Genomic DNA, 54196 nt, shown 5'->3' on the forward strand with positions numbered 1-54196 from the left:
GCTTGTTGTCCCGGTTCTGCGTGATGGCGCGGTTGTGGCCGTTATCGACCTTGATAGCCCAAACCCTGAGCGCTTCACTTCAGAGGATGCTGCGGGCCTAGAAAAGCTTGCCCTGCTTCTGTCAGATCGCGTCTAAGAACTTAAAAACTCAGGGCATCAATCGCCCCGAAACGAGACAATCCCCAAGGCGCGCTTGGGAAATCAGGTCTGAAAGTGGTAAACATTTGGCTAACACTGTTTACCCGCGCGTGCTCGAATCGCGTGAGTCTCACTTCAGGAGATTTGACATATGTCTCGTACGACACGCACATTTACTGGTATCGCGCTCGCTGCTTCGGCAGCTACTTTTGCAAGCCCAGCCCTCGCGCAATTGAGCGACGAAGAGCTTTCTCAGCTGCCGAGCGAATATCGCTCTGGCCCTGTTCAACAAGATTACACCGATACATCGGTCGGTCCTGACGGGGTTGAGACAGTGGTGCGAACCCGCCGGATTGAAAGCACCGCTCCAGCAGCTGGATATTACGAGAATGACCGCCAATATGCGACACAGCCCGGCTACGCATATGCCCATTCACCCACCGCAAGCGTTTTTGAGCGCGACCAGTGGATTGACGAATGTGAGCGCCGGACCAATGGCCGCGGCGAGAAAGAAAAGGGCGGGATCATTGGTAGCCTGCTCGGCGCTGTAGCTGGCGGAATCATCGGTAACCAGGTCGCCGGCGTCGGAGACCGCCTTGGCGGAACACTGATCGGTGCAGGCACAGGTGGTCTTGGCGGATTGCTTTTGGGCAGCCTGATCGGTGGTGGAAAGAAAGGCGAGCGGTACGATTGCGCGGCAGCCCTCGACAGCTACCTTTCACAATATAGCCACGGAGGTCCTCGTATTGCCACCGGGACAATCCCGGCTCCGGTAATGCAGCAGCCACCGGCATACGCCTATCCGACATATGCTGCTCCTGTGCACTACAGCTATGCGCCTGCATATTCTTACAGCTACGCACCACCGCAGCAGGTTGTCTACGTACCAATCCGCTACGAACAGCAACAGCGCGTGATCGTGCGCGAGACAGTGCGCGAGGAAACATACGAAGTGCCTGGCGCGGCCCGTCAAATCGAAGTGCCTGCTCCTGCTCCGCAGCCAATCAGGATGATCAAGCAACAGCCAGTTCGGGTTGTTCCTGCACCGGCACCGCGCCCGATCAAGATGATCAAACAATAATCAAGGCAAGGCAGAGAGAAGTTGCGCCATGCAACTTCTCTGGCGCCTCTGAAGTTTTGAGAAGGGCGTTAAGTCTCTGAATATCAGAGACTTAACGCCCTTTTTCTATCCCTAGAATTCGCCGCCGGTAAGACGCTGACACACAAGATCAAGCTGATCCAATGAGGCGTAGCGGATTGAAATTGAACCTGTTCTGGGATTGTCATCGGACTTGATCCGGACCGGGAGTCCCAAAAATTCCTCAAGGTGGTTCTGCACGGCTGCAATATCTGCGTTTGCGGCAGAATCTGACCCAGGTTTTGGTGCAGCGTTACCGCGGTTGACCTTCTTCGCCATCTGGCGGACCAATTTCTCGATTTCGCGAACCGAAAGGTTGTCGTTCACAGCCTTTGAAGCCAGCTTTGACGCATCGTCTTGCCCGATCAGCGCACGAGCGTGGCCCATGGAGAGCTTTCCGCCCTCAACGAGATCGAGGACCTTCTCCGGCAAATTGAGCAATCGCTGTGTATTGGCCACATGGCTTCTCGATTTCTCGACCATCCGTGCGATCTCGGCCTGAGTCATTCCCTCCTGATCGGCAAGGCGTTGATAGGCTCGGGCCTCTTCGACGGGGTTCAAGTCTTCGCGCTGCAAGTTTTCAATAAGCGCAAGGGCCATCACTTCCCGATCATCAAGATCGCGGACCAGCGCTGGAATCTCATGCAAACGGGCTTTTTGGGCGGCACGCCACCTGCGTTCGCCAGCAACCAGCTCATATTTGCCCGAACTGCGCGGCCTAACGATGATGGGTTGAATTACGCCGCGTTTGGCAATTGAAGCTGCAAGTTCTTCTAGCGCATCCTGATCGAAATGCTTGCGCGGGTTGCCAGGAAGCGGCTTGATCGAGGCGATGGATAGCGACTGAAGTGCAGAGTCGTTCGTCACAACACTGGAAACAGGCTCCCCAGATACCTCATCCCTTACGAGGGGTTCTTCGCGCTTGGTTTCACCCAAGAGCGCTCCCAAGCCTTTGCCAAGCTTCTTCTTCTTGTCCGCAGGGCTGCGTTGCGGCACCGAAAACCGGATTGGATCGCTATTCTTGCTCATGCTGCCTTCCTTTCAGGCGGAAAGCGGCCGATTAGTTCTCTCGCCAAAGCAATGTAGGCTCGGCTTCCTGTGCAAGAGTGATCGTAGACGAGAGCAGGAAGCCCATGGCTGGGCGCCTCAGACAACCGCACATTGCGAGGAATAACCGTTTCAAACACCAGACTGCCAAGGCATTCGCGCACATCATCGGAAACCTGATCGGTCAGCCGGTTGCGGCGATCATACATGGTGAGCGCTACACCGATGATATCGAGCGAAGGATTGAAGCGCTGTTGGACCTGCTCGACGGTCTGAAGCAGCTGGCTAAGCCCTTCCAAGGCGAAGAATTCGCATTGAAGCGGCACAAGCAGCGTATCAGCTGCACATAAAGCGTTGAGCGTCAAAAGCCCGAGAGACGGAGGGCAATCGATGAAACAGACATCATGGACTGTGTGATTGGCCAATGCTTTTCGCAAACGCGCGGTCCGTTCTTCAACTGTGACCAATTCAACCTCAGCACCGCTAAGATCTTGCGTCGCAGGAACGATATCCAGCCCGGGGATGCTTGTTTCGATCATCGCATCTGCGAGTGGAATTTCGTCAACGAGCAAATCGTAGCTCGATTGATCTCTCGATTCCGAGCCAACACCCATACCTGTTGATGCATTCCCTTGAGGATCGAGGTCAATCAGGAGGGTGCGCCAACCCGTTGCAGCCATCGCGGTAGCCATATTGATTGCAGTGGTTGTTTTACCAACCCCGCCTTTTTGATTGGCAATTGCGATTGTCAGCATGGTCTTCTCACCTTTCAGAGCCGATTTTGGCCATTTTGGCCTAAATGGCAGTCTCAGACACTCACGATGATGCCTGCTTCGCAATCGGTCAACGATTGTTCCACGTGGAACATTTTTCGAATCGCTGATTTCTGCTGTTTCAATTCGTGCGCCGCCGACCGCCCTTTGGGCAAGAGATAGCGTGTTCGCTTTGTGGAGAAGGGTGAGGATAAACGGAGGAGTTTTTCCAACGGAGCAAAGGCACGTGCCGAAATGACACTTGCCGGGAACGGCTCAACCCGCTCCAACCTCTCGCCAATCACATCACAATTGGAAAGACTCAGTTGGTCAACACACCTGCAAAGGAAATCCACTCTGCGCCCACGCGATTCGACCAGACGGACCGGCAAGTCCGGTCGCAGTATCGCGATGACCAAACCCGGAGGCCCCGCTCCAGTCCCCAAATCCAGCCACGGATCACATCCTTCGCTCAGTGTTTCACGTGGAACATGTGCTAGCAATTGCGCGCTATCAGCGAAATGTCTTTGCCAGACCTGCTCTTCAGATGCCTTGCTTATGAGGTTTTGTAGCTGGTTTTCCTCGAGCAAAAGCTCTGCAAAGCGATCGAGCCGCTCAAATGCAGACTGCTCACAGAGCCCCTGCACATAATTGCGAGCCTGCTCTTCCGTTTCAATCAAAGCATGTTCGCTCACGCAGCAAATTTTCCGGTTTTTTGATAGCGGCGCGCGTGGACCAAAAGGGCCGATAGCGCCGCAGGGGTAACACCGGGGACCCGCCCCGCTGCAGCCAGAGTGCCAGGAGCTGCTTTGCTAAGACGCTCAACCATTTCATTCGAGAGACCAGGCACCTGCGAATACGGGAAGTCAGAAGGCAGCGACAACTCCTCGCTGGCGCGAAGATCACGCAACTCTGCATCCTGTCGTTCGAGGTAGGGGGCATAATTTGCGTCTTCTGCCATTTCCTCGGCAAGAAGCGGATTAAGCTGCGTAACCCTACCCAACCAGGGTTCGAGCGATTCAAGGCTTATTCCGTCATGGCGGAGCCACTCTGACAACGGCTTATCACCGCCGTCACGCCTCACAGCAAAGCCAGCGTCGGACAACTCCTTGGCCGGCACAGAGCTTGCGAAGGTCGTCGCAATGCTCGTGCGATGTTCCTCACGCTGCTCGAACCATGTTCGGCGCTCATCACCAATGCAGCCTGCCTCGATACCCAACTGCGTGAGCCGGGTGGAGGCGTTGTTCGCCCTAAGGCGCAGGCGGTACTCAGCACGTGCTGTAAGCATACGATAGGGCTCACTCACCCCCTGCAGCGTCAGGTCATCTACCATTACCGCGATGTATGAATTCGCGCGGTCTAACTTGGGAGGCGCTTTACCCAATTCAGCACCGGCTGCTTCAAGTCCAGCAATCATGCCCTGCGCGGCAGCTTCTTCGTATCCCGTTGTGCCGTTGATCTGACCCGCGCAGTAAAGACCCGGGATCGCACGGACCTGCAAGTCCGGCGTCAATGCACGGGGATCTATATGATCATATTCAACAGCATAGCCGGGAACGACCATCTCGACGCTTTCCAACCCCGACATTGCTCTCAGCATGTCTTGCTGCACATCAACTGGGAGAGAAGTGCTGATCCCGTTGGGATAGACAAAGTGTGTGTTGAGCCCCTCCGGTTCTAGAAACACCTGATGCCCGTCACGATCTCCAAATCGGTGGATCTTGTCCTCGATCGAAGGGCAGTATCGCGGACCAGCGGCGTCAATTGCTCCGGAGAATAGCGGTGAGCGATGCAAGTTGGCTCGGATCGCGTCATGCGAGGCCTGTGTGGTCCGGGTAATTGCACAAAAGACCTGCGGATTCTTGCGCGCGGGCGTAAGCGGAGACATTGTCCAATCGTCGGCGTCTGAACGCTGCTCGGGCAACTTTGCCCAATCGATTGTACGACCGTCAAGCCGCGGCGGTGTGCCGGTCTTGAGCCGCGCCATTGGCAGTTCTGCACCGCGCAATTGCCCTGCAAGGCGCGTAGCTGCATTCTCACCAATCCGGCCCCCTTCAAAGCGTTCTTCACCGCGGTAGAGCACCCCGCCGAGAAAAGTCCCTGTGCAAAGGATCACTCTAGGGGCACCAAGGATCGTGCCATCAGCGAGCTCGAGCCCCTCAACAACACCGCCCTTAAGGGCGAGCGCTGCCGCCTCACCCTCGATCAAAGTAAGGTTTGGCTGCTTCCGCACGACATCTTGGACGGCAGCCTTGAAAAGCACACGGTCGGCCTGAACTCGTGGACCCCAGACCGCGCTGCCCTTTGATTTGTTGAGCATCCGGTAGTGAATAGCACCCGCATCAGCGGCGCGGCCTAAAACACCATCAAGAGCATCAACCTCTCGCATAAGGTGGCCTTTACCCAGACCGCCTATGGCAGGGTTGCAACTCATTGCTCCAATTGCATCGAGATCGAAGCTTACAAGGCCGGTGTGCGCACCCATACGTGCAGCGGCACAAGCCGCCTCCACACCGGCATGACCGCCGCCGATCACAAGGACATCAAAACTATGCATTCTCGGGCAAATAGGGGTTGAGCCAGCTTGCGTCAAAGCTGTTTTCTACTGGACCCCAAATGTTTCACGTGGAACATTCTCGTGCGCATGCGTTACTTCCCGATGCAGAACCTGCCGAACAGCGCATCTAGCATATCTTCGGTTGTCGTTCGCCCGATTAGTCGATCGACCGAAACGCGGGCCCGCCTTAGTTCTTCCCCAACAAGCAAAAGGTCAAGTTCAGATCGGGCACCTTCGAGTGCGTCTCGGGCTTCGGTTAAGAGGTGGTGCTGACGAGCATTGAGTGCGGCCTCACCTGGTTTGGGAAAGGACGCCTGCGCGACTTTGATAAGTGAGCGTTTTAACTGCATCACCCCAACCCCTGTATGAGCGGAAACCGACGCAAAAGAAGTGGTTTTCGATTTGTGCGTGGATTCATCAATGCGCGCATCAATCTCCAAGCTCTGCTTTGGGCCCTCACCCTCGGCACCAAGCCAGAGAACCGTATCAGCTCGCTGAAGCTCGGTCTTCGCACGGTCGATACCGATCCCTTCAATTTCGTCCGAGCTTTCATCACGCAAACCAGCCGTATCAACAAACAGAAACGGGATGCCCTCGATAGAAACGGAACGTTCAATTACGTCACGGGTGGTGCCGGCAATCGGCGATGTTATCGCTGCTTCACTCTCGATCAATGCGTTGAACAAAGTCGACTTGCCTGAGTTCGGCGGTCCGGCGAGTACCACCCGATACCCCTCACCCAATTTCTCGGACTTGGGTCGAGCGAGCCACTCGCCAAGCTCATTCGCCAACGCCTCAATGTTCCACGTGAAACCGTCTGGCAACTCGCTAACATCATCCTCATCGGAAAAATCCAGAGCAGCTTCAATTTGAGCGGATAAGCGGAGTAGCTCGGCGCGCCACCTTTCCACCTGTCCGGAAAGCTGTCCGCTGGCATTGGCCATGGCAGCTGCCCGCTGAAGTTCGGTCTCCGCAGACAAGAGATCCGCCAAACCTTCTGATTCTGCCAGATCAATGCGCCCGTTTGCAAAGGCTCGCCTTGTAAATTCACCTGGTTCAGCCGGCGCCAGCCCATCAATCGAATTTAGAGCTTCCTGGACAGCAGAGAGGACAGCGCGGCCACCATGACAGTGAAGTTCCGCCAAATCCTCACCTGTGGCCGTCCTGGGGCCCGGGAACCACAAGACAAGCGCCTCATCGAGCACTTTACCGCTGTCATCGGCCAATTTCGCGACACTAGCACGTCGTGGTTGGAAATCGCGTCCAGCGAGCGTTTGAAGCGCCAACCCCGCCTGAGGGCCGCTGATCCGGATAACACCGATAGCTGCAGGTGCAGCGCCGCTCGACACCGCAAAGATCGTCTCAGCCATTCAGAGAAGCCTTCATTCGATCAATCTTCGCTTTTGCCTGAGGCCTTCTTGCTTCCAGCTCGCATCCCGCCTTCAACGAAGTTCTGAAACATTTTGAGGCCCACCTGACCCATCGGCGCAAGAGCCTGAGCATATTCCTGCATTTGCGCAGGGCTGCTTACACCCTTCATAGCTTTCGTGATGTTGTCGACGTAAAGGCTGTTGGCTTTGCTAACATCAGGAAGGCCCATGAAGCTGCGCGCTTCTTCCGGCGTGCAATCGATCTCGATATTGACCTTCACTGCTATTCTCCCTCCGGCTTGTCTCGTGACAATGCTCGTACACCGGTCTGTTTGTCACTTGGGTTTCATAAAGCCAATAGGCAATGACTTGTTCAAAGCCCACCAAGTTGGCAGACAGGATCAAATATGGATATTCAATCAGCCCTCGCCCGCTGGCACCAAGTTGCCGCAAATGGAAGCCAACCAAACGAACTGACAGCGATTATGCGTGAAGACGCCATTTTTCACTCGCCAGTTGTTCATACTCCGCAGGAAGGGCGCTCGATTGTCGTGGCCTATCTTTCCGCTGCGTCACAAACTCTGGGCAACGATAGTTTTCGCTATGTCCGTGAGGTTGTTGGGGATGACACAGTTGTCCTTGAATTCATGACCGAGATGGAAGGTATCAAGGTCAACGGAATCGATATGATCGCGTTCGATGAAGAAGGTCGCATCAAAGATTTCAAAGTGATGGTCCGACCACTTAAAGCCGTGAACAAAGTGTGGGATATGATGGCCGCTGAATTGGAGCGGCAGAAAGCCTAATTCAAAACCGCAAAATTCGTGATCATCTTCCGGATCTGTAGGTCAAGACCTGCTGGTAGATCAGCCTCCAACGTTTCCCGGCGCATATCTACACTGTCGGCAATCATCACCCGCTTCATCGCCCAGCTGGGACATGCTCGGCTTTCAATTTCCTTATGCTCAAGCATGGAAATTCCTGTGTGACGCGGATCATGGGTGATCCTAACCATCAGAGGTGTAAGTTCGACCTCCTCACCCTCAAGCAATTGCAGGAAATTGCGCCCGTTATAGAGCAGCAATCCGGTGATGCCGTTGGCTGGGTTATTACGTGTGCTGCTTTCGAGGATCGATTCCACCTCTCTGCGGGAGAGGCTCGGTGCGGTGCTGATGTAAAGATATTGGCTAAGCATTTGTCCGGTTGCTTAGACCTGCGAGACCCGATTGCCAATCACATCGATCAAAAATAGGCCCGCCCCTGACAATGTCACGAGGCGGGCCTGCTTTTGACGAGAAGCGGTCTAATCGGGTTACTGGTTCATCGTGTCGAAGAAATCTTCGTTGGTCTTGGAATCCTTCATCTTGTCGAGCAAGAATTCCATGGCGTCGATCGTACCCATCTGCATTAGGATACGGCGCAACACCCACATCTTTGAAAGCTTGTCCTTCTCGACAAGCAGCTCTTCCTTGCGCGTGCCGGATTTGCCGACGTCCAAAGCCGGGAAGATACGTTTGTCAGCAACCTTGCGATCCAGAACGATTTCCGAGTTACCGGTGCCCTTGAATTCTTCAAAGATCACTTCGTCCATACGGCTGCCAGTATCGATCAGTGCGGTCGCGATAATGGAGAGTGAGCCACCCTCTTCAATGTTACGCGCAGCGCCAAAGAAACGTTTTGGGCGTTGCAACGCGTTGGCATCCACACCGCCGGTCAGGACTTTACCCGAGCTTGGAACGACAGTGTTGTAAGCTCGGCCAAGACGCGTAATCGAATCTAGCAAGATGACTACATCATTCTTGTGTTCGACCAGACGCTTCGCCTTTTCAATAACCATTTCAGCAACTTGGACGTGCCGGTTTGCAGGCTCGTCAAAGGTAGAGGAGATTACCTCGCCCTTCACGCTGCGCTGCATGTCCGTGACTTCCTCGGGCCGCTCATCAACGAGCAGAACCAGCAGGAACACCTCCGGATGGTTGTCTGTGATTGCCTTAGCAATATTCTGAAGCAGAACGGTTTTACCGGTACGCGGCGGCGCAACAATCAAAGCACGCTGGCCTTTGCCCTGCGGTGAAATGATATCAATTACGCGCGCGGATTTATCGACCACGGTCGGATCGAGCGTATCGAGCGACAGCTTTTGATCTGGATAGAGCGGTGTAAGGTTATCAAAGTTGGTGCGCATGCGGACTTGCGCTGGATCTTCGAAATTGACCGTAGTGAGGCCTGTGAGAGCAAAATAGCGCTCGCCTTCTTTGGGAGCGCGAATTTCACCCTCAACCGTATCGCCGGTGCGCAGACCCCATTTGCGGATCTGATTGGGCGAGACGTAGATATCGCCGGGTCCAGCGAGATAGTTCGCATCGGGCGAACGAAGGAAACCAAAGCCATCTTGCAGCACTTCGATTGTGCCGATGCCCATGATTTTTTCTTCGTATTCTTCGTCTTCGGCGAGTTCACGCAGGATGCTGAACAGCAAATCCTGGCGGCGCATTGTTGACGCGCCTTCTACACCGAGTTCTTCGGCCATCTGAACAAGTTCGGCCGGGGTTTTTTGTTTTAGGTCTTTAAGATGCATTGAAAGTTATTTCCAAAAATCAGTGGATTGGCCGGATTGTCAGTGCCTCTTGATAAAGAGGCGCCTTTTGAGAAGGCATGGGCTTGGAGAAAGCAGACAGGACAGTGCAGAGTTGCGCTGTCCGAACCGGTTGAGGATTACGAACTAGAACGGGCGCGGCGCACGGTCAACTCGGCATTTCTAAAATGGCTTCAGATAAACCAGCGCGACAATCAGAACGAGCAAAAACCCAGGCACTTCGCCAATCATTCTCAAGCGCTTTTCGCTCAATGGACGCTGACCGCGTGCCATTTTCTTTGTCTGAGCGACAAGCCAGCCATGATATCCGGTCAAGGCCAGCACGAGCGCCAGTTTTGCATGCAGCCAACCTTGCGAGAACGCTCCAATTGAATAGGCAATCGTCAGGCCAAGGACCCAAACAATGATCAAGCTGGGCGACAGGATAATCTTGCGCAATTTACCCATCCGCACGGCCCATTTGGCCTCACCGGCAGACCCAGGTTCGTGGTCGAGCATGTAGATGCACTGGCGAGGCAGCATGAACAGCCCGGCGAGCCAAAAAACCATAAAGATCACATGGCCAATCTTGAGCCACGGATAAATCGATAAAAGAAAATCCTGCATTCGCTGGCCTTAACGGCCCCTTAGAGCTGCAAGCAACTCTTCGACATGCTCGATCGGCGTAAATTGCCCGATCCCGTGACCGAGATTGAAAATGTGGGGTCGGTCTTCGAACGCGTCGATAATTGTACCCACACGCTTGTTCAACTCAGGACCGCCTGCTTCGAGCAAGAGCGGGTCAAAATTGCCCTGAACTGGCATACCGTCCGGCAAACTTGCATGCGCCCACGCCGGATCGAGCGTCTCATCAAGGCCAACTGCATCAACACCTGTTTCGCGCGCATAGGCGGGCAGTTTTGCCCCTGCGCCCTTCGGAAAGCCAATTACGGGCGTATCAGGGTGCGTTTCCTTGATCGCGGCCGTGATTGTCGCATTCGGAGCCACAACCCATCGCTCAAACTCGTCAGGCGCGAGGCTACCAGCCCAGCTATCGAACAATTGCACGGCTTCTGCGCCAGCATCGATCTGTCCGCGCAGATATTCTACGGAAACCTCGATAATCGCATCGCAGATTGCCTGCATACGTGCAGGATCACGGTAAGCCATCAAGCGCGCTGGTTCCTGGTTCTTGGAACCTTGTCCTGCAATCATATAGGTCGCGACTGTCCAGGGAGATCCTGCAAAGCCCAGCATTGTTACCTGATCCGAAATTTGCTTTCGGGTTAGGCGAACGGTCTCATACACCGGATCAAAGCGCTCTTTCGCTTCGGTGAATTCAGACAATTCCACATCGCGCAAAGTCGGGCTGAGATGTGGTCCCTCGCCAGCGAGAAACTCAAGTCCCTGTCCCATCGCATGCGGGACAATCAGAATATCGGAAAACAGAATTGCACCATCAAAGCCAAACCGTCGGATAGGCTGCACGGTGACTTCGGCAGCAGCCTCGCTGTCATAAACAAGCTCTAGAAAGCCGCCCTTTTCAGCGCGAAGTTCGCGATACTCGGGAAGGTAGCGACCGGCCTGACGCATGAGCCAGACCGGAGCGATATCTTGTTTGTTGCCTTTGAGTGTTTCGAGCAATGGGCCCGGCATAGGTGTTCCTCTAATCAAATATAATATTATTTATAAAAGGATGGTGAGTCTGTTGGCCCTGTGGATACTGGGAATTACCGGTAACTGCCCGATTTCTCCCAACGTGAACACCCCCATTTGCGAATGCGAATCTGGATGTTTGCGTGGTCAAGCCAATTCTATCCACGCTCTCCCCAGCCTGTTCACAAACTCTATCCCGTGTCGACAAACCGTCCGACAAATTCAAGGGTTGCGAGGATGAAATTTCCTCCCATGCTTGTCGACCGTTCTTTGCCGTGGTTTATGCCCTTGTCTATCCACAAGCCCGAAAGCATCCTGCACTCCGATCATGAACAGACTGAACCTGCATCTCGTTTCGGATTCCACCGGCGAAACGCTGGAAATGATCGCGAAAGCGGCGCTTGCTCAGTTTGATGATCCCGAAGTGAGTCGCCATTTCTGGCCAATGGTCCGTTCACGTCAACATCTGGACAGGATTGTCCCCGATCTTGCCGACAATCCGGGCTTGGTGCTCTTCACACTTGTGAACCCTGACACGCGCGAGCGGCTCGAGGAGCATTGCCGACATCTCGGGCTTCCTGCTGTCCCCGTGCTTGATCAGGTTACAGCAGCGCTGGAGGCGCAGTTGGGTCAAGAGGCGCATGGCAGGCCGGGCCGCCAACACTTGATGGATGAAGACTATTTCAAGCGTGTCGATGCAATCCAGTTCACGATCGCGCATGATGATGGTGTCGGGCACGAAAATTGGGAAGAAGCTGACATTGTTCTGGCCGGGGTTTCGCGCAGTTCAAAGACGCCGACGAGTATCTATCTGGCCAATCGCGGGTATAAAACGGCCAACATTCCAATTGTCGTCGAAAGCCCCCCGCCAAAGTCACTCTTCCAACTGCGCCATCCGCTTGTTGTCGGCCTTACAACTGCGTCTGAGCGGCTCGTGCAGATTCGGCGCAACCGGTTGCTTTCGCTCAATGAGGGTACAGAGACATCTTATGTGGATGATGAGCGCGTCAAAGCCGAACTCCAATATGCGCGCCGTATGTTTGCAGACAATGGCTGGCCGGTTATCGATGTAACGCGGCGGTCAATCGAAGAAAGCGCCGCTGCAATTATTCGGCTTGTCCAAGAACGCGAGCGCAAAGACCAGCAAGTCGACGGAGTTTCAAAGCCGATATGAAAGCCGCCCCACCGCGCCTGATCCTTGCGTCAAAATCCGCATCGCGCCGCGCGATGCTTGATGCCGCAGGTGTTCCATATGAGGCGATCCCCGCTGATGTTGATGAACGCGCCATCGAAGCGGAGCTTTCTGGTGCCGCTTCAGCAGAGATTGCCGAAGCTCTAAGCGTGGCGAAGGCTGCTGCCCTGGCTCCGGCGCATCTGGATGCTTTCGTGCTCGGAAGTGATTCGCTGGTCGTTGTTGACGGACAACGTTTCGACAAACCGACATCGCGTGAAAACGCTGCGGAGCACCTCAGATTTTTCTCTGGTAAGACGATTGAATTGCACAGCGCGGCGGCATTGGTTCGGGATGATACGTGCGAGTGGACCTATACAGACCTTGCGCGGCTTACCGTCAGAGATCTCTCGGATGAGTTTATTGAGCACTATTTGGAGCAGGAATGGCCCGCGGTCGGCTATACGGTCGGTGTTTTCCGGATCGAAGCGATGGGTGTGCAATTGTTTGGAGAGATTACAGGTGACCAGTTCACTGTTCTTGGAATGCCATTGCTTCCGGTCTTGGGCGCGCTCCGCGAGCATGGCGTGTTGCAGGCATGAATATGCCGTACGCCCATGTAATTGGTGATCCGATTGCCCAATCAAAATCGCCGCTTATCCACGGATTTTGGCTGGAAAAACTCGGCATCGCGGGCCGTTACAAAGCGCGCCATGTCGAGGATGGGGGCCTGCGCGATTATCTATCGAAATATCGTGAAGATGGCAGCTGGATTGGCTGCAATGTTACCATGCCGCACAAACAGAGCATAATTTCAGAGATCGACGCTCTTGATCCGGTCGCCGAAACGCTTGGTGCTGTGAACACCGTTGTTAGACATGAAAACGGTGTACTCAAAGGCTTCAACACCGACGCGGAAGGATTTCTCGAACCGCTTAAGCCGCTGCTTGAGGCAGAGCATCTGTTCCGCATGGCGCGGATAATCGGCACTGGCGGTGCAGCTCGGGCGATTATCGCCGCTTTGGCGGACAATGGCTTTACCCTTGTAGTCGCAGGACGCAATCCCAGCAAAGCGCGTGCCTTGCTTGATGAGTTAGCGCCGCGAGGCGAGCATCACGCGATTGACCTATCCTATTTTGCTGAGCCGACTGACTTTCCATTCGATGATCGCGACAGATGTCTCGACTTGGTTATCAACGCATCGCCGCTGGGTATGGAAGGTAATCCACCGCTCGCCTTCGATTGGAGCCACGCACCGCCGGGCAGCATCGCCTATGACATTGTGACCAATCCATTGGAAACACCGTTCCTGAGATCTGCCCGTGAAGCGGGCTGTCCGACGATTGGTGGTCTTGCCATGTTGATTGGTCAGGCGGCCGCCGCGTTTGAGAAGTTTTTCGGTGCCCAGCCCCCTCGCGAGTATGACGCAGAGTTGCAAGGGTTGCTCACCAAATGACCCGACCTGTTATTATTGGTCTCACAGGTTCGATCGGCATGGGCAAATCGACTGTAGCTTCGATGTTTCAGGCAGCGGGCATTCCCGTGTTTGACGCCGACGCCGAAGTGCGGGCGATGCAGGGGCCGGATGGAGAGCTGAACTCCGTTATCGAAAAGGCTTTCCCCGGCAGCACCGGTCCAAATGGTGTGGACCGCGACGCGCTAGGAAAACTGGTCTTCGGCGATAAAGAAGCGCTGGAGCGGCTGGAGGATATTGTGCATCCAGCGGTAGGCAAAAAGCGCATGCAATTTCTGAGCGACAACGCGGATGCGCCGATTATTGTGTTCGACATACCTCTTTTGTTTGAAGGTGGCGGCAACGAATCAGTCGATGTCGTAGTTGTGGTATCTGCTCCTGCAGAGGCCCAGCGTAAACGCGTTTTGGCTCGAGCCAACATGACCAGCGAAAAGTTCGAGCATATTCTTACGCTTCAGGTGCCAGACGCCGAAAAGCGCGAACGTGCCGATTATGTCATTGATACTGGCACGACGCTTAATGAGACACGGGCGCAGGTGGAGGCTCTTCTCGAAACAATCACGGTGAAGCGGGATTAAGCTCCGATCTGGAGACATCAGACCCCTTGCGCTTCGCTGAACTTGGGTGAATAACATTCCCAATGCGTGAGATTGTTTTCGACACCGAGACCACCGGCCTAGACCCCAAGACAGGGGACCGAATGGTTGAAATTGGTTGTGTTGAAATGGTTGGTCGGGTCGAGACGGGCAACACCTATCACGCTTATTATAACCCGCAACGTGACATGCCATCCGCTGCCGAAGCGGTGCACGGCCTTTCGATCTCGTTTTTGGAAACGAAGCCGAAATTCTCCGAAACAGCGGATGAATTGCTGGAATTCCTCGGCGATGCGCCGCTCGTTGCGCACAATGCGGGGTTTGACTTCGGATTTCTCAATTCCGAGCTGGAGAAGATCGGCCGGGAGCCGATTTCGCTCGACCGGATGGTCGATACCGTGGCCATTGCCCGGAAACGCCATCCCGGCGCGAAACTCTCTCTCGATGCACTTTGCTCGCGCTATGGGATTGATCGCAGTCACCGAGTGAAGCACGGCGCGCTTCTCGATGCGGAATTGTTGGCGCAAGTCTATGTTGAGCTTAATGGCGGGCGCCAGATCGGGCTTGAACTGGCAGCCGACGCTGAGGTTGCGGCAAGCACTTCTGATACATCGAATTTTGCCACGCCGGCTTTGCCGAAAAGGCCAGACAAGCCGCGCAGGGAACCGCGACCGCATATCGCTTCGGCCGAGGAGTTGGCGCGTCATCAGGAATTTGTGTCCGGGATCAAAGATGCGATCTGGGCTCGCTGACCACCAAAGTGGTCAGCTAGAACGAGTGTAACAACGAAAGAGGAGAGCGGGCGACGATGGATATCCGGATATCGGGCCACCAGGTGGAAACAGGCGCTGCTTTGCAGGAGCATGCATCGGATCGATTAAGCGGAATTGTCGAAAAATACTTCGACGGTGCGCTGTCCTCTCATGTTACGTTTGGCAAAGCGCCCGCAGGAGCATTCCGCTGCGATATCATTACCCACGTCAACCACGGCACAATCCTCAAGGCGCAAGGCAGCGCGCATGATGCGCATCAGGCGCTCGACAACACAGCCGCCAAGATTGAAAAGCAGTTGCGCCGGTATAAGCGTCGCCTGACCGACCGTCACGAACGTGCAAGCCAGGTGCGTGCCGAGGAAGAAGCGGCCTACACCATCTTTGCGGCGGATGAGCCAGAACAAGAAGTGGTCGCTGAAGCGCCGCCAATCATTGCGGAAACCAGCGTTGATATTCCCACAGCCAGCGTTGCAGATGCCGTTATGATGCTGGATCTGCGCGATACCACAGCGCTGTTCTTCAAAAACGCTGGAACTGAGCGACACAATATGGTTTATCGCCGCGCCGATGGCTCGATCGGCTGGGTTGAGCCACGATAGAGCCACAATTCTGTCGTTTGAGAAAGCGACAGGCCGCATAGATGGTCTAAACCACGCTAAGCAGAAGAGGCGCCGCACCCCCGTTCGCGGCTTCTTCTCGCAGCGTGTGGTACCTGCCCTCCGAATGGGCAAGCTAACTTGGGATTTTAAACTCGCAATGGACGTAAACATAACCATGCTGCCAGAGGCGGTCATAATCGATCGTTCGGAAACAAAGCAGCAAGTTCTGACCCAGATTTCTCAGCACTTTGCCAAAGTATATGGTCTCGACAGCACCGAAATGCTCGATGGCCTTGAGCAGCGCGAAGCGCTTGGTAGCACCGGTTTTGGCCGCGGTGCAGCGATTCCGCATTGCCGAAGCTCACAGGTGCGGCGTCCGACGCTGGTTCTGCTTAAACTGGAGCAACCTATCGACTTTGCTGCCGCTGATGCTGTGCCAGTATCGCTGTTTTTTGGCCTGGTTTCGCCCGAAAATGCCGGAGCAACGCATCTGCATGCGTTGGCGGCGATTTCGCGGTTCATGCGGGATGAAACGATGATCCAGGCACTGAATGATGCCTCTGACGGTGAGGCGATGTTCGCATTGCTGACGAATCAATTCCTGCGCGATGCCGCCTGAATCCAAGAACGATATGAATTCCGGTGCGCAGCTGCATTTTCGCGCGCTGGAACGGCTCTACACTTCGGCGCCGATCAACGACAAATTTGCATCGCGGTTGGAATTGCCTGCCGAAGGCCGTTCGCGGCTGACCTTCACGATAGATGAAGCCGTGTTTCACGCTGCTGGCGCGGCCCACGGCACGATCTATTTCAAAATGTTGGATGATGCAGCGTTTTACGCCGCGAACACGCTCGCAACAGATCGCTTTCTTCTAACGACCAGCTTCAACCTTCACTTTACCAAGCCGGTGCGTGCGGGTGAGGTTGTGGCCGAAGGCCGCTGGGTCAGCGGCAAGCGGAGGGTATTTGTCGCCGAATCGAGGCTTGTCGATGCTGAGGGCGAAGAAATCGGCCGAGGCACGGGCACATTTATGCGCTCGCACATCGCGCTTTCCAGCCTCCCGGGATACTCAGCAAGCGAATGAGCGAACCCGTTCGCCTTCCGGCACATCTCGAGATTTCCAGCTTGATCCGCCTTGCGGAATCGAATGGCGGGTCTGCCATGGTGCTTGCCAAGGGTGAGCGCGATGGCGGCACGATCCTGATCGTAACCATGTTTCGCGGCGCCAATGCGACGCTTTTCGAAAGAATGTCCCAGCTTGATGGTACGCGATCATTCGTACCGTCAAAATCACAAGATATTGAAAAACCGTATGAATTTTCGGAGTATCTTGATCGCCGCCGTCAACAAGATCCCGATATCTGGATTATTGAGGTGGATATCGCCGACGCAGAACGGTTCATCGCACTTCTGCCGCATTAACTTGACTTAGTTTCAATTGTGACTACTTGCGCCCCTGCTTCCACATGCGGGGGCTGACAACACGGCAATACGGTCGTGGGATCAGCACGCAGACGGGGGGCAGCCGGCAGGTTAGGCCGAACCATCAAAAAACTTGCGTAACAATCGCAACAGGTTCCCACCTGCGTCGGAGCTCGCTCACCGCACAAAAAGTAGTTTTGATGAGTCGTAAGACTTACTCTTTAAGCGCAGTCGCTATTGCAGCAACTGCCGGTTTGAGCTTCTCTAGCGCCGATGGTGCAGGAGCTTTCGCACAGGACGCAGCGGCCCTTCCCGCAGCGGATCAAATCGAATCCCCAGTTGAAGAGCTGGTTGAAATTGTACCTGAAGCGACCGTTTTCGTGTCCGAAGAAGTGGTGCAAGAGATCTCTGAAGATCAGGCCGATATCGAAAACGCCGAATCAACCTATAGCGCCCAATCGCTTCGCGAACTGGTCGGCATGGTTGATCAGGGCGACGATATGACAGAGCAAATGCGCTGCCTTGCCGGTGCGGTCTACTTCGAATCGCGCGGCGAACCGCTTGCTGGCCAGTTGGCAGTCGCTCAGGTTGTCATCAATCGCGCCGACGATCGCCGCTTTCCTGCAAGCTATTGCAGCGTCGTCTACCAACGTGCGCAATTCTCATTCGTGAAGAATGGCCGGATGCCGCGGATCAAAACCGGCTCTGCTGCTTGGAATCGTGCAAAATCGATCGCCCGCATCGCGCATGACGGAATGTGGGAATCAGAAGCAGGCGAAGCTGTGTATTTCCATGCGAATTATGTCCGTCCAAAGTGGAGCCACCGCAAGACACGCACCGCCAAGATCGACACGCATATTTTCTATCGTTGAACTCATCATCCGATAGAGCATTCAAAGCCCCCGCCCTCACCGGCGGGGGTTTTTGTTTCACCCAAATGCGGCGCTAACCCCTCAGCGAAGCCCATGTAGGTGCATGATCGCTTGCCTTTTCGCGGCCTCGATGGTCGCGGTCGACACCAACTGATTGCAATCGGTCTGCAAGCTCTGGCGTGAGCAGGATATGATCGATGCGGAAACCGTGATCGCGCTGCCATGCACCGGCCTGATAATCCCAATAGGTCCAGACACCGCCGCGCGGGTTGAGTGTACGCACAGCATCGGTCCACCCGTCAGCGAGTAGACTTGAATATGCGGCACGGCTTTCTGGCTGCATCAGGGCGTCCGAGGCCATTGCTTTAACCGAATATGTGTCATCGTCTTGGGGGATCACGTTGTAATCGCCCAAAACTGCGGCAGGAACCTCCTCCGCCCAAATCTCGCCCATCCGGGCGCGCAGCTTTTCCATCCATGCCAATTTGTAATCGAACTTTGGCCCGGGCAGCGGATTGCCATTGGGAAGGTATATGCAAACGATACGTGTCGTCGCGCCGTCCTGGCCGGTGATATCCGCTTCAAGATACCGGGATTGCTCGCCCTCCCCCTCTTTCGGACCATTAATGCCCAAACCGCGCTGAATTTCCTTTGGTGGCTCAAATCCGGCCTTGCCATCTGTTAAGATGGCAACCCCGTTAAAGCTCTTCTGACCATGCCAGATTGCGTGGTAACCAAGCTCTTCAAACTCGGATGCGGGAAAGCCCTCATCCTGGCTCTTGATCTCTTGCAGGCAGGCGACCGAGGGCCGCGTTTCCTCCAGCCATTCTTTCAATCGCGGCAAACGCGCTTTGATACCGTTGATGTTATAAGTGGCGATCTTCATGGCAGTGCTCATCCTTAGGCTTCTGCCTGAATTGGCGCTGCCGGTAAAACCTAAATCCCGAAGCTTGATCCACAGCCGCAACCGGCCGCAGCCTGCGGGTTTTCGACCTTGAAGGCTGCGCCGCCGAGAGATTCGACGAAATCGACCACGCTGCCACCAACCAGATCAAGGCTGATTGGATCGACGACAAGCTTCACGCCGTCCGTCTCGCTTACCACATCATCTCCAGCCGGAGCGTCGGCCAAGTCGAATTTGTACTGAAAGCCTGAACAACCACCACCCTCGACCGAAAGCCGCAAGATTGCAGGTTTCGTCTGCTTTCCCGCAATCCAAGCGATCCGCTTTGCTGCTGATGGTGTGAGAGTGAGTGTTTCGGCCATGGTGCTGAATTTAGGCGCGCAATGCCCATTCCACAAGCTTAAGCGGTCTGGATATAATTCCGGATCGCCGCAGCTTCTTGCTCAACCGCATCAATTTTGTCCTTAACGAGATCGCCAATCGAAATGAAAGCGACCAGCGCGCCATTCTCAACGACCGGAAAATGGCGGAAACGACGCTTTGTCATCAGGGCCATGGCTTCGTCGATTGTGGTTGAAGGCTCGACCGTGACAGCAGGGGAGGTCATGATCGCCTCGACCGGCATATTCAGGCAACTCGCGCCCTGTTCTGCAAGCCTGTAGATCACATCACGTTCAGAGATAATGCCCGCAACGGCGCCCGCGCGCATCACCGGCAACGCACCGATACGTTTGCCCGCAAGCATTGAAACGATTTCAGAAACCGGCGTGGTCACATCGCACGCGACGATATCCGACCCTGATCGACCTGCAATAATCTTTGCGATTGTCATGTGTGACCTCCTTCATTTGCACCAAAATGCCACTTTTGCGGCTGAAAAGCGAATCCGGCTTCGTCGCTGGCAAATTCACGCGAACTTGCAACCCCAGTTGCAACGGACACCATTGCAATGCGGCACTCGTCCATTCATGGGGAGGCTATGGCCAAGAAATCACCGCTCGATGATCCGGAAACTGCCGCGCATGCCTGGGCACGGTATAGGAAAATCATGCGACTGCTTATGGCGGTTACTGTCGCGGTCGTGCTGATCGCGATCACAGTGCTCTATGCATTCAACGGTGCAATATCGGTTCATTTCTATATCGCGGTTGCGCTTGGCATTGCGTTTACAATGCTGCTTACCGGTGGCCTGATGGGGCTCGTGTTCCTTTCCAACGGCACGGGTCACGATGAGTCGGTTGATAACCGGCTACCCAGCGCAGATGAGCTGTTTGGCGACAAGAAGGATGATGAATAAGCGGCCTTTTAGAGGCTCAGCCTTCAACTCGCGGGTTTGAGCCGATAGTCCTCAACAGGTCGGCCGCCGATCAAATGCTCTTCGATGATCTGCTCAAGCGCGTCAGGATGACAGGAATGGTACCAGACACCTTCCGGCCAGACGACCGCGATGGGCCCCGCGCCACAGACCTGAAAGCAATCGGCTTTTGTGCGCTGAACGCCGCCGCCTGCACCTTTAGGGTGCTGTTCTGTCCGTTTAGGCCCCACTAAACCCCGCTCTTTCAAGCGATCTTTGAGGAATTGCCACGCAATTTCACCTTCGGCGCGGGAGCAGCACTTCTGTTTCTCGGACAGCGCGCACAGAAATATGTGCCGCTCGATTCCATCGCCCTTGCCTGCGTTTCCGTACTTTTTCGCCAGCGCGGTCTGCGCAGCAAGCTTGCTCGTCTCGGTCATTCGACTTCGGCTTTCGGCTCGCTTTCGTCTAGCCAACGATCCAGCCAATCGAAGACCGTTTTGTGCCATTGCAGCGAGTTTTCCGCACCGAGGACCCAGTGATTCTCATCGGGAAAAACCAGTAGCTGGGACGGAATATTTCGCTCTTGTAGCGCCGTGAAGCTCTGCAGCCCTTGGGTATACGGCACGCGGTAGTCTTTCTCACCGGTGATCACGAGCATCGGCGTTTGCCATCGATCGACATGATTCACCGGGTTCCAGCGCTCATATTCATCGCTTGCCTCAGCATAAGATCCGCCAAAGTCCCAGCGCGGAAACCACAGCTCTTCCGTCGAGTAATAGAAACTGCGCATGTCGAACAAGCCATCATGCTGGACCAGACAATTGAACCTGTCCGGCCATTTCCCAGCGATCCAGTTGACCATATAGCCGCCATAGCTTGCGCCCATGGCACATGCCTTGCTGCCATCGATCTGTTCATCCAGTTTGAGTGCGGCGGCGAGGCCTTTCTGTAGGTCCTCCAGCGGCTTACCACCCCAGTCGCGGTTGATCGAATCCATGAATTCCTGCCCATATCCCGCGCTACCATGGAAGTCGACGGATATGACTGCATACCCTTGGCTGGCGACCACACGCGGGTTCCAGCGGCTGGACCATCCGTCACGGAAACTGCCTTGTGGTCCGCCGTGAATATAGAGAATCGCTGGAATCGGGCCTGTCTGATTCTCCAGCCGTGTGATCTGACCCCAGACTGTGTCACCCTTGGCGCCGGGAAAGCTGAAACGGGTAGTCACCGTTGAAGCGAGCTCGCCCATCCGGCTGGTCACTATATCGGTAAGAGGGCGCGCTTGGCCCATGCCGTCTGACAAGAACAACTCGCTAGGTACGCCGATGGAGTCGCGGGTGAACAGCAGCCGGTCACCCGAAAGAGGGACGATATTGCCAATATGCGCTTCGTTGCCGGCCATCAGGTCGAGCTTGGTTGTCTCACCCGAAACAGGATTGATACGGAAGACTGGTGTATCAAGTACATCAGCAGCGGTGGCGAGCAGGTATGATCCGTCCGCGCTCCATTCCAATCTGCCAAACGACAAGTCTACATTCTGCGTCAACGCGCGCGTCTCGCCGGTTGTCCGGTCACGCAGTTGCACCACCATGCGATCGGATTCGTATCCTGGTCTAGCCATGGCAAGGTAGGCCAGAAATCGTCCATCAGGCGAAGGGGCTGGCGCGGTATCTACCGCTTTGTTCGCATCGGTTATGACCAGCGGAGGCCAGTCTGAAATTGAAGCGAAATAGATGTCGTGGTCTGTCGAAACCGGTTCATTGGCATTGGCTTCGCGGGCGACGAAATACACGCCTGATCCGTCTGGTGCCCATGCAATGTCTCCGCCGCCACCGAATGGCATCGTTGGCGTGTTACCCTTTATGCCCGAAGGGTCGACACCGCCGTCTACAGGCGCTCCGTCACCAACGACTTTGCCATCCACCAAACCAAACAGGAATGTCCGATTGTAGACACCGGGGGTTGCCCAGCGGTCCCAGTGGCGGAAGAAGCCCTCATCGCCTTGGTATAGTCTGCCACTTCCCGGACCGGGCAAATGCGCGGCGGTACTATCGGCACAGCCAAAGCTGGGGCAGTCACGCGGAATCTCTGCCCAAAGGGCCACCGCATTGCTTGTAGGGGCAAGCTTAAAACCGGCGATATCGGTATCCGGCATGTCGGCGACCAGCATCGGCCCTGTCACATTGCCGTTTCCTTCGAGCGCTGCGCGCCACAGGCGTGAGCGGGGTTCCTGCTGTTCATCAAGATGCTCTGTGCTGAGGAAATACAGGAAGTTGTCCTGACCGAAGGCAAGGGCATAGGCTTCTATCGGCAATTCAAACGGCACCGGCGATGCATCTGATTGCTGAAGATCGAGGACATAATGTTGCCGTGACCGGTCAAGCGTATCGGGGTCGGTCTCAGTTACTGAAAAAACCGCATAGCGATCCATCGCCACCGTCGCGCCGCTGAGGCGAGGCATGGTCACAAGGTCTGTTGCCGTCATCGGCGGCGCCTTCAAACCATCAACTGTGTGATCTTCGGCGGCAAGCGGCGCCGAGGCGAGAGCAGTTGCCGTCATTGCGGCACTGATTAAGGGCATCAATCGCATGAATTGAGCGACTAACGCGGTTCTTGGTTGTGCGCCAGTGAAACTGAAATGTTGGACCTTAAGTTTGGCTGGGTGGCCTTAGGCTTTCTTGCCAGCGATCCGTGCGATTTCAGCCTGAACCATCTTCTCAACCATGGAAGGCAGATTTTTATCCAGCCATTCGGCGAGCATTGGCCGCATGAGTTCGCGGGTCAGATCTTCGAGAGAGGTTTCGCCGGAGCGAACGATCTGCGGACGGGCGCTAGGTTCGGAAAGCATGGCAAGCGCGGCAAGGTTTTCCTGCATCGCGCCGCGAACTTCCTCTGTCACCAGCGGCGATTCGTCGTCAGCAGCGGTATCACCTGCCTCTGCTGGGGATTCCAAATTTTCGAGTTCCATCTCAGCAAGGTCCAGAACATCTTCCGAGCTCGCCTCTAGCTGCGCGTCTTCTTCGGCGCGATCAGCATCTTCCTCGCGGCGCTTGCGCGTTTGGATCGCGCTCTCACGATTGTCGCGAGCGATCACTTTCTTGATCGATTCAAGTATCTCTTCGACCGATGCTTCGTTGTGCGCCACTGCATGCCCCAGATTTTTCGCTGTTAACCATTCCGAATCAGAACGCTGCCTTTACTCGCCGGGTTCCAAACGGGGGCCAATCATCGCGTCAGCGGGCGGAATGTCAACGGTTCTGGTCGACTTCGGTTCGGCTTTCGGATCGCGGTCCCAGTCCCACTGCTTTCCGCGAACCCGTTCATAATTAACCATAGGATCATAAAGCGGACCTCCGGTATCCAGGTTAAGGTCGCGCGCCTCAGCCTTGCCCATAAGGGCAAGCAAGTTGAAGCCAGCGACATAGGCATTGCGACGCGCAGTCACCAGCTGAGCGCGGGCGGATAGCAATTCCTGCTCCGCATTTAGCACATCTAGGATCGAGCGATTACCGATCGAGTTTTCCGCGCGGACGCCTTCAAGGCTTAACTCCGCGGCTTCCACCGCCAATTGCGAGCTTTCGATCACTCTGTTGGCCGCGCGCCAATTTGCATAGGTCGCACTTGTTTCGCGAATAATCTGACGTTCGGAAGCGATCACACTTTCAAGCGCCGAACTCTCGCGTGCGCCCGCCTGGCGTTGTCTGGCAGCTGGCAAGCCACCCTGAAATAGTGGTACGGTTAAGCGTAGACCGACATTGGCGGTTGTCTCGCTTTGTAGGAAGTCAGCGGAGATCGGTCCGCCCAGCGTGCCGTAGAAATCACTGTAGTCGACATTGGTGAATACCCCGACCGTGGGTAACCGGCCGGCGCCCGCAGCCTTCGTATCAAACCCTGCGGCTTCGGCGCTTTCTTTTGCTGCGATCAAGTTCGGATTGTTGTCGAGTGCTGTACGGATCGCCTCGTCCACAGTGCCTGGAAGGCCGGGGAGTGGTGGTGGAGCTTGGAGTTCTCCTGCTGCCTTGCCGACCAGCTGCACATATGTTTCGCGCGCCCCAATCAGGTTCGCTTGAGCTTGCTGAAAATCGCCTTCGGCCTGAGCAAAGCGAGATTGAGATTGCGCAACGTCCGTACGGGTTAGATCACCGATTTCAAAACGGTCGCTAGTCGCTTCAAGGTTGATTTTAAGCACATCGACCTGGTTGGCGGCGAGCGCTGTGAGTGCCTCCGTCCGCAAAACATCCATATAGGCCGCGACTACTTGGCTGAATATCGCGCTTTCTGTGTTGCGCAGGGATGCCTGCCCCGCTGCGACACGCTCTTTTGCGGCGCGCAGATTGTTCTTCACGGCGCCGCCCGAATAGATCGGCACAAGAATTTGCCCGTTAATGCCGAGATTGCGTTCTGGTGCGGTAAAACTGTTGGCGGAGCGGCGCACGAATTCAATATGCGTTGCGGTTACATTAGAGCTAGGCAGGCCGGGTGCACGTGCGATCGGCACACCTTCATCTGTTGCACGTTGATCGGCGCGGGCGGCTTCCAATGTGGGATTGGTGTTGTACGCCTCCACCAATGCTTCGCGCAGCGTGTCGGCCTGTGCTGGTGCTCCAATCGCAATCGCGCCGGTTCCGGCAGCGGCGAGCAGAGCGCGTTTTAGACCGACATGTGATGTCATCAGAAAGTCCAACTTTTCGGTTTATCAAAATCATGAAGAACGGGGATGCCAAGATCTTCGACCGGCTGAAGTGAAATTTGGTCCGCGACTTTCCGCCCCGATGCAAGGCGGGTGACCTGGCGCAAAAGCAATCCCGAAACGATCCGGCCGCCCTCGGTGACGCATCCTGCAAGTCCATCAGGCAATTGCTCGATTGCGCCATCAATCACCATGAGTGAATAAGAGGCATTCTTTGCAACTTTGCCCGCTGATGCATCGGCGGAGCTGATGGTGTCGAGCTGTCCGACAAGCGGGCGGATCAGTGCAGCGAGATATCCGGTGCCGCCTTCAACGATTAGAACGTTGTCGGATTTGTCCGGGTCTGCTTCGAGAAGAAGTTTACCGTAAAACAGCGGCGAACCAAGATGCGCGTCATCGCTAATGGCAATGGAACGGTCGATATAGGCCAAAGACGCTTTGTCGTCGGGCAGAAATTCCTCGCGCGGAACCGCAAGCATGCGGGCAAGGGCAAACTCTTCGTTCACTCCGCTGGTCCGCAGTTGGCTATCAATCATTGCGCGGCGTGCGGTAGCGGATACTGGTTGGCCAGTGGAGGGGGCAGTCATGGTCGTCATATCAACTCCAGATTACTGTATTAGTCTAACAATACAGCGCGTCAACCCTTCCTAGCTTTAACCGACTGAATGGCCAAGTGGTTTGGCTCCCGAATACAGTCACATGATATCCCTTTGACCTGTAGCGCCCGCGATGCTTAGGGGGGCACGCAATCGACCGAAACAGGGAACACTTCGATGAGTGACATTCATAACAACGGCAAAATCTTTGGTGCGATAGGCAAAGTCCGGATCGAAACCGACTCGCTTGGTGAAGTGGCGGTCCCGGTTGACGCCCATTGGGGCGCACAGACACAGCGCAGCCTCGCCAATTTTGCGATCGGGACCGAGACGATGCCCGCCCCGCTGGTCAAGGCGCTCGGCATTCAGAAGCAGTCGGCAGCGCGCGCCAATATGAGACTGGGCGAACTGAATGCCAAAGTGGGCGAGGCGATCATCAAAGCCGCTACCGAGGTTATCGACGGCACACTGGCGAGCCAGTTCCCGCTTTCTGTTTGGCAGACCGGTTCGGGCACACAATCAAACATGAATGCCAACGAAGTAATCGCAAGCCGCGCGAACGAAATTCTGACAGGGAACCTCGGCGGGAAAGAGCCGGTTCACCCCAATGACCACTGCAATATGGGTCAGAGCTCGAACGACACATTTCCCACAGCGATGCACATTGCCGCGGCGAGTGAGACTGTTGAGCAGCTTATCCCGGCGCTTGGCCATCTGCACGGTGCTTTAGATGCGAAAGCAAAGGCGTTTGCCGATATCGTCAAGATTGGCAGAACCCATTTACAGGACGCGACGCCGCTTACTTTGGGTCAGGAATTCTCCGGATATGCCAAGCAAGTCGAATACGGAGTTGCCCGGCTTGAAAACGCGTTGCCGCGCGTGCTCGAACTGGCGCAGGGTGGCACTGCCGTTGGCACCGGGATCAATTCGACTGTCGGTTTTGCCGAAGAATTTGCCGCACAAGTTGCTGATACGACTGGTCACGCCTTCACAACAGCGCCCAACAAGTTTGAAGCTCTCGCCGCGCATGACGCGTTGGTAGAGCTTTCGGGCGCGCTCAATTCGGTTGCGGTCAGCTGCCTCAAAATCGCCAACGATATCCGTTTGCTTGGCTCCGGACCGCGCAGCGGTTTGGGCGAAATAGCGCTTCCCGCAAACGAGCCTGGATCGTCAATCATGCCGGGCAAGGTCAACCCTACTCAATGCGAAGCGCTGACCATGGTCTGCGCGCAAGTGATGGGCAACAATACAACCGTCAGTGTCGCAGGATCGCACGGCCATTTAGAACTGAACGTTTTCAAGCCGGTGATGATAAACGCTGTTCTGCAATCAATCCGCCTGCTGACCGATGCGACCCGTAGCTTCACCGATAATTGTGTTGAAGGCATCACGGCCAACACCGACCGCATCGATAAGCTGATGAACGAAAGCCTGATGCTCGTAACTGCGCTCAACCCGCATATCGGGTACGACAATGCTGCGAAGATCGCCAAGAAGGCCCACGCTGATGGCACGACCTTGAAAGAGGCTGCTTTGGAGCTTGACCTGCTGACCGAAGAGCAATTCGCCGCGTGGGTTATTCCTTCGGAAATGATCAAACCACGCGGCTAAGTCGTTCATCGGTTTCGACCAAAGTCTAACGCTGTCCGACTATCCGCCTCTGCGTTAGTGGCGCTTTAGGCGCACTGTCGCTATCTCGCTTAGAGATATGGATAGAGCCAATTCCTTAAGCGCATCCGCGCGCAAATCGAATGTCAGCGTGCCGTTCCGCACGGTAATGTTTTCTATCGTCGGATTGTGGCTGGTCTACTTTCTGCTGATTTCGGCGCGTGGGTCCATGCTTGGCCTCGAGATCCAGCCGGATCTGCTTTGGCGGCGCGCTATTGTCTGCGCATTCGCGGTCTTTATTACGATCGTGTTGTGGTGCATCCTGCGGCTGTTTGAGCAGCGCAAGCGCTGGATCCTGTTTGCAGTGGCATTGGTGGCCGCGTTGCCCGGTGCGTTTGCAATCGCACAGGTTAATCAGGTCCTTTTCACTTCGCTCAATGAGCGACTGGAACAGAAATACGCTGAAGAGCGCGGATTTACTCTGCGCCGCGATGAATCGGGTAACCTGCTCGCTGAAATCGACGCGCCGCAGGAATGGCAGCTGAGAAACTCCGACGACTTTGGCCCAGATAACCCGCCGGTCATCACATTCGTTCTGCAGGACGCCAAAGATTCAGGGCAGAAATGGTATCCACTGATCGATGCGGCGCTCAGCCGGTATTACATCCTGCTGACATGGTCAGCGCTCTTCATTGCGTTCTTGTCGATTGCGCAAGCGCGGGAGGCAGAGCGGCGCGAACAGAAATTTAGATCGGCAGCGAAAGCAGCCGAAATCCGCTCACTGCGTTATCAGGTGAACCCGCATTTCCTATTCAACACTCTGAATTCTCTATCAGCATTGGTAATGACCGGAAAAGCGGATCGCGCGGAACGCATGATCCAGACGATTAGCCGGTTTTATCGTCATAGTCTTGCGGATGAACCAACCAGCGATGTGGCGCTGATTGATGAATTCGACCTGCAAAAGCTGTATCTCGATATCGAAGCGGTGCGTTTCCCGGATCGGCTGACTTGCGAATTTGATCTGCCGGACGACCTGAAAGACGCACGCGTGCCAGGCATGATACTGCAACCCCTGGTTGAAAACTCGGTCAAATATGCTGTGTCTTCGGTAACCCGAAATATCACCATCCGTGTCAGCGCCCGTGAAGAATTCGACCGCCTCGTTATTTCAGTGAGCGATGATGGGCCTGGATTGCCCGAAGGAGCACCGCATGGCTTCGGTATCGGACTGGCGAATGTGCGCGACCGCCTTGAAGCGCGATTCGGTTCTGACATAGGATTTACCTCGGCCCCGATCCCCGGTGGCTATAGCACGGAGATACGGGTTCCGTTGACACGCCATGGCTGAACATTCTGACAAAGACACCGCTTTGCGGACCCTGATCGTTGACGATGAACCGCTGGCTGTTGAGCGAATTCAAGTCATTTGTGCCGAATTGCCAGCGATAAATGTGGTTGGCACTGCGAGCGACGGTGCGGCGGCATTGCGCCTGACGGAAAAGCTGGAGCCGGACCTGATCTTGCTCGATATGACTATGCCTGAGCTTGATGGACTGGGCGTGGCCCGAAAGCTTGGCGAATCCGATGATCCGCCCGCGGTTATCTTTGTTACCGCGCACGATCATTTCGCAGTTGAGGCGTTCGATCTTGAGGCTATCGATTATGTATTGAAGCCGGTTTCGGCTGACCGATTAGAGCGTGCTATTGAGCGCGCTGTGGCCCGGAAAGGCGAACGCAAGGAATCAGGCAGCCGTTGGCTTGACGAGCTTTGGGTGCCGCATCGCTCTGAATTGCTGCGCATCGCGGTAAGCGAAGTTCACCAAATCGATGCCGAGCGCGATTATGTGCGCTTACACGTCGGAACGGCGGAAACGCCGCGATCTTATCTCTTGCTGCAGACTATCGCAGGCCTTGAAGCGCGCCTCGATCCGGACGAATTCATCCGAATTCACCGTTCGACAATCCTGCGCCGCGACAATATCCGCGGCTTGCGCCATGATGGCCTTGGCGTCTGGTCTGCAGAATTGCAAAGTGGAGAGGCTTTGAGGATCGGGCGGACTTATCTGTCCAAAGTCAAAGCAATGGCAGGCCGCTAGACACTTCCTTGTGCGGGCTTCCCGGCAGCAAAAAAGCAGCGGCCCGAACCCCGGGACTGATTAGGGTTCGAGCCGCTATGTCCTGCACCGTTCACGCAATACGGGGAGCGCGCGGTGCGGGATATTCAAGTACGAGGTTAGCCGCCGAGACGTTCGTCTTCGATCATAGCGGTAACTTGACGCTTGGCGCTCGCACGAGCCTTGGCGACGCAGGCTCGGGCTTGAACGTTCTTCAGCCGTGTACCGGTTCGCGCTTGGTTCGCATTGCATACCGAACGTGCAGCGCGGTCAATGCGCCGGTCGAGCATCTTCTGACCAGCTGGCGTATCGAGATCGAGGCCTTCGGTGCTGATCTTCTCAACCGGTACATCTTTTGACCCGGCCATTGCCGGAGTTGCGGTAACGGCCAAGCCAAGGGCGGCAGCTGCAATTGCAAATGTCTTCATGGGTTTTCTCCTCCAACAGACCGGTTGGCGTTCGAGCGGGGGTTCGAAGCGGGGGACCAGCCGTCCTGTTGAAACAAGGGATACGCCGATCCGATTTGGCAATCATCCTAAGGTCGACCAATACCCGCTTGTCGTTCGATTGGCGGGGTCCATGCTTGACCGATGCAGCAAATCACCCGACCAACGGTTGTATCGGGCCGACAGAGGATTACGTCAGATTGTAACCATGTGGATTGCTGTCATTATCATATTCTTGCTCGGGATCGCGAACTTCGCGCTTCACCGCGCCGTGCTCGATAGCGAGCATCCGATGCTCGACCAAATGCCTGCCTTCATCCATATGTTGGGCGGGCGGCTGACATTGGTGGCTGAATTTCTGGTTTTGCTCATCGCGATGTTGCTTGCTGCAAATGGCTGGCCAGAGCTGGTCTGGGGCTATGTCGCCTACAGCGCTCTCAACGCCGGCGCCGCCTGGCTAATACTAACCGGAAAGGCATAATGCGCGGTTTGGCGATTGCATCGCGCCTCAAACACCGCTTTGGACCCTGACATGACGACCCGCCTTATACATATCAGCGATGTTCACTTCGGCGTCGAAGATCGCGGTGCGTTGGCGATCGTTGAGCGGGCTATTGCAGAGGAGGCACCAGATGCGCTGGTCTGCACCGGCGACCTGACGCAGCGGGCCAAGCATTCCGAATATGAGGCTGCAGCGAAGTGGTTCGGTTCAAAGAGCCTGCCTGTGGTGCTTGATCCCGGCAATCACGACATGCCTTATTACAACCTTTGGGAGCGCTTTACCGATCCATACCGGCGATACCGCGCGCTGAAGAGTAAGGTGGGGGGCGTGCTACAATCGTCTGACGTGGTACTTGTTCCTCTGAAAACAACAGTGCGGGCACAGGCGCGCTTCCCATGGTCTGACGGTGTAGTCACGCCTGCTGCGCTGGAGCAAACATTGCGGCGTCTCGCTTCACTTGAGGGCGATGCCCGTACAAAGATCGTGACGGCTCATCATCCCTTGTTGGGTCCGGCTGGAGCAAGGTCCAACCCCACAATCGGCGGTGACCGCGCATTTGCTGCACTGGCGGAAGCGGGCGCCCACGCTGTTATATCCGGCCATGTGCATGTGCCTTTTGATGAGATGCGTAGCGTTAACGGACAAACGATGCGCATGATCGGAGCGGGCACATTATCAACCCGTTTGCGCCACGGCGCCCCTCCTTCATTCAGGTATATTACCTGTGGTCCAGAAGGTCAGATCGAAGCCGAACTGTGCGAAGTCCCGCTCGCCAGTTAGAATCAGACCGGTAAACATATGCGGTTTTGTTTTAACCTTTCTTGTCGCCTCTGCGTTAAGTCTCTGTTGATCATAATCAGACCCAGGAAAGTTCAATCTGCTGGAGGCAGAGCCGATGGATATGTTGAAAGCGTTTTTTCTAGGGGCAGTTCTGAGCGGCGCAATTGCGGGCGTTGTCGGTTCGCAAGGCTCAAGCGCCGGCCCGCTTGATGTACACTCGATGACGCTGGGTGATTTCAGAGTCTTCTGGTCCTGGCCGGTGTTCCTCGCGGGGAGCGGTCTTGCATGGGCCCTCATGCTGCTACAAAAATAGATTGATCCGCACGCGCATCAAAAAGGGCGGCATTCCCGAAGGAAGCCGCCCTTTTTGATTTGTGTCTGTGTTTTGAGGCGGATTAACGCTTCGAGAACTGGAAGCTACGACGGGCTTTCGCACGGCCGTATTTCTTACGCTCAACAACACGGCTGTCGCGGGTAAGGAAGCCAGCAGACTTCACTGTCGCACGCAGCGCTGGCTCAAACTTAGCAAGTGCTTGGCTGATGCCGTGCTTAACCGCACCGGCTTGGCCAGACAGGCCGCCACCGCGAACGGTTGCAATCACATCATACTGACCTTGACGATCAGTGATTGTGAAAGGCTGGTCGATGATCAAGCGCAGAGTCGGGCGCGCGAAATACACTTCTTGCTCGCGGCCGTTGACGATGACCTTGCCGGTGCCCGGCTTGATCCAGACGCGCGCCTTGGCGTCTTTACGGCGGCCAGTGGCGTAGGCACGGCCTTGAGCGTCCAGCTCTTGCTCGCGCAGCGGCGCAGCAGGGTTCTGTGCGATTTCAGCGGCATCTGCAGCAGGTGCATCACCAGCGATATCTTTGAGATCCGACAGGTCGGAGACTGTGTTTGTTTCGTCAGCCATTATCCGGAGACCTTGTTCTTGCGGTTCATGGAGGCAACGTCGAGCACAATTGGCTTTTGGCCGTCATGTGGGTGCTCTGTGCCGTTATAAAGGTGTAGCGCGCGCATCTGATCACGGCCAAGCGGGCCGCGCGGGATCATGCGCTCAACAGCTTTCGAAAGCACGCGCTCAGGAAAACGACCTTCGAGGATTTTCGCAGGCGTGGTTTCCTTGATACCGCCAGGGTGGCCGGTGTGCTTGTAATAGATTTTCTTCTCAGCTTTGTTGCTGGTGAACTTCACCTTGTCGGCGTTGATCACGATAACGTGGTCACCGCAGTCGACATGCGGAGTGTAGCTTGGCTTGTGCTTGCCGCGCAGGTGATTGGCGATGATCGCTGCGAGGCGACCAACTACGAGGCCGTCGGCATCGATAATGTGCCATTTCTTTTCGACCTCTGCCGGCTTAGCCGACTGGGTCAGTTTGGTGAGCGCCTTCATGGCTGAATGTCCTTACGGCTGAGAGTTTTGAACTCTGCAGGATATGGTGGTGGTGCCGAGAAGTGCAGAACTAGCAACGGCGAATCGCGCTTAGGCCATACCAAAGACACGACAAGTGCCGCGCATTTGTGCGTAGAGGCCGCGCAAGTCAAGCAAAAGTGCGGGTTTCAAGAAAGGTAAAATAATACCTTAGTGATTCTCGGGCCTTCAAATGACGATCAATCGCCATTCTTCGGTCGATCGACGGATATCATTCCCGATGCGAGTTGTGATCTCTCGTTTGGCTTCGGAGAGCCATTGCCCTCCAGACGCAGGTTTGGCCGAATAGGAAATTTCAAACTCGCCTTTCATGCCTTCGGGCAAATCGATTGCGCGAACCAAGTTTTGCGGTTCGCCAACAGGGAAAAACAAATCTGGCGGTAGCGTATCCAATAGCGATGAGCTCGCTTGCTGCATTTGCGAAAGGTAACGCATGTGCTGCGCTTTGATTGAAGGGGATTGATCCTGCCGTAAAACCGATTCTTCCGCGGCCTGCACGGCTGCTGTGAGATCGGCCTTTCGGGTAAAGTCGCCAGTGCCCAAAATTCTTCCATCGGCGGCCAGCAGAATTGGCCACATCTGGTCAGTCGAGCGCTCTTCTTCAATTCTAGCAATGGCCGCCAGATTTTTAGGTGCGTCGACCTTGGCCAGCGTTTGAGTGCCTGAAACTGTAAAACCGCGCCCTTGCTCGAAGAACTGAATTTGCCACTCGCGATGTACGGAAAGCGTGCGTCCATCTCCCAAAGTCCGCATGATCACACGGGACAATCGCATTGGAACTTGGGGAACCGAGACTTGCATTCCAGCAAGAGCTGGAGTTCCCACTACGGATGCGAAGCCCACGGCGGCCAATCCCGCCCCCACGCTTCGACGTGAAATTCCACTCATGGCGCTCATATATTCCTGTGCCATCCTGCAATACGCGGGACCAACTACGTTCGTTTAGACTTGGTTTGCTCAAACAACCAAGCCGCAGTTGATGGATGTGTATTCTCACATGACCAACCGATGATGGCCGGAGTATCATACGGATGGCACTCGCCCAACCTTTGAACCAAGTCTTTACAATTGCTTTGCGTGGTTTTGAATAGAACACCGATTTCATTTTCGATGCTGCGTTCGCCGTTCCACGTAAATATTGCCTCGGATTCGCCGACAATATTTGCGCATGCAATGAGGTTTTCATCAAGCAAAATGCTGGATACTTGACGAGCGCTTTCCCGATCAGGGAATGGACACCAAATCAAAGCGGCCGCGGCATCCCTCAATGAGAGGCCTTGCCGCTCAAGTTGGCAGATTGCCGTGCTGACCTATCGGCGTGCATGGCCCATGCAGTTGCAGCAACCAGTAAAGCTCCGACGAGCTGATGCGCGGCGGCAATCCATAAGGACACACCGCTCAATACTGTTGCAATGCCCAGCACGATCATGATGCCGAACATCGCGTTCAACGCAATCGATGCTCTGCGGTCCGCACGGCGAGTACGGTGCGCTTGCCAGATCAGCGCAGCCACGGCGATCCATGCCCACCATCGATGCAGGAAATGGAGCAGGAACGGGTCGTGCGTTAGAGTCCAGAGAAAGCCCGATTGAAAATCGATTTCCGGGACCACCCTGCCATTCATCAGGGGCCAGTCATAAGCGGCATGGCCTGCGTTAAGCCCCGCGACCCAAGCTCCTAGCAAGAGTTGAATGAACAAAATCAACGCAACCACGATAGACCCGCCCGCCATTCGCACTGGTGGAAGGGCCGGATCGATTAAAAGGCGGCGCATGTCCCGCGCAGTCCAAACCAGGCAGGCTAGGAGCAGCAACGCGGTCAACAGGTGAAGCGACAGCCGAAAGTGACTGACATCTGTCATATCTCCGACAAGACCAGAGCGGACCATAAGCCAGCCAAACAGCCCTTGAAGACCACCAAGGGCAAGCAGGGCAACCAGGCGGCCTTTGTATCCTTTAGGAATCGCGCCTTTCACCCAGAACCAAACGAGGGGTACGGCATAGATCACGCCGACCAATCTCGCGAGCAGGCGGTGGAACCATTCCCAAAAGTAGATGAACTTAAATTCAGCCAGTGTCATTCCGCCAACGCTGGCTTCGAGCCGGTATTCGGGCGTAGCCTGATACTTTGCGAACTCTGATACCCATGCGCTTTCGGAAAGAGGGGGTAAAACCCCCGTGGCGACATCCCATTCCGTAATCGACAAACCGCTTTCGGTAAGACGTGTAATGCCCCCTACCAAAACGATTATAACAACAAAGGCAGCAACGATCTCCAGCCAGCGAGCGATCGCAGCAGGAGCGCCTGATCCGGTGTGAGTGAGACTTGAAGAGGCCATGGTGCGGCGTAAATGTCCGCGACCGGACGATCGTGCAAGCCTAATTGCCGCAAACCAGCATGCGCTGAGTGCAATTAAGCCGGACTATCGCGCGAATTTTGCTCTTGAGACTTGCGAAATGTGATAATGTTACATATCTGCAGCTCCAGAACATGACAGACACATCAACCTCGATTCGCCGCCGGTTCGACCGCGCAGGCATTGTTCTAGCAGGACTGTGTGCGATCCACTGCGTCGCGACGGTTGTTGTTGTTTCGGCTTTGGGGCTGGGCAGCCACTTCCTATTCTCGCCTGAAATTCATCGGTTTGGTCTGGCCCTTGCGTTGATTATCGCAGCGGTTGCCATCGGTTGGGGGGCGTTGAAGCACAGGCGTGCAGCTCCCTTTGTAACCGCCATGATGGGCCTTTCATTTATGGGCGGGGCGCTGGCAATGCCGCATGGTACCGGCGAAGCGGTCCTGACAATAATCGGCGTTTCGCTGGTATCGGTCGGGCACTTGCTTAACTTGCGTCCTTTTACAAAGCGCACCTGATCCACTCCTCGACGAAAACTCGCGGTTGCGCTTGACGCGTGGCGGACTATTTCACGTGGCATGAGCGAAACGAAATCTATCACACTCAATGGCGATGCCCGCCAAAGCGCGGCTGCAACTATCGCTGATCTTGTGCGCGAGCTTGAGTTGGCTCCCGAAAAGGTGGCCGTCGAACGCAATGGCGAAATCGTACCGCGATCGACGCTGGAGAATGCCCCACTCAACGATGGCGATGTTCTTGAGATTGTGCATTTCGTCGGCGGCGGCGATCATAGCAGCACCGCCGACCCGGATACGTGGACGGTTGCAGGGCGCACATTCAAATCGCGCCTGATCGTTGGCACTGGCAAATACAAAGATTTCGAGCAGAACGCGGCCGCTGTCGAATCGAGCGGCGCCGATATAGTGACCGTCGCAGTGCGGCGGGTGAATGTCAGCGATCCAAAAGCCCCCATGCTGACGGACTTCATCGACCCCAAGAAAACAACTTACCTGCCGAATACGGCGGGTTGTTTCACCGCTGATGATGCGATCCGGACTTTGCGGCTGGCGCGTGAAGCGGGTGGCTGGGACTTGGTCAAACTTGAGGTACTCGGCGAAGCGCGCACGCTCTATCCGGATATGCGTGAGACGCTCAAAGCGACCGAAACCCTCGCTAAAGAAGGTTTCCTGCCGATGGTGTACTGCGTCGATGATCCCATCGCGGCAAAGCAATTGGAAGAGGCAGGTGCAGTCGCAGTGATGCCTCTTGGCGCGCCGATTGGGTCAGGATTGGGTATTCAGAATCAAGTGACCATCCGCCTGATCGTCGAAGGCGCAAACGTGCCGGTCCTCGTCGATGCGGGCGTTGGCACCGCCTCTGATGCGGCGGTGGGCATGGAGCTGGGTTGCGACGGAATCCTGATGAACACAGCCATCGCCGAGGCAAAAGACCCGATCCGCATGGCGCACGCGATGAAACTAGCAGTCCAAGCGGGCCGCGAAGCGTATCTGTCAGGCCGAATGGGCCGCCGCAAATATGCCGATCCATCGAGCCCACTCGCCGGATTGATTTAAGAAAAATCGAACGTGGTTACCGTTAATTAACCACGTTGCCTGAGAACGTCTCCCGGACACAGGAGACGATCGTGACGGTTACCAGCACTGCCAGCCTTTCTATTGGTGAAATGCGCGAGTTCGCAGAATTTGACCCCGCGGAGCAGCGTTATATCAAGCGCAGCCTGGATATCGGTATGTCGCGCACCGACGCGTTTAAGCTCTGGGGCACCACGGCAAGTGAAAACGCAGCGATCCGCCAACAATATGTCGCCTATCAGGATCTGAAGGCGCTGCGGGGCCTGATTCCGCAAGAAGGCACCATTGGCGAGGTTGAACGCCTGATCGGCAAGCTGGTGCGAATGAGCGCTTTCGATCTACAACAAGGCCAGCTGAAGAGCTTTTCCGCGTTCCGCTTCCTTTATGAGCGGCTGCTTGGCCCGATGGCGCGCCCGTACCTGCCAGCTGCATTCTGCGCCGCTGCTGCTTTGCCGACAATCAAACCGCAATCGCGTAAGATTCTGCTCCAATCGCTCAGTGAAGCCGCTGCGACGGCTCCTGCATGGTCGGACGCCATACCTAGCTTTTACCCGGAGTTTATCGAAGAAGCCGAGGCCGCTTGAGCGAAGCAAAGCTCAACCGCGATACATCCCGTCGAGCCGGTCTTGATAGCGATCACGAATCTTGTGACGGCGGATTTTCATGCTGGGCGTCATCTCCTCGTTTTCGATCGAGAATGCTTCGTCAGCGAATTCGAATTTCCGCACCTTTTCGACGACCGATAGGTCCACATTCGTCCGGTCAACGGCTTTGCGCACGGCCTGTTTGAAGGCAGGCAGGTCTTGCAGCGCTTTTAAGTCGTACTTCTCGTCATTGGCGCGTGCCCATTCGAGGGCCCATTCGGCGTCGGGCACGATCAGGCCGACAACGTAAGGCCGCTTGTCCCCGCTCACCATCGCCTGCGCGATTTCGGGCTGCAAAGTCAGCATTCCCTCGATTTTTTGCGGGGCGACATTGTCGCCTTTGTCGTTGACGATCATATCCTTCTTGCGATCGGTGATCACGATACGGCCCGCATCGTCCAAATGGCCGATATCGCCCGTGTGCAGCCAGCCATCGACAATCGTACGCGCGGTTTCGGCATCGTTTTGCCAATACCCGTGCATTACAAGCTCGCCGCGGCACAGAATCTCTCCGTCCTCTGCAATCTTGATTTCGACACCGCGCATCGGCGGACCAACCGTGTCCATTTTCAATCCAACCTTTGGCCGGTTGCAACTCATGACAGGGCCGGCTTCTGTCTGGCCGTAACCCTGCAGCATGGTGAGGCCCATCGCTTCGAAGAAATTGCCCACTTCGGGATTGAGCGGCGCGCCGCCCGAAACCATCGCCTTGATACGGCCGCCGAATTTCTGGCGGATCTTGGGACGCAGCGTTTTCTCGACCAGGAAATCGAGCGGCCTGTCACGCTTGCGCTTTTTACCCTCAGTGGAATTTTCGCTGATCTTGAGCGCGCTATCCATCATGAAATTGGCGACTTTGCCCTGCTTTTCGACCTGTTTCATAATCCGTGTGCGCAACACTTCAAAAAGGCGCGGCACCACAACCATGATCGTCGGCCGGGTTTCCTCGATATTGCTGGCGAGCTTTTCGAGGCCTTCGGAATAATAGATTTCCGCACCTACCGAAATCGGCAGATATTGGCCGCCAGTATGCTCGTAAGCGTGGCTGAGCGGGAGGAAGGAGAGGAAGCGTTCGTTTTCGATTCCGAAATCGGTGATCAGGATCTCGGCCGCGCCGGCGATATTGCACAGGATTGAGCCGTGATGCTGTTTAACGCCGCGCGGCGCGCCGCCGGTCCCGCTGGTGTAGATCAAACAGGCGGTGTCTTCGCGCGTAATTTTCGCTACCCGTTTGTCTACCTTTGTGCGCGCAGCTTTCGCATCGCCCGCGATGAGATCGGCCCAGCTGTGGTAATCAAAGCTTCCTGATTGTTTGCGGTGCAGGTCCTCGATCCCGATGACATGATCGATAATACCTGTGCGCCCGATTGCGCCGACAACCGGACCAAGCAGCTTTTCAGTCGATACAATGACCGCCCGCGCGCCAGAATTGTCGAGAATGTGCGCGTGGTCGCGTTCGGTATTCGTGATGTAGGTCGGCACAGAAACGCAGCCTGCCGCCATGATCGCAATATCACCGATGCACCATTCCGGACGGTTTTCTGAAACCAACGCGACACGGTCACCCTCGTTTAATCCGAGGCCCCTCAGGCTTTCAGCGAGCAGGCATACATGATCTGCGGCTTCGGCCCAGCTTTGCGTAATCCATTGACCATCCTGTTTGCGCCCTAGGAAGGGTTTATCGCCCTTTTCATCCGCACGTTCCAGGAAAAGTTCGACCAGATTGTTCGCTCCGTCGATATCCTGCAGCCATTGTGCGTCGTTCGGATCAATCACCGGACGCTCGCCGATATGTGTCTCTGGTGCGTTCACCAATTACTCTCCTATGCCCACTCTCAGGGGCGAATTCTCTCTTAGGTGACGAATTAGGGGTTCAAAGCGTTAGCGGCAAGCATGCGGACAACAGCGTTATTCGTAGCCAAGCAAATCTGCGACCCTCGGATCTCCTGCGGCATCCCATCCATCGGCAGTCCGGCGTAGTGCATTCGCCTTGCCGCGCGGCGACAAAATTCGCAGTGAACCGTGGCCCAACGCTTCGAATTCCGAAGTCATGCCCGCGACCACACCGCCTTCTTCGGTGATTACAGTAGAACCAAAACCCATGACGAGCGGAAGGGCCAAGGCTTCCTCAGCAGTCATCCCGAAATCAACGACGCCAATGATGGACCGCGCCACTTGGACTGGAATGGTTGGTCCGCCAGCGGCGCCAATTACCAGCACAACTTCGCCGTTTTCGTCGAACACGATGGTCGGTGCCATCGAGGAACGCGGGCGTTTGCCGCCTTCCACGCGGTTCGCGACCGGCTTGCCATCCACTTCGGGTGAAGAGCTGAAATCGGTCAATTCGTTGTTGAGGTAGAAGCCGCCAAAATGAAGGCCAGATCCGAACGCCCCCTCGATGGTTGATGTGTAGCTCACGGCGTTTCCATCGGAATCAACCACGGAAAAATGTGTTGTGCCGTTCTCCGGTGGCTCATCACCGTCTGCGCGCGCCAAAGGGGCACCGCGCGGCTTTCCCGGTTCAACCTTGTCCAATGCCTTGGCCGGATCAATCAGCGCGCCTCTGCTGGTGATGTATGCTGGCTCAAGCAGGCCATCGACCGGCACCTCAACGAAGTCGCTATCACCGATGTAGAGCTCACGGTCTGCATAAGCGAGGCGCTGGGATTCGAGGAAGACATGCCAAAATGTGGCGCTCTCAGGCCCCATTGACGCAACGTCAAAACGCTCCAACTGGCCAAGCATCTGACCAACCGCGATACCGCCAGATGAAGGTGGACCCATTCCGCAAATTTTGTATGTGCGATAATTCGCGCAAGCTGCATCACGCTGTTTGGCGCGGTATCCGACGATATCAGAGGCATTCATTTTGCCGTCTTGCGGTGTTTGCGCGGCGACATATGCCGCCAATTCGCTTGCTGTGTCTTCGTAAAACGCATTCGGGCCGTTCAGCGCGACTTGCTCAAGCGTATCGGCAAGGCCGGGTACTGTAATACGGCTGCCAACGGCCAGCGGCTCGCCGTCATCTCCGAAGAAAATAGCCCGCGCCGCCGCAGTTTTGTCAGCGCGCCCCTTGCTACCTGAAAGCGAGCCATGCAGCCGCTTGTTCATCAGGAAACCGTCACGAGCCAGTTCGATTGCCGGTTCAAACAATTCTGCCCATTCAAGCTTTCCATATTTGCTATGCGCCTCTGCAGCGAGAGCCAGATTGCCTGGTACGCCCACGCTGAGGCCGGAAAGTGTGCGCGATGAACGGGGAAGCCGGTTGCCATTCTCATCCAGAAAACGCCGTCCGGTTGCCGCAGCCGGTGCAGTTTCACGTCCGTCAAAACTGACCACGCCATCGCTGCCTGCATGGATCATAAAGCCGCCGCCGCCGATGCCTGAACTTTGAGGTTCCACAACGGTAAGCGCGAGCATGACGGCAATAGCCGCATCAGCGGCTGATCCGCCTTTGGCCAGAATTGCCTCACCCGCAGCGGAGGCACGCGGATCGGCTGCGCTCACGGCGCCCTCCGGTGCCTTTTCAGTAAGAGCAAGCGCAGAGGCTTGCACTGGTGTTTCATAGGGCGAACAAGCTGTCAGGCTTGCCGCTAAGGCGATGGCAGCAATGGTCTGTTTAAACATGCGTCCCTCGCTATTCGGTTCCGACTGCCTCTGCAATGCTGGTGAAGCCGTCCCGCTTCATCAACCGTTCGAGGCCGGATGCGATACGAGCGCCCAGACTTGGCCCTTCAAAGACCATAGCTGAATAGAGCTGGACCAGACTGGCACCGGCGCGGATCCGCGCCCAAGCGTCTTCTGCGCTGGCGATGCCGCCAACTCCGACAAGCGGCACCGCCCCACAGGTCGCTTCCCGAAAGTCGCGAACGCGTTGCAGAGCGAGGGCCCGCAGCGGCGCTCCCGAAAGTCCACCGGTCTCACCGGCAAGATGCGACCGCAGGGCGGGGCGGGAGATTGTCGTGTTGGACACGATCAATGCGCCCAACTTTCGATCAAGTGCGATACGCGCAATCGCGTCGATATCGTCAGGCTCTAGGTCAGGCGCGACCTTCAAGAATATGGGTGGGGGAGTGTTGGTGCTTACTTCGTCGCGCGCTGCAATCACTGCATCGATTAACGAGGAAAGAGCTCCCTCGTCTTGCAATGCGCGAAGCCCGGGAGTGTTAGGGCTGGATACGTTGACCGCTAGATAGCTTGCATAGGGTGCCATGGTCCGCGCCATAGCTGCGTAGTCGGCAATGCGATCCTCTGAATCCTTGTTTGCTCCGATATTGATACCCACGATGCCGGGACGGCCCGACCGCGCCTTTAATCGTTCCAATGCGATTTCAGCGCCAGCATTGTTAAAGCCCATCCGATTGATGACGGCATTGTCTTCGACAAGACGGAATAGACGCGGCTTCGGATTGCCTGCTTGCGGACGCGGGGTGATCGAGCCGACTTCGGTGAAGCCAAAACCGAGGCCCAGAAGCGGGTCGGGAACTTCCGCATCTTTATCGAAACCAGCCGCCACGCCAATCGGATTTGGGAACTCAAGCCCGGCAACCTGCGTCGCTAGATTGCTCCTCTTTGCTCCACTGCCCCGCGCACCACGCGATGGCATTGCCTTAAGACCGGCGATAGCCAGGCGGTGGGCGGTTTCTGAGTCGAGCGCGAAGATCGCGGGTTTTATTAGGCGGAAAAGCATCGCTTGCGCCTATCGCAATATTGGCGTGCCTGTCGACAGTCTGCAACGCATACTTACCGATCGGGCAAATCGCCAGCTTGTCGTTTGCATACAATTACTGAGCATCTGTTTGTCCTAGACCCCGCCTCGCGACCCGAAGGGCTCGGAGCAGCAATGCGAAGAGTTCCTCAACTCAAATGGGCGGTTCCCTTCGTCGGAGCCGCCCTTTTTTTGTCCAAACGGCGAGCGTCACAGAGTGTGAGACTTGCCCGGGCTCCCCTCTTTTTGCAGGATCACGTATACACGGATTCCGTCAGAGAGCTTGACTTGCAGGCAAGCATTGACGAGCGGTACGTCGAATTGTGTCGCAAAAAAGGGGTCATCATGCGCCATCTCCCATTTATAGCCGCTTCGACAATCGCATTGGCGGTTTCTGCCTGTACTCCGGCTTCCAAGGCGCCTCTTGAAAGCGCCTCTACGCCGGTAACCGGTGGTCTGGCAGAACAATCAACGGTCAGTATTTCCGAATTTTTCGCTTCTTATGATGCGAAGCAGCTCGAAATGTCGCCGGCAACCAAGGCTTATCGCGGCATTCGGGATGAGGATTACGGAAAGTGGGATGACCCCACGGATGAGGCTGCGGCTGCCGAATTCAAAGTGATGCAAGACGCGCTGGCGACAATGCGGGCCGATTATGACCTTTCGTCTCTGTCTGAAGAAGAAGCGTTGTCATACCGGCTGTTCGAGATGATGGTCCAACGCAGCGCGTCGCTCTATCCATTCCGCGATTACAATTTCCTGTTCGATCATCGCCGCGGCGCGCACACCAATATTCCCGCGTTCTTGATAAATATTCATAGGGTAAGCGAGCCGTCTCATGCGGAGGCCTATGTTGAGCGGATTCGGGGCATTGGCCCCCAACTGGGGAGCTTGACTGCTGAAGTGCGTGAACGCGCCGATGCCGGTATTATGCCGCCCGACTGGGTCTACCCCTATGTTATCGCGGATCTTGAAGCGTTGATTGCGGCTGGAAACGGCAATGCCGTGCTGGAAGACTTTGCCCAAAAACTCGGCGCGCTGGGCCTCAACACTGAAGCGCACGCAATGCTTATGGACAGAGCTTTGAACGCATGGAGTGAAGATGCTCTTCCCGCTTACAAGCGCTTACTGACAGAAATGAAGCGCCAGCAAGCGATTGCACCGACCGATGATGGCATCTGGCGCCTCCCCGAGGGTGAGGCTTATTATGCCGCGCGGCTCAAGAGTTACACCACCACCGATCTGACAGCGGATGAAATCCACAATATCGGACTGCGTGAGGTCGAACGGATCCATGGCGAGATGCGCGAGATCATGAAGCAGGTTGAGTTTGAAGGGTCGCTTCAGGACTTCTTTGAATTCACACGGACGGGCGATCAGTTTTTCTACTCCACCCGCGAGGCATATCTGGCCGATGCTCAGGCGAAGCTGGATGTAATGGAAGTGAAGTTGCCGGAGTATTTCGGGGCTCTGCCAAAAGCTCCGATGATCATCAAACCGGTTGAGGCGTTCCGTGAAAAGAGCGCCGGCAAGGCGTTCTATCAAAGTCCGGCTGCAGACGGCTCTCGCCCGGGCACCTATTACGTGAACCTGTATAATCTGCGCGATATGTCTAAAAACGAGCTGGAGGCACTCGCCTATCATGAGGGCTTTCCGGGCCACCATTTGCAGCGCGCGCTTCAAACCGAGCTCGGCGATGTTCCTCCCTTCCGCCGGTTTGGAGGTGTGACTGCTTACACCGAGGGCTGGGGCCTCTACACAGAGGAACTGGGTAAGGATATGGGCTTCTATCAGGATCCCTATTCCGATTTCGGGCGTCTGGGCATGGAGCTCTGGAGGGCTTGCCGTCTCGTCGTTGACACTGGACTCCATTCCAAGCGCTGGACGCGCGAAGAGGCAATCCAATATCTCCAAGACAACACACCCAACCCGCAAGGCGACATTGTAAAAGCGATCGAGCGCTACATCACCACGCCGGGTCAAGCGACCGCCTATATGATCGGCAAGCTCAAGATCATGGAACTGCGCAGCATGGCGCAAACCGAACTTGGCGATGATTTTGACTGGCGCGGCTTTCACGATGCCGTCTTGCTAAGCGGTCCGGTCCCGCTCGACATTCTTGAAGAGAACGTTGTGAAGTGGGTCGAAAGTGAAAAGGCAGGGTAACCGCGATGCCGCACATCCAGCTACGCCAGCTTGACCTTACCGAATCGATTCCATTCGGTTTCGAATTGATTGCTGCGCCTGCGGAATGTGCAGACTTGATCAATACATTCTTCGTTGTGACGAGCGATACAGCGAGCCTCGCCGAAATGATGCCCGCCTACTCGGCGCAGATGATGGTTTACATCGAAGGCAGCTCTGACCTGCGTCCAGATGCCGGTGAGGTGTTCTGTTCTCAGCCGGTGACCTGCACAGCGCCTTTGCTCGCGGCCACGCCTTTTACGCTAAAAGGGCCTGTGAAAATCATCGGAGCCTCGCTTACGCCGCTTGGTTGGCATTGCTTGTCGGGTCTTGCCGCCGACGAGGTCAACAATTGCATGGTTCCGTCCGAGACCATTCTTGACGCTGAAGAGATCGCTGAGATGCAGGGCTTGGCGCAAGAATGCCGTCGCGGTTCCGTTCCGAATGAACGGATCTGTGATGCTATGGCCGATGCTATCGGACGCCGCAGAGGTCAGATTAACGCAGAGCATGCCCGCTTTGTCAAAGCGGTCACAAAATGGCTATCCAGCACCCTTAACCCGCCTCTAGAGGCGCTGTATTCCGAAGTGGGCATTTCCGTGCGATCAGCGCAGCGATTGTGCAAACGCTATTTCGGGGTTTCCCCCTCTCGTTTGGTCAAACGATACCGCGCTATTCGGGCTGCAATGTTTTTGGCCAACCCAAATCTGTCGGAATCCATGCGAAGTGATATACTCGGCATCTATTTTGATCAGGCGCACCTTATTCGGGATATTCGGCGATATACCGGTAGAACACCCACTGCGCTTAAGAAAACATCGTTGATGCAGGACACTCTTGATCCGGATGCGCATGGTCAAGGCGCTAAAATCTTACGCTGATAACGCGACTTTTTGTGGCACTTAATGTTGGGCCGCTGGACATTATTTCCATGATAATGCTTTTCCATGTCGCTAGAATACAATGACTATGCCAACTGCCGACCTATCAAATATCCCGAGCCGCGACAGACGGGACATCCGGTTCCTGAAGCTACGGCACAAGGGGCGGCGTGTTAGCGGGTCGCATTAAGCTGCCATGCCGCCTCTTTTTCATCTTGAGTACTTTGATCCTCCCGGAGAACTGTCCGAACATGTGCTGGCGCTGTTTCACTTTGCGTGGGATGAAGTCGACATTGCGGATCGTCATCCCGGCGCGTTGCCGCAAATCGTTTTATTCCCATACGGATCGGGTGAAATGCAGGTGGATGGCCGCGCGGAACCTATAACAGGCGAGGCCCACATGCTCGCGGGGTTCGAAACGGCGGCGCCCTTTACATTCAATGGACCATGGCATGCTATCGGGGCTTCGCTGTCACCTCTCGGCTGGGCCGCATTGGCGCGGCAACCTGCGAATGAGCACTTAAATCGGCTTTTACCTGCTGATGAGCTGGTGGGGCCGGATGTCAACGCATTCGCTAAAAAGACCAATGACCTTTATCGCTCAAACAAACTTTCAGGGTTAGAGGCCTGCAAAATTCTGGCTGATTGGATTGCACCGCGTTTTCACCCTGTATCCGAAGAACACGCTGCTCTGATCAAACAGGGGCTCGCCTGGCTCAGTTCGTCACTTAATCCCGATATTGAAATGCTTTTCGCCAAGACCGCTTATTCGCGGCGTCAGACAGAACGGCTAGTGACAAGATATTTCGGGTTCACACCAAGAGCGCTTGCGCGGAAATATCGGGCCGTGCGTGCAGCGAGTTTGCTTGCTCAACCGGAATTGACCGACGAAGGCGAAGCGGAGATTGCGGCGGCGTTTTACGATCAGCCGCATATGATCCGCGAAATCCGCCGTTATTGCGGCTACACACCGACGCGGCTTGGCGGTCCCGAGGAGCCTCTGTTCCAAACTATGCTGAGATTGAAAAATCTGGATCGGTTGGAGGAATTTAGAACCATCGGATGAGGGTTCATTCCAAGTTCTTGCGAAGCGCTAACGACTCGCAACAAGGGGTTTGGACTTGAATTTGGATCAAAATGCTCCGAATTAGCCCGCATGCGCCTTTCCAACCTTGCAGACTACGCTGTCATTACGATGAGCGCGGCCGCTGGCCATTGTGGTGGGACACGAACCAGCGCGAGCGAACTCGCGGCGGAAACGGGCCTGCCCAAACCGACTGTGCAAAAGCTGGTTAGCAAGCTGACCGGTGCCGGATTGCTGCGTTCAGAACGCGGCGCGCATGGCGGACTGCAACTTGCCCGGCCGGCCGCCGCCATAACTGTTGCGGATATTGTCGAGGCGGTCGAAGGGCCAATTGCGCTCACCGCCTGTATTGATGCGAACGGTGATTGCGATCACGAAGCGCGCTGTTCGATGAAACCCCACTGGCCAGTCATCAATGACGCCCTGCGCAGCGCGCTGGCCGAAATCACTTTAACGCAATTACGCACCGAACCCCTCTCTCGCGAAAAAGAAGTGGCATGACCGAAAACGTCGATCTCAAAACCCCCGAAGCGGAAATGGATGCTGATGCGAAAGCTGCGGCAGCGGCGAACGCTGGCGAGTACGAGCACGGTTGGTCCTCTGACATTGAAACCGAGTTTGCCGAAAAGGGCCTGACGGAAGATACCGTCCGCTTTATTTCGGGTAAGAAGGGTGAGCCGGAATGGATGCTCGAATGGCGACTGAAAGCGTTTCGGTTATGGCAAACCATGGAAGAGCCCGATTGGGCCAAAGTCGGCTATCCGAAAATCGATTATCAGGACGCGTACTATTACGCCGCGCCTACTAAAAAGATCGAACTCGATTCGCTTGATGATCTCGATCCCGAGATTAAGCGCGTTTACGACAAGCTCGGCATTCCCTTGGGCGAACAGGAAGTGCTTGCCGGGGTAAAGGGGGCAAAGAAAGTTGCCGTTGACGCCGTGTTTGACAGTGTCAGCGTTGCGACCTCTTTTCGCGAAGAGCTGATGCGAGCAGGCGTGATCTTCCGCTCAATCTCAGAAGCGATCAAAGAATATCCCGAGCTGGTGAAGCAGTGGCTGGGCCGCGTTGTGCCTACCCGCGACAACTATTTTGCCTGCCTCAACGCAGCGGTGTTTTCCGACGGTACATTTGTGTATGTACCAGAAGGCGTGCGCTGCCCGATGGAGCTGAGCACCTATTTCCGCATCAACGCCGAAAACACCGGCCAGTTTGAACGCACTCTGATCATCGCCGAAAAAGGCGCTTACGTTTCTTATCTCGAAGGTTGCACCGCGCCGATGCGCGACGAAAACCAGCTGCACGCTGCCGTGGTCGAACTAGTCGCGATGGAAGACGCAGAGATCAAATATTCGACCGTGCAAAACTGGTATCCCGGCAACAGCGAAGGCGTGGGCGGGATCTACAATTTCGTGACCAAACGCGGGCTGTGTCAAGGCGACCGTTCAAAGATCAGCTGGACGCAGGTGGAAACCGGCTCTGCTGTGACGTGGAAATATCCAAGCTGCGTGCTCAACGGCGAAAACAGCGTCGGCGAGTTTTACTCCGTCGCGGTGACCAACAATCACCAGCAGGCCGACACCGGCACCAAGATGATCCATAACGGCAAGGGATCGCGTTCAACGATCATTTCCAAGGGGATTAGCGCGGGTAAATCGAACAACACCTATCGCGGCCTTGTTCGCGTTGGCCCGAAAGCGGGAGGGGTTCGCAACTTCACACAATGCGACAGCCTGCTGCTCGGCGATGAATGCGGCGCGCACACTGTGCCCTATATCGAGGTCAAGAACCCCGGCGCGCAGATCGAGCATGAGGCAACCACCTCCAAAATCAGCGACGAGCAATTGTTTTACGCCATGCAGCGCGGGCTGGACGAGGAAGAGGCCGTGGCCCTGATCGTCAACGGTTTTGCGAAAGATGTGCTGAAAGAGCTGCCGATGGAATTTGCCGTGGAAGCGCAAAAGCTTCTGGCAATTTCTCTTGAGGGGAGTGTGGGCTAGTGAGCCTGACTTACGAAGTCGCGGTACCGAAAGGGAAATGGCCAAGCTTTGGCCAGATGAATGCGGCGCTACAACAGCGTGGCTACCCATTGCGCGTTCTGCTCCAAGGCGATCAGCAGCTTGATGATCCGATGCAGGAATTTGACGGCTTCCTGAGCTTCCATGTCGAATTCATGGGCGAGTTCCAAGAGATGGAAGTCTATTGCGCCCCCTACGGCCCGAAGGGTCGAGATACAGAAGACACGAACGAACATCTTGAGCAGATCGGCTCTGATCACCGCGTGCAAGATGGCGACTACAATATGAATGTCGGCTTCAGCCCTAGCATTCCGCAGAAATATTTCGCGCCATATTGCCTCCTAATGGGCACCTTAGTGCGTGATTTCGGCGGATATGGCTATGAAGGGCAAGGCCCGTCGTTTGGCCGAATGGATTGGGCTAAAGAATTGCTCGATAGTGCCGAGGGCATTGTCGAATATGAGCAACAACAGGCGAAAAATACTGCTGCTTTGGCTCGCGAAGAAGCGGACGCAGCTTTAGTTGCGAAAGGCGATGTGCAAGCCAAAGCTGAGCAAAAAAGGGGCTTTCCGCTTTGGCGCACTCTGGCATTAATTGTTGTCGCCTTGCTGGTGGCCGAATTCGTTGACAAAAACATCTATAACTTCACTGGAACGGGCGCATGACCGAGCGCAAGAAACTAGTCCTCAAGCCTTCTGATGAAGCGATTGATCCCGATACCCTCAACAAGAAGGGCCGGGGCTGGAAAATCTCAGACAAGCGCCTTGATGAGTTGCATGATCGTGCCCGCGAGATGAAGCGGTTTGCTTCGCCTGCACACAAGGCGCTGGCCAAGCGGTTTTCGGAAGCCAATCTGGGTCGTCACACCTTCAAACGCTTTGCCGTGGTCGGCAGCGCGATTGTCGATTTCAATTGCCACACTCTCGGCATGGCAATCGACATCTTTGAAGAGGATGACAACGAAACGCTGGCCACGCGGCGTGACAAGAGCCTTGAAGCGGTTGGCATCAAAGTGATGCGCATCCGCGCCACCGATATTCTCGATGATATGGACAAGGTTCTGGAACGCATCACCCACGGTATGCGCGCCCGCATCGGTGACAAACGCGAAGCCGCCCGCGCGCACCGCGAGGCGAACCCGAAACAGGACTATTACAAACGCCGCGACGAGAATGATCGCCCCTCACGCACGAACAACGATTACTCACGGGACTGAACGCTATGCCTATGTTTTCAATTGCTCTCGCCCCATTGCTTGCCTTGCAGGCAGCTGGCCAAACGCCTGTCGCGATCAAGAATGACGCCCCGGAAACGTGGACCGTCGAATATCCGCGCATCATCACCCCCTTTATTCAGGATTACCGCCGGTGCCTGAATGTCGTGAACCGGATGGTTTCTGGCAAAGCGAACCTCGAAGAGCAGCACCGTAGCGATATTCCGCGCTGCGCAGACACGTCTTCTGCTGCGCAAGCGGAGGCCAACCGGGTGCTCGCCAATCGCGGTGAACTTGAAGATTATGCGCCGGAAGACGTCGCCGAAGTCTTTGAACACATTGGCCGCATCCATATCGCGCGCGGCGCCGATCTTGATGCGCAATTTGTCAACCGGATGGCGAGCGCTGAACGCGCCGAGACAGAATACAATGAAACCAAGCCCAAGGGGCTGATTATGGATTTGCTTGATGCATCAGTCGTCAAATCCGCGCTCGATCAGAGCGAAAAGAACAAAGAGGACGCTGCGAAGTAATGTTGAAAATTGACAACCTTCATGCCGAAGTTGACGGCGCGAGCGGCAGCAAGACGATCCTCAAGGGCCTTTCGCTGGAAGTGCCCGCGGGCGAAGTTCATGCGATTATGGGTCCGAACGGTGCTGGCAAGTCGACCCTTGCGAATGTGCTCGGCGGCAAGCCTGGTTACGATGTGACGCAGGGATCGGTCGAGTTTAAGGGAGAAGACCTGTTCGAACTCGATCCCCATGAGCGCGCCGCAAGCGGCCTGTTCCTTGGCTTTCAATATCCAGTCGAAATACCCGGTGTTTCCAACGTTCAATTCCTGCGCGAGGCGCTCAATTCACAGCGCAAGTATCGCGGTGAAGAACCGCTTTCTGGTGGTGAATTCCTCAAACTTGCCAAGGAGAAGGCCGGCCTGCTGAAAATGGACATGGAAATGCTCAAACGGCAGGTCAATGTTGGCTTTTCCGGCGGTGAGAAAAAGCGCGCTGAGATGGTCCAGATGGGCATCCTCGATCCGGCTTTTGCCGTTCTGGATGAAACAGACAGCGGCCTCGATATTGATGCGTTGCGCATTGTGGGCGAGGGCATCAATTCCATCATGCGTGGCCAAGGCAAAGGTGTGCTGCTGATCACGCACTATCAACGCCTGCTCGATGTCGTGAAGCCAGACCGCGTGAGCGTGCTTGCAGATGGGCGCATCGTCCAAACTGGCGGACCAGAGCTTGCTCTGCGTCTCGAAGCCGAAGGCTATGACGCAGTAATGGCAGAAGCTGCTGCATGATCCTGTCCGCTATCCTCCTTTCTTTGCAGGCCGCACCTGCGGCTGAGCCTGTGTCCGAGCCCATTCCCGAGATAGTTGTGCTTGGCCGACTTCGCAGCCTGCAGGTCACAGTCGGGCAAGATCAGGCAGGAAGCTGGAATTGCTCGTTGAGCGGATCGACTGGTCGGCCAAGGCTGGACGATAAATTTTGCCGCGCGGCAACCAAATGCGTTCGCAAGGGCGCGAGCGAAACAGGCGCCGTTGAAAAATGTATCCGCAAGAGCCGCAATGGGCTCGTGAAGCAATTCGAGCGGGCAATGAAAAAGACATCAAAATGACCGAAGCACAGACCCTTCCTACCCGCCGTGATGAGGCGTGGCGCTATGCCGATATCGACGCGGTTCAGCGCCTGGGTACTGCCGCGCTTGATGCGTGGCAGGACATTGCCGTCGCCAATGGCGAGACATGGCAAGACACTATGGTTATTGGCACTGATGCGCCGGAACTCCGCCGTATTCGCCTGACGCTTGGCGAGGGTGCGACCGCCGCGATCTTTGTCACGAATACCGGACGCGATTTCACCCGCGTTGAAGTTGAAGTAACATTGGGCAAGGGTGCGCATTTCGAATTTGGCGGTGTGACGATTGGCGGCGGCGATGCCGTGCGCGAATTCGTGACTACCACTATCCATGCAGAGCCGGATGCGACCAGCAACCAGACCGTTCGCGCCGTGCATTGGGGCACTGGCACGGGCAATTTCCTTGGCGAGATCAAGGTCGCGCGCCATGCGCAGAAAACAGACGCTGCGCAGGACTTCAAAGGGCTGCTGCTCGAAGCCGGAGCAAGCGCAAACGCCGTTCCGCAGCTTGAGATTTTTGCTGACGATGTGAAATGTGCTCACGGTGCAACCGTCGGTCAGCTAGACGAAGCAGCGCGTTATTACATGGCCGCTCGCGGGCTTTCGCCCGAGCAATCCCAGCGTCTGTTGGTGCAGGCATTTCTGGGCGATGCCTTTGTTGAACTCGATGACGAGGCGGCGCGTGAAAAGCTGCTTGAAGCTGCTCTTACCGCTTTGGAGGGGGCATCGCTTTGAACGCTCCTGCTGCCATCTCTACTTTGCCTGATCTGCGCGGGGATTTTCCGGGAATGATCACGCATGACGGTACGCCGTGGCATTACCTCGATACCGCAGCAACTGCGCAAAAACCGCGCGCTGTGATCGAGGCGATGGGCCGCACACTTGGCGAAAATTACGCGACGGTGCATCGCGGTGTCTATTCGCGCTCTGCCGAAATGACGCAGGCTTATGAGAATGCTCGCCGTACAATCGCGAACTTTCTGGGTGGCAGCGAAAACGAGATCGTCTTCACGCGCGGCGCGACAGAGGCGATCAACCTCGTGGCGAACACGTGGGGCCGGGCCAATCTGAAACCGGGTGACCGCATTTTGATTTCCCAATTGGAGCATCACTCCAATATCGTGCCGTGGCAGATGCTGGCCGAGGCAACAGGCGCGCGGATCGATGTTTGCCCGCTTACCGATGATCATCAGATCGACCTAGACGTGGCAGAGGCGAAGCTGACCGAGGGGCACAAGCTGGTTGCGCTTTGTCATGTATCAAATGTGCTTGGCAGTGTTCTGGACGCGCCGCGCGCGGCCAAACTGGCGCACAATGTTGGCGCAAAACTGCTCCTCGATGGGTGCCAGTCTGCTCCGCATATGTCCGTGGATGTCGCAAAGCTCGACTGTGACTTCTACGTCTTCAGCGCGCATAAGCTTTACGGGCCAACCGGCATCGGTGCGCTCTGGGCGCGGAGCGACATTCTGGACGCGATGCCCCCATGGGAAGGCGGCGGCGCGATGATTGACCGCGTGACCTTCGAAAAGACAACTTACGCGCCTGCGCCGCAGCGTTTCGAGGCAGGCACCCCTGCTATCGGCGAAGCCGTCGCGTTCGCCGCGGCGGCCGATTACATCAGCGCAGTCGGATTAGACCGCCTGCACGCTCACGAAGCAGAATTGGTCGAACGCCTGCGCCGCGAACTGGGCGCGATGAACGATGTCACCCTGTTTGGCCCAGCCGACAGCGCCGGCATTGTCAGCTTTGCGATTGACGATATTCACCCGCACGATCTTGGCACTATCCTCGATGAGGCGAATGTCGCGATCCGCGCGGGCCACCATTGCGCGCAGCCTTTGATGGACTATTTCAAAGTCCCGGCAACCGCGCGGGCCAGTTTTGGCCTTTATTCCACACACGATGATATCGACGCGCTGCTGGAAGGGATTGCCCGCACGCGCCGAATTTTTGGGAAAGCATGATGAACAAACCTCAGGACGAGACAGAATTTGTCGCGGCCCCTGCGCCGAACGATGAAGTGGTGAAACCGCCTCGTGCCCGCGTTGCCGATGTGATTGACCCCGATGCCGATGAAACTCCGGTTTCTTCCGAACCGCGCAAACGCGACTATCTCGATGGCTTTCTGCATCAGCAGCCAGCCGAGGGCGAGGTTGGCGGGCCCGGAAGCGATCTGCAAACTGCCGTCGTCGATGCGCTCAAGGAAATCTACGACCCGGAGATTCCAGTCAATATTTACGATCTTGGCCTGATCTACGGCGTCGATGTCGATGATGAGGCGGACGCAACGATCACTATGACTTTGACAACGCCGCACTGCCCAGTGGCGGAGACGATGCCTGGCGAAGTCGAGCTGCGCGCGGCATCCGTGCCCGGTATCCGTGATGCCGAGGTCAATCTTGTCTGGGATCCGCCATGGAGCCCCGAAAAGATGACGGATGAAGCGCGGCTTGAATTGGGGATGCTGTGATGGGCGATACCAAAACACGACAGATTCCGGCCGCCGTAACTCTTACTACAGGGGCAGAAGAGCGCGTCGCTTACTTGATGAGCAAAGCTCCGGGTGATGCGATCGGGGTAAAGCTGTCAACGCCGCGGCGCGGTTGTTCGGGCCTCGCCTATTCGGTCGATTACGTCACCGAGGAAGCGAAATTCGACGAGAAAATCGAAACTCCCGGAGGTATCTTCTATATCGACGGTGCAAGTGTGCTCTATCTTGTTGGGTCCATCATGGACTGGGTCGAGGACGATTTTACAGCGGGCTTCACGTTTGAAAACCCGAACGCAAAGGGTGCATGCGGCTGCGGCGAGAGCTTTATGGTCTGAGGCGTCTATTGCCACATACGGAGGCGACTCGCACAAGGTGTGTTGGTATGCTAACTCACCTGTATGGCCAACTCAGACAAGAACTTCCAAAAACGCTACGAAGATCTGATGCGCAACGCTGGTGACCACCGGCGAGCAATCTCGGCGCGTGCAATTAAGAATGAACGCCGCTTTCGCGCCGAACGAAAACGACTCAAGCAACAGCGGACCAGTGTAGAGCGTACCGATCGTGTCCAAAGCGACTTGCGCCAACACGCGGAACTTTTGCGAGTTGAGGCGCTAATCAAGCGAGAATTAGCGGAGCTCGAGTTAAAACTGGCAGCCACGAGCGACAGCGATGAGCAGATCCTGCTCAGGGCTGAGATCACGCATTTGCAGACAATCAAAACCAATTTGAGCCAAAGACCGCCTCGCAAGCCGCCCGAATCCGGGATTGCGGTACCGGCGGTGCCGCCCAAAGGCCCCTTGCCAAAGCAAGGCGGAGCAGAAGCCCCGTTGGATTTTGGCAGTTAAGCCTTAGTCCTCTTCGGCGATCCGTTC

The 54196-nt window shown here is 55.8% G+C and carries 66 protein-coding genes (2 of these 66 cut by a window edge); 38 read left to right on the plus strand and 28 right to left on the minus strand.

What is annotated here, in order from left to right:
• On the plus strand, nucleotides 1-136 hold the 3' portion of the coding sequence (locus KCG46_RS03100) for a free L-methionine (R)-S-oxide reductase MsrC (protein ID WP_218403865.1). The gene continues 362 nt to the left of window position 1, outside the view; only the last 136 of its 498 coding nucleotides appear in the window; its start codon lies off the left edge, out of view; it ends in the stop codon at nucleotides 134-136.
• 153 nt (nucleotides 137-289) lie between these two features.
• Complete coding sequence (locus tag KCG46_RS03105) at nucleotides 290-1219, plus strand: hypothetical protein (protein WP_218403866.1); 930 nt, start codon at nucleotides 290-292, stop codon at nucleotides 1217-1219.
• 111 nt (nucleotides 1220-1330) lie between these two features.
• Here the strand turns inward: KCG46_RS03105 and KCG46_RS03110 are convergent, their stop codons facing one another.
• The 6 genes from KCG46_RS03110 to KCG46_RS03135 all read right to left on the minus strand — a co-directional run bounded on the left by KCG46_RS03110 (nucleotide 1331) and on the right by KCG46_RS03135 (nucleotide 7283).
• Nucleotides 1331-2305, minus strand: coding sequence for a ParB/RepB/Spo0J family partition protein (locus tag KCG46_RS03110; protein WP_218403867.1), 975 nt, complete (start codon nucleotides 2303-2305; stop codon nucleotides 1331-1333).
• Nucleotides 2302-3078 carry a ParA family protein gene (locus tag KCG46_RS03115; RefSeq protein ID WP_218403868.1) on the minus strand — a complete coding sequence of 259 codons (777 nt, stop codon included), beginning with the start codon at nucleotides 3076-3078 and terminating at the stop codon, nucleotides 2302-2304. Before KCG46_RS03115 ends, KCG46_RS03110 begins: the two co-directional genes overlap by 4 nt.
• A 53-nt stretch (nucleotides 3079-3131) precedes the next feature.
• A complete protein-coding gene (rsmG, locus tag KCG46_RS03120; RefSeq protein ID WP_439648807.1) occupies nucleotides 3132-3770 on the minus strand; it encodes a 16S rRNA (guanine(527)-N(7))-methyltransferase RsmG in 639 nt (212 codons plus the stop codon).
• Nucleotides 3767-5632 (minus strand): tRNA uridine-5-carboxymethylaminomethyl(34) synthesis enzyme MnmG, encoded by a 1866-nt coding sequence (gene mnmG, locus KCG46_RS03125; protein ID WP_218403869.1) that lies wholly within the window; start codon nucleotides 5630-5632, stop codon nucleotides 3767-3769. Before mnmG ends, rsmG begins: the two co-directional genes overlap by 4 nt.
• Before the next feature lie 92 nt (nucleotides 5633-5724).
• A complete protein-coding gene (mnmE, locus tag KCG46_RS03130; RefSeq protein ID WP_218403870.1) occupies nucleotides 5725-7002 on the minus strand; it encodes a tRNA uridine-5-carboxymethylaminomethyl(34) synthesis GTPase MnmE in 1278 nt (425 codons plus the stop codon).
• Nucleotides 7003-7022: 20 nt separating this feature from the next.
• Nucleotides 7023-7283, minus strand: coding sequence for a DUF6489 family protein (locus KCG46_RS03135; protein ID WP_218403871.1), 261 nt, complete (start codon nucleotides 7281-7283; stop codon nucleotides 7023-7025).
• A gap of 126 nt (nucleotides 7284-7409) precedes the next feature.
• Here KCG46_RS03135 and KCG46_RS03140 point away from each other — a divergent pair, with 126 nt between their 5' ends.
• A complete protein-coding gene (locus KCG46_RS03140) occupies nucleotides 7410-7808 on the plus strand; it encodes a nuclear transport factor 2 family protein (protein WP_218403872.1) in 399 nt (132 codons plus the stop codon).
• On the opposite strand, the gene KCG46_RS03145 is transcribed toward KCG46_RS03140, so the two are convergent.
• The 4 genes from KCG46_RS03145 to hemE form a co-directional block, all read right to left on the minus strand.
• Nucleotides 7805-8197 carry a BLUF domain-containing protein gene (locus KCG46_RS03145; protein WP_218403873.1) on the minus strand — a complete coding sequence of 131 codons (393 nt, stop codon included), beginning with the start codon at nucleotides 8195-8197 and terminating at the stop codon, nucleotides 7805-7807. The genes KCG46_RS03140 and KCG46_RS03145 overlap by 4 nt on opposite strands.
• A gap of 117 nt (nucleotides 8198-8314) precedes the next feature.
• A complete protein-coding gene (gene rho, locus KCG46_RS03150) occupies nucleotides 8315-9580 on the minus strand; it encodes a transcription termination factor Rho (RefSeq protein ID WP_218403874.1) in 1266 nt (421 codons plus the stop codon).
• A 180-nt stretch (nucleotides 9581-9760) separates the two neighbouring features.
• A complete protein-coding gene (locus tag KCG46_RS03155) occupies nucleotides 9761-10204 on the minus strand; it encodes a CopD family protein (RefSeq protein WP_218403875.1) in 444 nt (147 codons plus the stop codon).
• Nucleotides 10205-10213: 9 nt separating this feature from the next.
• Nucleotides 10214-11233 carry a uroporphyrinogen decarboxylase gene (gene hemE / locus KCG46_RS03160; protein WP_218403876.1) on the minus strand — a complete coding sequence of 340 codons (1020 nt, stop codon included), beginning with the start codon at nucleotides 11231-11233 and terminating at the stop codon, nucleotides 10214-10216.
• Between the two features lie 328 nt (nucleotides 11234-11561).
• Here hemE and KCG46_RS03165 point away from each other — a divergent pair, with 328 nt between their 5' ends.
• The 10 genes from KCG46_RS03165 to KCG46_RS03210 all read left to right on the plus strand — a co-directional run bounded on the left by KCG46_RS03165 (nucleotide 11562) and on the right by KCG46_RS03210 (nucleotide 18141).
• Nucleotides 11562-12407 carry a pyruvate, water dikinase regulatory protein gene (locus tag KCG46_RS03165; protein WP_218403877.1) on the plus strand — a complete coding sequence of 282 codons (846 nt, stop codon included), beginning with the start codon at nucleotides 11562-11564 and terminating at the stop codon, nucleotides 12405-12407.
• Nucleotides 12404-13006, plus strand: coding sequence for a Maf family protein (locus tag KCG46_RS03170; RefSeq protein ID WP_218403878.1), 603 nt, complete (start codon nucleotides 12404-12406; stop codon nucleotides 13004-13006). Before KCG46_RS03165 ends, KCG46_RS03170 begins: the two co-directional genes overlap by 4 nt.
• Nucleotides 13003-13860: a shikimate dehydrogenase gene (gene aroE / locus KCG46_RS03175; protein WP_218403879.1), complete on the plus strand. Its 858-nt coding sequence runs from the start codon at nucleotides 13003-13005 to the stop codon at nucleotides 13858-13860. The genes KCG46_RS03170 and aroE overlap by 4 nt, the downstream gene beginning before the upstream one ends.
• Nucleotides 13857-14456, plus strand: a complete 600-nt coding sequence (gene coaE, locus KCG46_RS03180; RefSeq protein ID WP_218403880.1) for a dephospho-CoA kinase — start codon at nucleotides 13857-13859, stop codon at nucleotides 14454-14456. Before aroE ends, coaE begins: the two co-directional genes overlap by 4 nt.
• A gap of 62 nt (nucleotides 14457-14518) precedes the next feature.
• Nucleotides 14519-15226: a DNA polymerase III subunit epsilon gene (gene dnaQ / locus KCG46_RS03185; protein WP_218403881.1), complete on the plus strand. Its 708-nt coding sequence runs from the start codon at nucleotides 14519-14521 to the stop codon at nucleotides 15224-15226.
• Nucleotides 15227-15282: 56 nt separating this feature from the next.
• The gene (gene hpf, locus KCG46_RS03190; protein WP_218403882.1) at nucleotides 15283-15846 is read left to right on the plus strand and encodes a ribosome hibernation-promoting factor, HPF/YfiA family; all 564 of its coding nucleotides are present in this window, start codon (nucleotides 15283-15285) and stop codon (nucleotides 15844-15846) included.
• Nucleotides 15847-16003: 157 nt separating this feature from the next.
• Nucleotides 16004-16465, plus strand: coding sequence for a PTS sugar transporter subunit IIA (locus KCG46_RS03195; RefSeq protein WP_218403883.1), 462 nt, complete (start codon nucleotides 16004-16006; stop codon nucleotides 16463-16465).
• Entirely contained in the window at nucleotides 16455-16931 is a 477-nt protein-coding gene (locus KCG46_RS03200) for a PaaI family thioesterase (RefSeq protein WP_218403884.1), read from the plus strand. The genes KCG46_RS03195 and KCG46_RS03200 overlap by 11 nt, the downstream gene beginning before the upstream one ends.
• The gene (locus KCG46_RS03205; protein ID WP_218403885.1) at nucleotides 16928-17269 is read left to right on the plus strand and encodes a DUF1491 family protein; all 342 of its coding nucleotides are present in this window, start codon (nucleotides 16928-16930) and stop codon (nucleotides 17267-17269) included. Before KCG46_RS03200 ends, KCG46_RS03205 begins: the two co-directional genes overlap by 4 nt.
• 200 nt (nucleotides 17270-17469) lie before the next feature.
• Nucleotides 17470-18141, plus strand: a complete 672-nt coding sequence (locus KCG46_RS03210; protein ID WP_218403886.1) for a cell wall hydrolase — start codon at nucleotides 17470-17472, stop codon at nucleotides 18139-18141.
• Nucleotides 18142-18214: 73 nt separating this feature from the next.
• Here the strand turns inward: KCG46_RS03210 and xth are convergent, their stop codons facing one another.
• Genes xth through KCG46_RS03225 form a run of 3 tightly spaced genes read right to left on the minus strand, consistent with a single transcriptional unit; the run spans nucleotide 18215 to nucleotide 19877 of the window.
• Complete coding sequence (gene xth / locus KCG46_RS03215) at nucleotides 18215-19027, minus strand: exodeoxyribonuclease III (RefSeq protein WP_218403887.1); 813 nt, start codon at nucleotides 19025-19027, stop codon at nucleotides 18215-18217.
• 50 nt (nucleotides 19028-19077) lie between these two features.
• The gene (locus KCG46_RS03220) at nucleotides 19078-19407 is read right to left on the minus strand and encodes a HesB/IscA family protein (RefSeq protein WP_218403888.1); all 330 of its coding nucleotides are present in this window, start codon (nucleotides 19405-19407) and stop codon (nucleotides 19078-19080) included.
• 38 nt (nucleotides 19408-19445) lie between these two features.
• Entirely contained in the window at nucleotides 19446-19877 is a 432-nt protein-coding gene (locus tag KCG46_RS03225; protein ID WP_218403889.1) for a CBS domain-containing protein, read from the minus strand.
• A 147-nt stretch (nucleotides 19878-20024) separates the two neighbouring features.
• Here KCG46_RS03225 and KCG46_RS03230 point away from each other — a divergent pair, with 147 nt between their 5' ends.
• Nucleotides 20025-20342 carry a hypothetical protein gene (locus tag KCG46_RS03230; RefSeq protein WP_218403890.1) on the plus strand — a complete coding sequence of 106 codons (318 nt, stop codon included), beginning with the start codon at nucleotides 20025-20027 and terminating at the stop codon, nucleotides 20340-20342.
• A gap of 23 nt (nucleotides 20343-20365) precedes the next feature.
• Here the strand turns inward: KCG46_RS03230 and KCG46_RS03235 are convergent, their stop codons facing one another.
• The 5 genes from KCG46_RS03235 to KCG46_RS03255 form a co-directional block, all read right to left on the minus strand.
• Entirely contained in the window at nucleotides 20366-20779 is a 414-nt protein-coding gene (locus KCG46_RS03235; RefSeq protein ID WP_218403891.1) for a (2Fe-2S) ferredoxin domain-containing protein, read from the minus strand.
• On the minus strand, nucleotides 20776-22905 hold the full coding sequence (locus KCG46_RS03240; RefSeq protein WP_255551738.1) for a S9 family peptidase: 2130 nt from the start codon (nucleotides 22903-22905) through the stop codon (nucleotides 20776-20778). The genes KCG46_RS03235 and KCG46_RS03240 overlap by 4 nt, the downstream gene beginning before the upstream one ends.
• Before the next feature lie 108 nt (nucleotides 22906-23013).
• Complete coding sequence (locus KCG46_RS03245) at nucleotides 23014-23490, minus strand: DUF2497 domain-containing protein (protein ID WP_218403893.1); 477 nt, start codon at nucleotides 23488-23490, stop codon at nucleotides 23014-23016.
• A 51-nt stretch (nucleotides 23491-23541) separates the two neighbouring features.
• On the minus strand, nucleotides 23542-25017 hold the full coding sequence (locus tag KCG46_RS03250; RefSeq protein ID WP_218403894.1) for a TolC family outer membrane protein: 1476 nt from the start codon (nucleotides 25015-25017) through the stop codon (nucleotides 23542-23544).
• Complete coding sequence (locus tag KCG46_RS03255; protein ID WP_255551739.1) at nucleotides 25017-25631, minus strand: protein-L-isoaspartate O-methyltransferase family protein; 615 nt, start codon at nucleotides 25629-25631, stop codon at nucleotides 25017-25019. Before KCG46_RS03255 ends, KCG46_RS03250 begins: the two co-directional genes overlap by 1 nt.
• 177 nt (nucleotides 25632-25808) lie before the next feature.
• On the opposite strand from KCG46_RS03255, the gene fumC reads away from it, so the two are divergent.
• From fumC to KCG46_RS03270, 3 genes are all read left to right on the plus strand, one after another.
• Nucleotides 25809-27242 carry a class II fumarate hydratase gene (gene fumC / locus KCG46_RS03260; RefSeq protein ID WP_218403895.1) on the plus strand — a complete coding sequence of 478 codons (1434 nt, stop codon included), beginning with the start codon at nucleotides 25809-25811 and terminating at the stop codon, nucleotides 27240-27242.
• Nucleotides 27243-27339: 97 nt separating this feature from the next.
• A complete protein-coding gene (locus KCG46_RS03265) occupies nucleotides 27340-28590 on the plus strand; it encodes a sensor histidine kinase (RefSeq protein WP_218403896.1) in 1251 nt (416 codons plus the stop codon).
• The gene (locus KCG46_RS03270) at nucleotides 28583-29338 is read left to right on the plus strand and encodes a LytR/AlgR family response regulator transcription factor (protein WP_218403897.1); all 756 of its coding nucleotides are present in this window, start codon (nucleotides 28583-28585) and stop codon (nucleotides 29336-29338) included. The genes KCG46_RS03265 and KCG46_RS03270 overlap by 8 nt, the downstream gene beginning before the upstream one ends.
• A 137-nt stretch (nucleotides 29339-29475) precedes the next feature.
• On the opposite strand, the gene KCG46_RS03275 is transcribed toward KCG46_RS03270, so the two are convergent.
• Complete coding sequence (locus KCG46_RS03275) at nucleotides 29476-29784, minus strand: UrcA family protein (protein WP_218403898.1); 309 nt, start codon at nucleotides 29782-29784, stop codon at nucleotides 29476-29478.
• Nucleotides 29785-30010: 226 nt separating this feature from the next.
• Here KCG46_RS03275 and KCG46_RS03280 point away from each other — a divergent pair, with 226 nt between their 5' ends.
• The 3 genes from KCG46_RS03280 (at nucleotide 30011) to KCG46_RS03290 (ending at nucleotide 31397) form a co-directional block, all read left to right on the plus strand.
• Complete coding sequence (locus KCG46_RS03280; RefSeq protein ID WP_218403899.1) at nucleotides 30011-30283, plus strand: hypothetical protein; 273 nt, start codon at nucleotides 30011-30013, stop codon at nucleotides 30281-30283.
• A gap of 51 nt (nucleotides 30284-30334) precedes the next feature.
• Nucleotides 30335-31084 carry a metallophosphoesterase family protein gene (locus tag KCG46_RS03285; protein ID WP_218403900.1) on the plus strand — a complete coding sequence of 250 codons (750 nt, stop codon included), beginning with the start codon at nucleotides 30335-30337 and terminating at the stop codon, nucleotides 31082-31084.
• Between the two features lie 115 nt (nucleotides 31085-31199).
• The gene (locus tag KCG46_RS03290) at nucleotides 31200-31397 is read left to right on the plus strand and encodes a hypothetical protein (protein ID WP_255551740.1); all 198 of its coding nucleotides are present in this window, start codon (nucleotides 31200-31202) and stop codon (nucleotides 31395-31397) included.
• A gap of 82 nt (nucleotides 31398-31479) precedes the next feature.
• Here KCG46_RS03290 and rpsI read toward each other — a convergent pair whose 3' ends face one another.
• The 5 genes from rpsI to KCG46_RS03315 all read right to left on the minus strand — a co-directional run bounded on the left by rpsI (nucleotide 31480) and on the right by KCG46_RS03315 (nucleotide 34854).
• Nucleotides 31480-31998, minus strand: coding sequence for a 30S ribosomal protein S9 (gene rpsI / locus KCG46_RS03295; RefSeq protein ID WP_218403901.1), 519 nt, complete (start codon nucleotides 31996-31998; stop codon nucleotides 31480-31482).
• Nucleotides 31998-32477, minus strand: a complete 480-nt coding sequence (gene rplM, locus KCG46_RS03300) for a 50S ribosomal protein L13 (protein ID WP_218403902.1) — start codon at nucleotides 32475-32477, stop codon at nucleotides 31998-32000. The genes rpsI and rplM overlap by 1 nt, the downstream gene beginning before the upstream one ends.
• A gap of 207 nt (nucleotides 32478-32684) precedes the next feature.
• Nucleotides 32685-33290 carry a hypothetical protein gene (locus KCG46_RS03305; RefSeq protein WP_218403903.1) on the minus strand — a complete coding sequence of 202 codons (606 nt, stop codon included), beginning with the start codon at nucleotides 33288-33290 and terminating at the stop codon, nucleotides 32685-32687.
• Between the two features lie 158 nt (nucleotides 33291-33448).
• Nucleotides 33449-33784, minus strand: a complete 336-nt coding sequence (cutA, locus tag KCG46_RS03310; protein ID WP_218403904.1) for a divalent-cation tolerance protein CutA — start codon at nucleotides 33782-33784, stop codon at nucleotides 33449-33451.
• Nucleotides 33781-34854 carry a COX15/CtaA family protein gene (locus tag KCG46_RS03315; RefSeq protein WP_218403905.1) on the minus strand — a complete coding sequence of 358 codons (1074 nt, stop codon included), beginning with the start codon at nucleotides 34852-34854 and terminating at the stop codon, nucleotides 33781-33783. The genes cutA and KCG46_RS03315 overlap by 4 nt, the downstream gene beginning before the upstream one ends.
• A 152-nt stretch (nucleotides 34855-35006) precedes the next feature.
• On the opposite strand from KCG46_RS03315, the gene KCG46_RS03320 reads away from it, so the two are divergent.
• From KCG46_RS03320 to KCG46_RS03330, 3 genes are all read left to right on the plus strand, one after another.
• A complete protein-coding gene (locus KCG46_RS03320) occupies nucleotides 35007-35387 on the plus strand; it encodes a MerC domain-containing protein (RefSeq protein WP_218403906.1) in 381 nt (126 codons plus the stop codon).
• Between the two features lie 60 nt (nucleotides 35388-35447).
• Nucleotides 35448-36443 (plus strand): sulfur carrier protein ThiS, encoded by a 996-nt coding sequence (thiS, locus tag KCG46_RS03325; RefSeq protein WP_218403907.1) that lies wholly within the window; start codon nucleotides 35448-35450, stop codon nucleotides 36441-36443.
• A gap of 71 nt (nucleotides 36444-36514) precedes the next feature.
• Entirely contained in the window at nucleotides 36515-37045 is a 531-nt protein-coding gene (locus KCG46_RS03330; RefSeq protein ID WP_369410154.1) for a hypothetical protein, read from the plus strand.
• Between the two features lie 12 nt (nucleotides 37046-37057).
• Here KCG46_RS03330 and KCG46_RS03335 read toward each other — a convergent pair whose 3' ends face one another.
• The 3 genes from KCG46_RS03335 to KCG46_RS03345 form a co-directional block, all read right to left on the minus strand.
• Entirely contained in the window at nucleotides 37058-38854 is a 1797-nt protein-coding gene (locus KCG46_RS03335) for an AMP-dependent synthetase/ligase (RefSeq protein WP_218405275.1), read from the minus strand.
• A gap of 159 nt (nucleotides 38855-39013) precedes the next feature.
• On the minus strand, nucleotides 39014-40732 hold the full coding sequence (gene ggt, locus KCG46_RS03340) for a gamma-glutamyltransferase (protein WP_218403908.1): 1719 nt from the start codon (nucleotides 40730-40732) through the stop codon (nucleotides 39014-39016).
• Between the two features lie 10 nt (nucleotides 40733-40742).
• Entirely contained in the window at nucleotides 40743-41795 is a 1053-nt protein-coding gene (locus KCG46_RS03345) for a quinone-dependent dihydroorotate dehydrogenase (protein ID WP_218403909.1), read from the minus strand.
• Between the two features lie 363 nt (nucleotides 41796-42158).
• Between KCG46_RS03345 and KCG46_RS03350 the strand changes: the two genes are divergently transcribed.
• The 15 genes from KCG46_RS03350 (at nucleotide 42159) to KCG46_RS03420 (ending at nucleotide 54169) form a co-directional block, all read left to right on the plus strand.
• Nucleotides 42159-43979: a DUF885 domain-containing protein gene (locus KCG46_RS03350; RefSeq protein ID WP_218403910.1), complete on the plus strand. Its 1821-nt coding sequence runs from the start codon at nucleotides 42159-42161 to the stop codon at nucleotides 43977-43979.
• 5 nt (nucleotides 43980-43984) lie between these two features.
• Complete coding sequence (locus KCG46_RS03355; protein ID WP_218403911.1) at nucleotides 43985-44878, plus strand: helix-turn-helix transcriptional regulator; 894 nt, start codon at nucleotides 43985-43987, stop codon at nucleotides 44876-44878.
• A gap of 196 nt (nucleotides 44879-45074) precedes the next feature.
• Nucleotides 45075-45944 (plus strand): AraC family transcriptional regulator, encoded by an 870-nt coding sequence (locus KCG46_RS03360; RefSeq protein WP_218403912.1) that lies wholly within the window; start codon nucleotides 45075-45077, stop codon nucleotides 45942-45944.
• Between the two features lie 90 nt (nucleotides 45945-46034).
• Nucleotides 46035-46463: an SUF system Fe-S cluster assembly regulator gene (locus tag KCG46_RS03365; RefSeq protein ID WP_218403913.1), complete on the plus strand. Its 429-nt coding sequence runs from the start codon at nucleotides 46035-46037 to the stop codon at nucleotides 46461-46463.
• Nucleotides 46460-47962: a Fe-S cluster assembly protein SufB gene (gene sufB, locus KCG46_RS03370; RefSeq protein WP_218403914.1), complete on the plus strand. Its 1503-nt coding sequence runs from the start codon at nucleotides 46460-46462 to the stop codon at nucleotides 47960-47962. Before KCG46_RS03365 ends, sufB begins: the two co-directional genes overlap by 4 nt.
• Nucleotides 47962-48645 carry a hypothetical protein gene (locus tag KCG46_RS03375; RefSeq protein WP_218403915.1) on the plus strand — a complete coding sequence of 228 codons (684 nt, stop codon included), beginning with the start codon at nucleotides 47962-47964 and terminating at the stop codon, nucleotides 48643-48645. Before sufB ends, KCG46_RS03375 begins: the two co-directional genes overlap by 1 nt.
• Nucleotides 48642-49196, plus strand: coding sequence for a DUF559 domain-containing protein (locus KCG46_RS03380; protein ID WP_218403916.1), 555 nt, complete (start codon nucleotides 48642-48644; stop codon nucleotides 49194-49196). Before KCG46_RS03375 ends, KCG46_RS03380 begins: the two co-directional genes overlap by 4 nt.
• A gap of 5 nt (nucleotides 49197-49201) precedes the next feature.
• Nucleotides 49202-49726, plus strand: coding sequence for a hypothetical protein (locus tag KCG46_RS03385; RefSeq protein WP_218403917.1), 525 nt, complete (start codon nucleotides 49202-49204; stop codon nucleotides 49724-49726).
• On the plus strand, nucleotides 49726-50493 hold the full coding sequence (sufC, locus tag KCG46_RS03390) for a Fe-S cluster assembly ATPase SufC (protein ID WP_218403918.1): 768 nt from the start codon (nucleotides 49726-49728) through the stop codon (nucleotides 50491-50493). Before KCG46_RS03385 ends, sufC begins: the two co-directional genes overlap by 1 nt.
• Nucleotides 50490-50810 (plus strand): hypothetical protein, encoded by a 321-nt coding sequence (locus tag KCG46_RS03395; protein WP_218403919.1) that lies wholly within the window; start codon nucleotides 50490-50492, stop codon nucleotides 50808-50810. Before sufC ends, KCG46_RS03395 begins: the two co-directional genes overlap by 4 nt.
• Nucleotides 50807-51565 (plus strand): SufD family Fe-S cluster assembly protein, encoded by a 759-nt coding sequence (locus tag KCG46_RS03400; protein WP_218403920.1) that lies wholly within the window; start codon nucleotides 50807-50809, stop codon nucleotides 51563-51565. Before KCG46_RS03395 ends, KCG46_RS03400 begins: the two co-directional genes overlap by 4 nt.
• Complete coding sequence (locus tag KCG46_RS03405; protein ID WP_218403921.1) at nucleotides 51562-52794, plus strand: aminotransferase class V-fold PLP-dependent enzyme; 1233 nt, start codon at nucleotides 51562-51564, stop codon at nucleotides 52792-52794. The genes KCG46_RS03400 and KCG46_RS03405 overlap by 4 nt, the downstream gene beginning before the upstream one ends.
• Nucleotides 52794-53300, plus strand: coding sequence for an SUF system Fe-S cluster assembly protein (locus tag KCG46_RS03410; protein ID WP_218405276.1), 507 nt, complete (start codon nucleotides 52794-52796; stop codon nucleotides 53298-53300). Before KCG46_RS03405 ends, KCG46_RS03410 begins: the two co-directional genes overlap by 1 nt.
• Nucleotides 53300-53656, plus strand: coding sequence for a HesB/IscA family protein (locus tag KCG46_RS03415; RefSeq protein WP_218403922.1), 357 nt, complete (start codon nucleotides 53300-53302; stop codon nucleotides 53654-53656). The genes KCG46_RS03410 and KCG46_RS03415 overlap by 1 nt, the downstream gene beginning before the upstream one ends.
• Before the next feature lie 63 nt (nucleotides 53657-53719).
• Complete coding sequence (locus tag KCG46_RS03420; protein ID WP_218403923.1) at nucleotides 53720-54169, plus strand: hypothetical protein; 450 nt, start codon at nucleotides 53720-53722, stop codon at nucleotides 54167-54169.
• Between the two features lie 3 nt (nucleotides 54170-54172).
• On the opposite strand, the gene KCG46_RS03425 is transcribed toward KCG46_RS03420, so the two are convergent.
• A protein-coding gene (locus tag KCG46_RS03425) for an SH2 domain-containing protein (RefSeq protein WP_218403924.1) crosses the window boundary here: on the minus strand, nucleotides 54173-54196 show its final stretch. 930 nt of this gene lie beyond the right edge of the window; only the last 24 of its 954 coding nucleotides appear in the window; the start codon falls outside the window, past its right edge — the gene reads right to left on this strand; it ends in the stop codon at nucleotides 54173-54175.

Origin of the sequence: Erythrobacter crassostreae, assembly GCF_019204045.1 — a bacterium.
Classification (GTDB): domain Bacteria; phylum Pseudomonadota; class Alphaproteobacteria; order Sphingomonadales; family Sphingomonadaceae; genus Erythrobacter; species Erythrobacter crassostreae.

Bases quoted from the DNA above. Each gene is read 5' to 3' on its own strand.
- KCG46_RS03305 (WP_218403903.1), bottom strand. From the start codon at position 33,290: ATGCGATTGTCCCGTGTGATCATGCGGACTTTGGGAGATGGACGCACG.
- KCG46_RS03275 (WP_218403898.1), bottom strand. From the start codon at position 29,784: ATGAAGACATTTGCAATTGCAGCTGCCGCCCTTGGCTTGGCCGTTACC.
- KCG46_RS03235 (WP_218403891.1), bottom strand. From the start codon at position 20,779: ATGACCGAGACGAGCAAGCTTGCTGCGCAGACCGCGCTGGCGAAAAAG.
- rpsI (WP_218403901.1), bottom strand. From the start codon at position 31,998: ATGGCTGACGAAACAAACACAGTCTCCGACCTGTCGGATCTCAAAGAT.
- mnmG (WP_218403869.1), bottom strand. From the start codon at position 5,632: ATGCATAGTTTTGATGTCCTTGTGATCGGCGGCGGTCATGCCGGTGTG.
- KCG46_RS03350 (WP_218403910.1), top strand. From the start codon at position 42,159: ATGCGCCATCTCCCATTTATAGCCGCTTCGACAATCGCATTGGCGGTT.
- coaE (WP_218403880.1), top strand. From the start codon at position 13,857: ATGACCCGACCTGTTATTATTGGTCTCACAGGTTCGATCGGCATGGGC.
- KCG46_RS03415 (WP_218403922.1), top strand. From the start codon at position 53,300: ATGGGCGATACCAAAACACGACAGATTCCGGCCGCCGTAACTCTTACT.
- sufB (WP_218403914.1), top strand. From the start codon at position 46,460: ATGACCGAAAACGTCGATCTCAAAACCCCCGAAGCGGAAATGGATGCT.
- KCG46_RS03255 (WP_255551739.1), bottom strand. From the start codon at position 25,631: ATGACGACCATGACTGCCCCCTCCACTGGCCAACCAGTATCCGCTACC.
- KCG46_RS03195 (WP_218403883.1), top strand. From the start codon at position 16,004: ATGGACGTAAACATAACCATGCTGCCAGAGGCGGTCATAATCGATCGT.
- KCG46_RS03240 (WP_255551738.1), bottom strand. From the start codon at position 22,905: ATGACGGCAACTGCTCTCGCCTCGGCGCCGCTTGCCGCCGAAGATCAC.
- KCG46_RS03165 (WP_218403877.1), top strand. From the start codon at position 11,562: ATGAACAGACTGAACCTGCATCTCGTTTCGGATTCCACCGGCGAAACG.
- KCG46_RS03225 (WP_218403889.1), bottom strand. From the start codon at position 19,877: ATGACAATCGCAAAGATTATTGCAGGTCGATCAGGGTCGGATATCGTC.
- KCG46_RS03320 (WP_218403906.1), top strand. From the start codon at position 35,007: ATGACAGACACATCAACCTCGATTCGCCGCCGGTTCGACCGCGCAGGC.
- sufC (WP_218403918.1), top strand. From the start codon at position 49,726: ATGTTGAAAATTGACAACCTTCATGCCGAAGTTGACGGCGCGAGCGGC.
- KCG46_RS03105 (WP_218403866.1), top strand. From the start codon at position 290: ATGTCTCGTACGACACGCACATTTACTGGTATCGCGCTCGCTGCTTCG.
- KCG46_RS03200 (WP_218403884.1), top strand. From the start codon at position 16,455: ATGCCGCCTGAATCCAAGAACGATATGAATTCCGGTGCGCAGCTGCAT.
- KCG46_RS03115 (WP_218403868.1), bottom strand. From the start codon at position 3,078: ATGCTGACAATCGCAATTGCCAATCAAAAAGGCGGGGTTGGTAAAACA.
- KCG46_RS03360 (WP_218403912.1), top strand. From the start codon at position 45,075: ATGCCGCCTCTTTTTCATCTTGAGTACTTTGATCCTCCCGGAGAACTG.
- rho (WP_218403874.1), bottom strand. From the start codon at position 9,580: ATGCATCTTAAAGACCTAAAACAAAAAACCCCGGCCGAACTTGTTCAG.
- KCG46_RS03345 (WP_218403909.1), bottom strand. From the start codon at position 41,795: ATGCTTTTCCGCCTAATAAAACCCGCGATCTTCGCGCTCGACTCAGAA.
- KCG46_RS03230 (WP_218403890.1), top strand. From the start codon at position 20,025: ATGGCCAAGAAATCACCGCTCGATGATCCGGAAACTGCCGCGCATGCC.
- dnaQ (WP_218403881.1), top strand. From the start codon at position 14,519: ATGCGTGAGATTGTTTTCGACACCGAGACCACCGGCCTAGACCCCAAG.
- KCG46_RS03140 (WP_218403872.1), top strand. From the start codon at position 7,410: ATGGATATTCAATCAGCCCTCGCCCGCTGGCACCAAGTTGCCGCAAAT.
- KCG46_RS03110 (WP_218403867.1), bottom strand. From the start codon at position 2,305: ATGAGCAAGAATAGCGATCCAATCCGGTTTTCGGTGCCGCAACGCAGC.
- aroE (WP_218403879.1), top strand. From the start codon at position 13,003: ATGAATATGCCGTACGCCCATGTAATTGGTGATCCGATTGCCCAATCA.
- KCG46_RS03410 (WP_218405276.1), top strand. From the start codon at position 52,794: ATGAACAAACCTCAGGACGAGACAGAATTTGTCGCGGCCCCTGCGCCG.
- KCG46_RS03380 (WP_218403916.1), top strand. From the start codon at position 48,642: ATGACCGAGCGCAAGAAACTAGTCCTCAAGCCTTCTGATGAAGCGATT.
- KCG46_RS03145 (WP_218403873.1), bottom strand. From the start codon at position 8,197: ATGCTTAGCCAATATCTTTACATCAGCACCGCACCGAGCCTCTCCCGC.
- KCG46_RS03355 (WP_218403911.1), top strand. From the start codon at position 43,985: ATGCCGCACATCCAGCTACGCCAGCTTGACCTTACCGAATCGATTCCA.
- KCG46_RS03280 (WP_218403899.1), top strand. From the start codon at position 30,011: ATGTGGATTGCTGTCATTATCATATTCTTGCTCGGGATCGCGAACTTC.
- KCG46_RS03290 (WP_255551740.1), top strand. From the start codon at position 31,200: ATGGATATGTTGAAAGCGTTTTTTCTAGGGGCAGTTCTGAGCGGCGCA.
- ggt (WP_218403908.1), bottom strand. From the start codon at position 40,732: ATGTTTAAACAGACCATTGCTGCCATCGCCTTAGCGGCAAGCCTGACA.
- KCG46_RS03220 (WP_218403888.1), bottom strand. From the start codon at position 19,407: ATGGCCGAAACACTCACTCTCACACCATCAGCAGCAAAGCGGATCGCT.
- KCG46_RS03250 (WP_218403894.1), bottom strand. From the start codon at position 25,017: ATGACATCACATGTCGGTCTAAAACGCGCTCTGCTCGCCGCTGCCGGA.
- KCG46_RS03400 (WP_218403920.1), top strand. From the start codon at position 50,807: ATGACCGAAGCACAGACCCTTCCTACCCGCCGTGATGAGGCGTGGCGC.
- KCG46_RS03170 (WP_218403878.1), top strand. From the start codon at position 12,404: ATGAAAGCCGCCCCACCGCGCCTGATCCTTGCGTCAAAATCCGCATCG.
- rplM (WP_218403902.1), bottom strand. From the start codon at position 32,477: ATGAAGGCGCTCACCAAACTGACCCAGTCGGCTAAGCCGGCAGAGGTC.
- KCG46_RS03205 (WP_218403885.1), top strand. From the start codon at position 16,928: ATGAGCGAACCCGTTCGCCTTCCGGCACATCTCGAGATTTCCAGCTTG.
- hpf (WP_218403882.1), top strand. From the start codon at position 15,283: ATGGATATCCGGATATCGGGCCACCAGGTGGAAACAGGCGCTGCTTTG.
- xth (WP_218403887.1), bottom strand. From the start codon at position 19,027: ATGAAGATCGCCACTTATAACATCAACGGTATCAAAGCGCGTTTGCCG.
- KCG46_RS03270 (WP_218403897.1), top strand. From the start codon at position 28,583: ATGGCTGAACATTCTGACAAAGACACCGCTTTGCGGACCCTGATCGTT.
- KCG46_RS03365 (WP_218403913.1), top strand. From the start codon at position 46,035: ATGCGCCTTTCCAACCTTGCAGACTACGCTGTCATTACGATGAGCGCG.
- KCG46_RS03315 (WP_218403905.1), bottom strand. From the start codon at position 34,854: ATGGCCTCTTCAAGTCTCACTCACACCGGATCAGGCGCTCCTGCTGCG.
- KCG46_RS03265 (WP_218403896.1), top strand. From the start codon at position 27,340: ATGGATAGAGCCAATTCCTTAAGCGCATCCGCGCGCAAATCGAATGTC.
- KCG46_RS03420 (WP_218403923.1), top strand. From the start codon at position 53,720: ATGGCCAACTCAGACAAGAACTTCCAAAAACGCTACGAAGATCTGATG.
- thiS (WP_218403907.1), top strand. From the start codon at position 35,448: ATGAGCGAAACGAAATCTATCACACTCAATGGCGATGCCCGCCAAAGC.
- mnmE (WP_218403870.1), bottom strand. From the start codon at position 7,002: ATGGCTGAGACGATCTTTGCGGTGTCGAGCGGCGCTGCACCTGCAGCT.
- hemE (WP_218403876.1), bottom strand. From the start codon at position 11,233: ATGCCGGGCCCATTGCTCGAAACACTCAAAGGCAACAAACAAGATATC.
- KCG46_RS03210 (WP_218403886.1), top strand. From the start codon at position 17,470: ATGAGTCGTAAGACTTACTCTTTAAGCGCAGTCGCTATTGCAGCAACT.
- fumC (WP_218403895.1), top strand. From the start codon at position 25,809: ATGAGTGACATTCATAACAACGGCAAAATCTTTGGTGCGATAGGCAAA.
- KCG46_RS03155 (WP_218403875.1), bottom strand. From the start codon at position 10,204: ATGCAGGATTTTCTTTTATCGATTTATCCGTGGCTCAAGATTGGCCAT.
- KCG46_RS03285 (WP_218403900.1), top strand. From the start codon at position 30,335: ATGACGACCCGCCTTATACATATCAGCGATGTTCACTTCGGCGTCGAA.
- KCG46_RS03385 (WP_218403917.1), top strand. From the start codon at position 49,202: ATGCCTATGTTTTCAATTGCTCTCGCCCCATTGCTTGCCTTGCAGGCA.
- KCG46_RS03395 (WP_218403919.1), top strand. From the start codon at position 50,490: ATGATCCTGTCCGCTATCCTCCTTTCTTTGCAGGCCGCACCTGCGGCT.